The organism is Parafrankia sp. EUN1f, assembly GCF_000177675.1.
Classification (GTDB): Bacteria; Actinomycetota; Actinomycetes; order Frankiales; family Frankiaceae; genus Parafrankia.
Window position 1 is genome coordinate 1 of sequence record NZ_ADGX01000027.1, and the last position, 57,671, is coordinate 57,671.

Consider the following 57,671-nt stretch of genomic DNA (forward strand, 5'->3'; position numbering starts at 1 on the left):
CCGCCAGCCCGCCGGCCGCCGCCACCGCGCTGGTTGGCGGCGTTGCGCCGGTCGCCCTTCGCCGGGGCGGGCTCGGCGTCGCCCGCCGGCACGGTCGCACCCCGGCGCGGGCGGCGAGCTGGCTGGTCGGGCGACGATACCGAGCTTCGGGCCATGCCCGGATTATGCTCCCACCAAACGCTTGCTTGTCGCAGGGTCGGCCGCTGATTCCGCTGTCTACACGCTCGCGGGCCTGGGTCTGCGGCCTTCGACGGCATAGGTGAGGGCGACTGTTCCCCGGCTCGTCGTGGCGCTGCTGGTCAGCTGGAGCGGCCGTGGCGCCGGAAGTCCGCCGAACAGGTGTTTCCCGGCCCCGAGTAGCAGCGGGTGCACGAACAGCCGCAGCTCGTCGACGAGATCGACCTCCATCAGCTGGCGGACCAACGCCCCACTTCCGAGGATCACGACATCGGCGCGGTCCTCGGCGTTCTTCAGCCGGGTCACCGCCGTGACCAGGTCGCCTTCGAGGGGCTCCGCACCCTTCCAGGGGAGCGGGGCGCTCAGCGTCCGGGTCGCGACGTACTTGGGGGTGGCGTTCAGAGCCGCCGCCATGGGGTTGTCGTCTGGCTGGAAAGGCCAGAACGCGGCCATCTTCTCGTACGTCCGGCGCCCGAACAGGTATGCCGACGTCCCGCCGAGCCCAGCTGGATCGATCACCTCGTGCAGTGCCTCCGCGAAGGGAACACCCCAGCCGCCGTGCTCGAAGCCACCGTCGCGGTCCTCGTCGGGCGAACCGAGCCCCTGCATCACACCGTCAACGCTGAGGAACTCGACGGCCACCAGCCTGCGCATGTCATCTCTCCCGTCCTCGATCGTTCACTCGACCACTCGACCTGTCAGCGGTGATGCTGCCGTGGCGGGACCGGTGTCGGCTTGAAGAAATCTGACCGCGGCTACCCTCGGCCCATGGCGGCCACAGTGCCCGAGCTCGTCCGGCGTCCCGCGCACCCCGCTCTCGCCGGGCTCGTCGCGGGCATCGTCGGCTACCAGCAGCGGGCCGAGCGACCGGTCGAGCGCCGGCAGCCGGCCGGGAGCCTGCTGCCGCTGGTGCTGTCCTTCGGCGACCCGCTCGAGGTGGTCGCCCTTTCCGACGGGGAAGGCGCGGGCCGGCACCGGTCCTTCGTGGCCGGTTTCATGCGGGGGCATGCGACGACCCGTTTCGAGCGCAGCCAGCGCTGCGTGCAGGTGTACCTGACGCCGCTCGGCGCGTACCGGCTCCTCGGCGCACCCGGTCGCGACCTGGCGGGACGCATCCTGCCGGTGAGCGACGTCGCGCCGGCGCTGGCGGAATCGCTGCCCGATCGCCTCGCCGCCGCGGGCTCATGGGACGAACGGCTCGCACTCGTCGAGGCGGCCATGCTCCGACTCGCCGCGGCCGGCTCCGGCCGCGAACCGGAGCCGTTCGTGGCCTGGATGTGGGACCGGATCCAGGCGTCCGGAGGCCAGGCCCGGATCGGCGCGCTCATCGAGGGCACCGGCTGGAGCGGGCGGCACGCGGCCGCCCGCTTCCGCGACCAGGTCGGACTGACGCCCAAGGCCGCGGCGGCGGTGGTCCGGTTCGAACACGCGGCGGCCGACCTGGGCCGGCTCCCGCTCGCCCAGGTCGCGGCCCGGCACGGCTACGCCGACCAGAGCCACCTCACCCGCGAGGTCGTGCGCTACGCCGGCGAGCCGCCACGCGTGCTCGTCGCCCAGCGCCGCCCCACCGCGCACACCGCGCTCGGGGTGGAGCCTCGGCCGGGGTTCCGATGGAGAAGATCCAGGTCAGCCAGCTGAGTTCTTGCGGGCGGTTTTCAGTGCCTCCCGAGTCTCGTCGGGGCTGACGTCGTAGAGCCCGAGACGCTCAGTGTCGGCGACCAATCGCTGCGCGCGGGCTTCGGCTCGCGTTCTCGTGCCGAGCGCGTCAATCCGCTCCTGGTCGAGCGCGCCGGTCGCGCCGGCCTCGGCGCCTACGTCTCCCCAGTCACGTGCCACGGGGATCAGTTCAGCAGGCGTCGCCGGGGTTTTCCAGGTGGACGAGGGCGTCGCCGAGTTCGCTCAGCAGGGCTGAGGCGCCGCCGGTGAGCAGCTCGATCTGTTTGCCCCAGAGGAAGTAGCGGTGGACGGGGTAGGAGATGTCCGCGCCGAGGCCGCCGTGCAGGTGCTGGGTGAGGTGGACGCAGTGCTGGCCGGCCTCGGCGGCCCACCAGGCCGCGGTGAGGATCTCGGCGGTGGCGTCCAGGCCCTGGTCGAGGCGCCAGGCGGCCTGCATGGCGGTGGAGGAGATGCCGACGGTGTCGACGTAGGCGTCGGCGGCTTTGAGGGCCACGCCCTGGAACGTCGACAGCGGTCGGCCGAACTGGGCGCGGGTCGAGGTGTGCTCCGCGGCCATTTGCAGCGCCGCCGCCGTCACCCCGGCGGCCAGGGCCGCGAGCAGCACCAGCAGGTGCGCCCGCAGGTCGGTGGCCGCGCCGGGCAGGCGCAGCGCGGGCACGTCGTCGAGTTCCAGCTCGCCGTGCAGCTCACCGCTGGTGGACGGACCCGATCGCACGGTGGCGCCGGGGCTCGACGGGTCGAGGAGCCATCCGTCCGCGCCTATGGGCAGCAGGATGCGTTCGGCGACGTGGGCGTACGGCACCCCGGCGATCCGTCCGCTCACCCGACCGGCGGCGGGGCCGGCCGCGGCCACCCGCAGCGGTGCGGCGACCTGCTCCGGTGCGCAGGTCAGCATCGCCTCCCCGGCCACCACCCGGCGCAGCAGCGCCGGGATGTCCTCGGCCCGGGCCGGGTCCTCCGGTTCCGCGGAACCGGAGGCGCGTGCCGGTGCCGCGGAGCCGGTGGGGCGTTGCGGTTCCGCGGAACCGCCTAGCTGGGCAGGTTCAGCGGAACCGGCGTGGCGTTGTGCTTCTGCGGGGCCGTCGGGCCGTGCCGGTTCCGTGGAGCCGGTGGGATGTTGCGGTTCCGCGGAACCGCCGGACTGGGCCGGTTCCGCGGAACCGATGGGCTCGCTGGGGTTCGGGTCGGCCGCCGCAACGCCCGGAGCCGGGCCCGGGGTCGGGGCGGGGTCGCGTGCGCGAGTACGCGGGCGGCGGCGATCGTCCAGAGCAGGGGTACGGGGGCGACGACACGGCCCTGTTCGACGCAGACGATGGCGGCCTCGACGAGGCCGAGGCCGGCGCCGCCCAGCTCCTCGGGCAGGGCCACCCCGAGCAGGCCGGCGCCGCCGAGATCGGCCCACAGGTCGCGGTCGACGCGCTCCTCGGTCGCCTCGACCGCCGTCACCCGGGCGACCGGAGACCGCTTGGCGAACAGTTCCGCCGCGAGCTCGCGCAGCGCGTCCTGGCTTTCGTCGAACGTCAGGTCCATCGCCCGCGTCACCTGGCCCGGCGGGCCATGCCGAGCCCGGCGCTTGCGACGATCTCCCGTTGCACCTCGTTCACTCCTCCGCCGAAGGTGTTGATCTGCGCGGCCCGCGCTGCGCGTTCGATCTCGCCGGCCAGTACGGCGCCGGGGGAGCCGGTGCGCAGCCAGGCGCCGGCGCCGAGGATTCCCAGCAGCAGCCGGTAGACCTCGACGTGCGTCTCGGTGCCGTAGAACTTCACGGTGCTGGAGTCGGCGGGGCGCAGCTCACCGGTCGCGATCGTGGTGGCCATCTGCCAGTTGAGCAGCTTCATCACCTCGAGCCGGGCGAAGCAGCGGGCCAGGTCGGCCCGCACCCACGGCCGGTCGGCGATGCGCGCGCCCGCGGGCGCGCCGGCGGCTGGGGCGGGGTCGGGGGTGGCCAGCGCCCAGCGGCGCACCTCGCCCCACATCCGCCAGGCATGGCCGCCGAGCGCGGCGAGACCGACCCGCTCGTGGTTGAGCTGGGTGGTGATCATGCGCCAGCCGCCGCCTCGCTCACCGACCAGGTTCGCCGCAGGGACGCGCACGTCGTCGTAGTAGGTCGCCGTCGTCATCACACCGCCCACGGTCATGATCGGCGTCCACCGGAAGCCTGGTTGCGCGGTCGGCACCAGAAGGATGGAGATGCCCCGGTGGCGGGGCAGGTCCGGATCGGTCCGGGCGGCCAGCCAGATGTGGTCGGCGTGGTTGGCACCCGAGGTGAAGACCTTCCCGCCGCGCACCACCCACTCGTCGCCGTCCAGCCGGGCGGACGTCCGCAGCGAGGCGAGGTCGGTGCCCGCCTCCGGCTCGCTGTAGCCGATCGCGAAGACGGACTCACCGGCCAGGATGGCGGGCAGGTACCGCTCCTTCTGCTGCCGCGACCCGAACCGCATCAGCGTCGGCCCGACCGTGTTCACGGTGACGAACGGGAACGGGACGCCGGCCCGCTGCACCTCGTCGAACATGACGTACTGGTCGGTCGCGGGCCGGCCCTGGCCGCCGTACTCGACCGGCCATCCGAGCCCCAGCCAGCCGTCCGCGCCGAGCCGGCGGACGATCCGGCGGAAGGCCGGGCTCGCGGTGTCGGGCGACGCGAGGTCGGCGCGGTCGGCGGGGGTGAGCAGCTCGGCGAAGTACGCCCGCAGCCGCCGGCGCAGCGCCAGCTGTTCCGGTGTGTAGTCCAGGAACACGTCTTTCGCACCAATCGATATCGGGGCTGGGCCGGGAGTGTGGGTCAGGCTGGCAGGGGCTCGTCGGCGAGCAGCGCGCCGAGAGCGGCGGCCTGGCGGCTGACCCCGCCCAGGGTGAGCTCCAGCTGCTTGGCCAGCACATAGCAGCGGTGCACCGGGTAGGCGCGGTCGACGCCGGTCGCGCCGTGCAGATGCTGCGCGGCCCGGGTGACCCGCCGCCCGCCGCTCGCCGCGACGAGCTTCGCGACCGCGACCTCCTTCGCCGCGGGCAGTCCCTCGTCGAGCCGCCACAGCGCCTCCGCGGCCGTCCAGCGAATGGCCCGGGCGTCGATGAACCCGTCGGCGAGGCGCTGGCGCACCGCCTGGAAACCCGCGATCGGATGTCCGAACTGCTCCCGGGTGCGGGTGTGCAGCGAGGTGAGGCGCAGCGCCTCGTCCACGACACCTGCCATCACCGCGCAGCTCGCGGTCGTGGCCCGGGCGAGGGTCCAGTCGAGCGCGCTGGTGTCGAGCGGGCCGACCGCCGCGGTGGGCGCCACCCGGACATCGGTGAGCTCCAGCTCGGCCTCGACGGCCCAGGCGATCGTCCGCTGCGCCCGCCGGGTCACGCCGGGGGCCGCCGGGTCGACGAGGAACAGCCCGGCGCCGGTCTCGGTCGTCGCCGACACCAGGATCGCGTCGGCGATCATGCCGGCCGGGACGCAGGTCTTCGTCCCCGAGAGCAGCCAGCCGCGGCCCGGGCCGCCGGTGACCTCGGCGCGGGCGGTCGTCGCCGGGCGGCGCGGGTCGCCGGGCGGCTCGGCCAGCGCCGCCGTCAGCACGGTGGAGCCGTCGAGCACCCCCGGCAGCAGGGCGTCCCGCAGGGCCTGCGTCCCGAAGCGGACGATCGGGGGCACGGCGTACCCGAGGGTGGCCAGGGCGGGGACCGGCGCCGCCGTCCGGCCGGCGTGCTCCAGCAGCCGGGCGAGCGCGACCAGGCCGAGGCCGAGACCGCCCGCCTCCTCCGGAACGGCGATGCCGAGCAGGCCGGCGTCGGCGAGCGCGGTCCACAGGTCGCGGTCGAAGGGGGGATCGGCGCCCTCCTCGGCGGCCCGCAGCCGCTCCGGGGAAGCGTGGTCGCCGAACAGGCGGCCGGCGAGCTCGTCGACCGCCAGCTCCGGCTCGCTCAGGGTGAAGTCCACGGTCAGGGTCCTTCCGGACGTCGGCGGGAGTCAGCGGAGTCGGCGCGCGTCGGTACACGTCAGCGGGTGACGGGGAGCCCGAGGCCGAACTGGGCGATCAGGTCCCGTTGGAGCTCGTTCACGCCGCCGCCGAAGGTGAGGATCACCAGGCCGCGGTAGAGCGACTCCAGCCGGCCGGCGAGCACGGCGCCGGGTGACGAGGCCCGCAGGTAGCCGGGCTCGCCGACGATCTCCATGAGCAGCGTGAGGGCGTCGAGGTAGTGCTCGGTGCCGAAGACCTTGATGCCGCTCGCGTCGGCGACGTCCAGCACGCCGCGCTCGCCGTCGGCGGCGACCTTCCAGTTGAGCAGGCGCAGCACGGAGAACCCGGCGTAGGCGTGGGCCAGGTTCGCCCGCACCCAGTCCTGGTCGATGACGCGGTGGCCGTCGGGCAGCCGGGTGCTCGCGGCCCAGCGCCGGACGTCCGTCAGCGCGCTGTCGACCATGCCGGGGCTCGCGAGCGTCACCCGCTCGTGGTTGAGCTGGTTGGTGATGACCGTCCAGCCGTTGTCCTCGCCGCCGACGAGGTTCGCCGCCGGCACCCGCACCTGGTCGTAGTGCACGGCGGCGATCTCGTGCTCGCCGAGCAGCGACAGCGGGCTGACGGTGATGCCGGGGGTGTCCATCGGCACGATCAGGATCGAGATCCCTCGGTGCTTGCGCACGTGCGGGTTCGTCCGGACCGCCAGCCAGCAGAAGTCGGCGGTCTGGGCGTAGCTCGTCCACAGCTTCGACCCGTTGACGAGGTAGCTGTCCCCGTCACGGACGGCGGTGGTGCGCAGCGACGCCAGGTCGGTGCCCGCCTCCGGCTCGCTGTAGCCGACGCAGAAATGGACCTCGCCGGCGAGGATCGCGGGCAGGAACCGCTCCCGCTGCGCGTCCGTGCCGAACTGCATCAGCGTCGGCCCGATGGTGTTGATCGTCAGCATCGGCACCGGTGCACGGGCCCGCAGCGACTCGTCGAAGAAGATGAACTGCTCGACGTGGCCGAGTCCGCGCCCGCCGTAGCGGGCGGGCCAGCCGAGACCGAGCCAGCCGTCGGCACCCATCCGGCGGACGAGCCGGCGCATCACCGGCCCGGTGAGGTCGGCGTCGAGGGCGGCCCGGGTGTCGGCGTCGATCAGCTCGGCGTAGTAGTCACGCAGCTCGGCGCGCAGCTTCTCCTGCTCGGGTGTGTACGCGAGGTGCATCTCAGCGCGCCCCGCCCCGCTCGGCGAGACCGGCCCGCTGCTCCCGCTGCTCCCGCTGTTCGTGCTGCTCCCGCTGTTCGTGCTGCTCCCGCTGTTCGAACAGGATGCGGGCCAGCCAGAAGCGCAGGAAGCCGGTCAGCGAGTAGCGCAGGAAGAGCGCCGTCCCGGTGACCGTCACGCAGACGCCGATCAGCGAGATGTTGAGGGCGTCCCGCTGCTGCAACGGGTTCGTGGTCGCGTGCGAGATGGTGTAGCCGAAGATCGCGAGGAGGATCCCGAGCGCCATCAGGACCACGCCGAGGCGCAGCAGCTGGGCGTCGAGGCGGGTCCGCGGGTCGCGGATGCGCAGCCGGGTGAGCTCGGCGCGGAACCGGTCCGACCGGTCCGTCGCTGTCGCGGTGTTCGTCGCGATGGTGGCGGTGTTCATGGTGTTCGCGGCGGTGCTCGTGTTCGTGGTCGTCTCGGCGCTCATGCCCTCTCCGTCAACACGTCGTTGCGGTGGTCTGCCGTCGGCGGCGGTGAACCCGGGCGGGAGCGGCCGGGCTGCGCGGGCCCGCCCAGGTACACGCCCTGCAACTCGCCTCGGATGTCGTCCGGTGCGCCGGCGAGCACGATCCGTCCGTCCGCCATCACCACGGCGGTGGTCGCGACCCCGAGCACCGCCGCCGCGAACTGCTCGACGGCGACGATGGTCACGCCGGTCGCGGCGATCTCGCGGACCTTGTCGTAGAGCTCCCCGACGATGCGCGGCGCCAGCCCCATGGACAGCTCGTCGAGCAGCAGGACGGCGGGGTCGCCGGCGATCGCGCGGGCCATGGCGAGCATCTGCTGCTCGCCGCCGGACATGGTGCCGGCACGCTGGCGCCGCCGCTGCGCGAGCCGGGGAAACGCGGTGAACGCCCGGTGCTCGACCTCCGCCCGGGAAACCCCCCGGTAGGTCACCATCCGCAGGTTCTCCCCGACGGTGAGCGTGGGGAAGATCCCGCGCCCCTCCGGGATCAGGCACAGGCCGCTGCGGGCGAGCGCGACCGGGTCCGCGCCGGTCACCGGCCGCCCGTCGATCAGCAGATCGCCCGCGGACGGACGATGCAGCCCGGCGGCCACCCGCAGCGTGGTGCTCTTGCCCGCCCCGTTGGGCCCGAGCACGGCGAGCACCTCGCCGGCCGCGACCTCGAGATCGATGCCGTGCAGCACGGTGATGGCGCCGTAGCCGGCCTCGACGCCGCGCAGCGCCAACAGCGGCGGCGTCGACAGCGGCGGCGTCGACAGCGGCGGCGTCGACAGCGGCGGCGTCGACAGCGGCGGTGGCGGTAGCGGCTGGGGGGCGCTCACGGCTGGTCCGGTCCGGTGTCGCCGAGGTAGGCGGTGCGCACCCGTGGGTCGGACCGCACCTGCGCCGGGCTGCCGGCCACCATGAGCTCCCCGAAGTCGAGGACGTAGAGGTGTTCGCACACATCCATCACCAGGTCCATGTCGTGCTCGACGAGCAGGATGGCCATGCCGTCGGCGGCCAGTTCCCGCAGCAGCGCCGCGAACCTCGCCGTCTCCTGGCCGTCCTGCCCCGACGCCGGTTCGTCCAGCAGCAGCACCGACGGACGGATGGCGAGGGCCCGGGCCAGCTCGACCAGCCGCCCCAGCCCGGTGGGCAGGGAGTCGGCGCGCTCGTCGGCGACCGCGGTGAGCCCGACCCGGGCGATGAGCGCCGCCGCCTCGGCCCGCCCGCCGGCGGCCCGCCCGCCGGCGGAGCGACCCGCGTCGGCGGCGCTGTTCCGGCCGCTGTGCCGGCCGCCGCGCCGGCGGCTTCTGGTCCACCGTTCGCGCATGCGCACCGCGATCAGCACGTTCTCCAGGACGGTGAGCTGCCCGAACAGCTCCAGCTGCTGGAACGTGCGGGCCATGCCGAGGCGCGCCCGCTCGTGCGGGGCGAGGCCGGTGAGCTGGTGCCCGCCGAGCCGGACACTGCCGCCTGTCGGAGCCAGCAGGCCGGTGATGATGTTGAACAACGTCGTCTTGCCTGCCCCGTTGGGACCGATCAGGCCGGTCACCCGCCCGGCGGGCACCGCCAGACTGACACCGCCCAGGATCACGTGCGCCCCGTAGCGGACGGTGATGTCGTCGACCTCGAGAACGGAGAGCACCTCAAGGGCGGGGCTGGACGAAGCCGCGGGGTTGGGGGCGGCCTCAGGGGTGGGGCTGGTCTCAGGGGTGGGGCTGGTCTCAGGGGTGGGGCTGGTCTCAGGGGCGGGGCTGGTCTCAGGGGCGGGCATGCGCCATCTCCGGCAGGCCGAGCGCCCGGTCGACGGCCGCGATCTCCGCCCGCCCGACCGGCGCTCGCAGGCCGAGCCACTCCAGCGGTTCGGACAGGCCGTCGCCCGGCGGGCCGCCGGCGCCGGCGGCCCCGCCCTGGGGGGCGGCGAGCCGGCTGCCGGCGATCATCGCGGCGAGCACCGGAACCGCCGCCACCAGCAGCAGGACGCCGAGCACGAGCGAGTAGCCGTCGATGAGGTCCACCAGGCGGGCCGCCCAGAGCAGGCCCAGCACCCCGAGCCCGGCGACCGCGACGCCCGGGGCCCGGGCCGCCGGGGCGAACGCGGGCCGCAGGAAGCCCGGGATCAGCCCGTTCGGGTTCGCCGCCAGCGCGATCGCGGACAGCCCGACCGCGGTCGCGGTGATCCTCGTCGCGTCACCACCGAAGGCGTTCGACAGGCTGGACGTCCCCAGCAGCAGGGCCACCGCGAGACCGCTGCCGAGCGAGCTGACCCCCGCCACCACCACGATCAGCAGCACGGTCAGGCCGGTGACGAACGTGAACGTCTCCGGGGTCGCCGACTGCAGCCCGGCCGCGTAGATGCCGCCGCCGAGCCCGGCGATGGCCGCGGACAGCGTGAACACGGCGAGGTTCGTCGTTCGCAGATTGACGCCGATGGTCGCGCAGGCGGTCGGGCTCTCCTTGCGCGCGATGAGGCGCTGCCCCAGATCGCTGCGGCGCAGCCCGACCAGGCCGAGGATGACCAGGCAGAACACGACGGCGCCGAAGACGAAGTAGGGCCGGGTGCCGGCGGTGTCGAGGCCGAAGGCGTGGAACCGGGTGAACGTCAGTGATCCCGCGCCGAACAGGTCGAACCGGTGCCCGAGCACGGTGAACGCCGGCAGCTGGAAGATCCAGCCGTCGAGCGCGACGGCGAACGCGCCGGTGAGCAGCGCCAGGTAGATGCCGGACAGCCGCAGCGCGGGCAGCGACACCAGCGCGCCGACCAGCGCCGTCACGGCCGCGGCGAGCAGCAGCGAGAGCGGGTTGCCGTCCGCGCCGGCGTGCGCCACGACGACCGCGCCGATGCCGGCGAAGGAGAGCTGGCACAGCGACGTCTGACCGGCGTAGCCGACCAGCGGCACCACCGACAGCCCGACGATGCCCAGGCCCCACATCTGCGTCGAGGAGAACAGGTCCGCCTCGGTGACGGTGGTGACCGCGATGGCCGCCCCGAGCAGGGTGCCGGCGACCAGCAGCCCGGCCGCGGGCCAGCTCGGCGACGGGGTGATCTCCCGGATCCGGGCGGCGGGGCGGCCACGCGGCCGGGACGACGGCAGCACCAGCAGCGCAAGCGCCAGCACCACCACCGGGATGATCGCGACCAGGCCGGTCAGGTACTGGGCGCCGGTGTGGATCTTCGGCAGGTAGCCGATGCCGTAGTCGCCCGCCAGGCCGACGACGAGCGCCCCGACGAACGTCAGCGGCAGGCTGCGCAGCCCGCCGATCACCGCCGCCGCGTAGGCGTTGACGATCAGCAGCGTGAGCGGGATCGCGGACAGCGTCAGCTTCGGCGCGACCAGAATCCCGGCCAGCGCCGCCAGCGAGGTGCCGATGGCCCAGGCGAGGCGGGACGTCGCCGTCGGGCGGGCGCCGTTCAGGACGGTGAGCGTCCGGTCGTCCACCACCGCGCGCATCGCGACCCCGACCCGGGTGAAGTGCAGCAGCGCCCACAGCCCGGCGGCGACCAGCGCCGCGAGCCCGAGGACGAGCACGTCGTCGTAGGGCACCGCGACACCCGCCACGGTGACGCCGGAGCCGGGGAACAGCTCGCTCAGGGCACGGAAGTCGGACGGATCCCAGATCCACTGCGCGGCGCTGAGCAGGCTCACGAGCAGCGCGACCGTCGCCATCAGCCGCGTCGTCGGTGAGGTTCCGTCCAGGCGCCGCATGACGAGGCGCTCGATCAGGATGCCGAGCGCCGGGGCCAGCACGCAGACGCACAGCAGCAGGGCGACCGGCGTGGGCCAGCCCCAGCCGACGCGCAGCTGCCAGTAGGCGAACGCGGCGATCATGCCGGTCGCGCCGTGGGCGACGTTGAACACGCCCGTTGTCACGTAGGTCAGCGTCAGTCCGCTGGCGGTGATCGCGTAGATGCCGGCTGTGGTGAGACCACTGATCGTGAAGACGAGGAACTCGTGCATCCGGTTGCCGTTTCTCTGTGACGTCGCCCGGCCCGCCGGTGGTGGAAGCCGCGTGGTCGCCGGCGGCGGCCGGCGGTGGCCGGTCGTGTGCGGTCCGTGCGGGGGACCGCGGCCGACGGATCGCCCGACGGACTACCGATGTTGTGCTTCGGGTCACATAATGAAACACGTTCTCGTATGGGTGCGCAACGGCCCACCCGCCACCTGCGGGCCGACCTGCCCGGCTTTGCTCGTCCCAAGCAAGCGCTTGACCGTACGTGCTGCCGCCCCTACCGTCCCTGAGCGAACGGACCCACCGGCCAACGGGAGGTCGAAAGACGTGGCACGGCTGCTGGAGAGCAAGGTCGAGTTTCCCTACCGTCGCAGCCTCGGACCGGTCGTCGGCGCCTATGTGGCCGCCCTCGGCCAGCGCCGCCTGACCGGCGTGCGCGCCGGCGGCCGGGTGCTGGTCCCTCCGCTCGAATACGACCCGGAGACCGGCGAGGCCAGCGATCCCACCCCGGTCGACGTCGGCCCGGCGGGCACGGTGCGCACCTGGACCTGGGTGCCCGAGCCGACCCGCGCGCACCCGTTCGACCATCCCTTCGCCTTCGCGCTCATCCAGCTCGACGGCGCCGACACCGCCCTGTTCCACGCCGTCGACGCCGGTGACCCGGCCGCGATGAGCACCGGCCTGCGGGTCGTCCCACGCTGGCGCGACACCCCGCGCGGGCACCTCGACGACCTCGTCTGCTTCGTGCCCGCCGCTGCCGCGGAGCCGCCGCAGGCCGCCGCGCCGGCTGAGGCCGTTTCGCAGGCTGAGGCCGCCGCGACTGTCTCGACGCAGGAGCCCGTATCGGTGCTGGAGCCGGTTTCAGTGGTCGAGATCCCGTCGTCGCTGCGGTATGTCGAACGGCTCGCCCCGGCCGGCTCCCGGTACGCCGACTCGCTGCTCGCCGGCGTGCTGCTGGGGCAGCGCTGCACCCGCTGCGGCCTCGTCTACGTCCCGCCGCGCGACTTCTGCCCGATCGACGCCGTCCCGCTCGGCCCGGACGACGACGTCGTGCTGCCCGACCGCGGCGTCGTCACCAACTTCACGATCGTCACCCCCGTGCCCTACCCCGGGCAGCTCGAGACCGAGCCGTTCGCCCGGGTGTCGGTGCTGCTCGACGAGGCCGACGCGCTGCTCGGCCTGCAGGCCGTCGTCGACGTCGACAACGCCGACGTCCGGGTCGGGATGCGGGTGGCGGCGGCCTGGCTGCCGCCGGAGGAACGCGACACCAGCGCCCTGACGAACCGGGGCTGGGGCGCTGTCGACGGGGTCATCAAAGGCTGGCGGCCGACCGGCGAGCCGGACGCCGCCGTCGCCGACGCGATCGAGCGGGTGTTCTGAACATGGCTGACAACACGACCGGCGCGGTGGAGCCCGAGGTCGCCATCGTGGGGTACGCGGTGTCGCCGATGGTGTCGTTCGCCGAGCAGACCGAGGTGCAGCTGTGCCTCGCGACCGTGACCGAGGCGCTCGCCGCGGCGCACCTGACCCGCCAGGAGATCGACTTCACCTGCTCCGGCAGCAGCGACTACCTCTCCGGCGGCACGTTCACCTTCGTCGCCAACCTGGACGCCGTCGGCGCCTGGCCGCCCATCAAGGAATCCCACGTCGAGATGGACGGCGCCTGGGCGCTGCACGAGGCGTGGATCCGGCTGCGGATCGCCCCGCACACCGGCGCCGACCCCGAGCAGACGGCACTCGTCTTCGGCTCCGGGAAGTCGTCCACCGGCGAGCTGGACATCGTGCTGGCCCTGCAGGGCGACCCGTACTACCTGGCGCCGCTCGGCGCCGACCCGCACACGTTCGCTGCGCTGCAGGCCCGGGCCCTCATCGAGGCGGGCCGGGCGACCGAGCGCGACCTCGCCGAGGTGGCCGCCCGCTCCCGCCGCGCCGGTGTCGGCAGCCCGCACGCCGTCGTCTCCGGCACCGAGACGGCGGACGACCTGCTCGCCACCCCCTACGTGCGCGACCCGCTACGCGCCAGCGACCTGCCACCGGTGACGGACGGCGCCTGCGCCGTGGTGCTCGCCACCCGACCGGTCGCGCTGCGGCTCGCCGCCGAGCACGGCATCGTCCCGGTCTGGATCAGGGCGATCGAGCACCGCGTCGAACCGCACCAGCCCGGCATGCGTGACCTCACCACCTCGACGTCGACCCGGCTGGCCGGCGAGGCCGCCGGGGTGGGCGACGGGCCGGTCGACGTCGCCGAGCTGTCGGCGACCTACAGCCACCAGGAACTGATCCTCACCGAGGCCCTCGGCCTCGATCCGGCGGCCGTCCGGATCAACCCGTCGGGGGGCGCGCTGGCGGCGAACCCGGTGATGGCGACCGGTCTGGTCCGGATCGCCGAGGCCGCCCGGGCCGCCCGGGAGCGCGCCGCCACCCGGGAGAGCGGTGCCGTGCGTGCCGTGGCCCATGCGACGTCCGGGCCGTGCCTGCAGCAGAACCTCGTCTGCCTGCTCGAGACGACGACGACCGGAGGTGCGCTGTGAGCGCGGAGCCGTGCGCGGTGGTCGGTGTCGGCCAGACCCACCACCGGACGAAGCGCCAGGACGTCTCGCTGGCCGGCCTGGTCCGCGAGGCCGCGCTGCGCGCGCTGGAGGACGCGGCGATGACCTGGCGGGACGTCGACGCGATCGTGATCGGCAAGGCGCCGGACGCGTTCGAAGGCGTGATGATGCCGGAGCTGTACCTGGCGGACGCGCTCGGCGCCGCCGGCAAGCCGATCATGCGCGTGCACACCGCGGGCAGTGTCGGCGGCTCCACCGCCATCGTCGCCGCGCACCTCATCCACGCCCGGGCGCACCGCCGGGTGCTCGCGGTCGCCTTCGAGAAGCAGTCCGAGGGCAACGCGCAGTGGGGGCTGAGCGGTGGGAAGTCCGGCAGCATGGGCGCCGGCGGCATCTTCGCGCCGTGGATCCGCGCCTACATCCGCCGCAGCGGGGCGCCGGAGCACATCGGCTGGCAGGTCGCGGTCAAGGACCGGCTCAACGCGCTGAAGAATCCGTACGCCCACCTGCGGCTGCCCGACATCACGGTCGAGAAGGTCCGCGAGTCGCCGATGCTGTGGGATCCGCTGCACTGGCTGGAGTCCTGCCCGTCCTCGGACGGCGCCTGCGCCCTGGTCCTGACCGACGAGGCGGGGGGCCTCGAAGCCGCCGCCGACGGCCGGGCACCGGCGTGGGTCGCGGCCACCGCCATGCGCAGCGAGCCGTCGTCGTTCCCCGGCCGCGACCCGATCCGCCCGCGCGGCGGCGTCGAATGCGCGGCGGACCTGTACCGCCAGGCCGGCATCACCGACCCGCTGGCCGACATCGACGTCGCCGAGCTGTACGTCCCGTTCTCCTGGTACGAGCCGATGTGGCTGGAAGGGCACGACATCGCCGGGCCGGGGGAGGGCTGGAAGCTCGTCGACCGCGGTGAGACCGAGCTCGGCGGCAGCTTCCCGGTGAACCCGTCGGGTGGCGTGCTCTCGTCGAACCCGATCGGTGCGTCCGGCATGCTGCGCTTCGCGGAGGCGGCGCAGCAGGTCCGCGGGCAGGCGGGGGAGCACCAGGTGGACGGCGCCCGGGTCGCCCTCGCCCAGGCCTACGGCGGCGCCGCCCAGTACTTCTCGATGTGGGTGGTCCGGACGTCCCTCGACGGCTGACCGTCTCGTCGTTGCGCTTTCACCGCGGCCGGGAGGGGACCAGTCGGTTGGCGATGCCGGAGGAGTTCCACGAGCTGGCGCGGGCGGTCAACAACTGGGGCCGCTGGGGGTCGGCCGACGAGCGCGGAACGCTCAACCTGCTGACCCCCGAGGCGGTGCGGGCCGGCGCCGCCCTCGCCCGCCACGGCCGGCTGTTCCCGCTCGCGCTGCCGTTGTCGGCGAACGGCCCGCAGACCGGCATGGTGCCCGGCCGCCTGAACCCGCTGCGCACCATGCTGTCGGTCAACGAGCCGCTGACCGGCGACCCGGCCGACGTCAGCTTCAGCGACGACATCGTCATCATGGGCCTGCAGGCGGCCACCCACTGGGACGCCCTAGCGCACGCCACCTACGCCGGCCGGCTGTACAACGGCTTCCCGACGTCGACGGTGACCGCCGCCGGTGCCCGCCGCTGCGGCGCCGACAAGATCGGCGCTGTCGCCGGCCGCGGGATCCTGCTCGACGTCGCCCGCGCCCGCGGTGTCGACCGCCTGCCCGCCGGCCACGCCATCACCGCCGACGACCTCGACGCCGCCGCCGACCTCGCCGGCACCACCGTCACACCCGGCGACATCCTGCTCGTGCGCACCGGGCACATCCAGCTGCTCCACGCCGGCGACCGCAACGGCTACACCTACCCGTCACCGGGGATGTCGCTGGGCACCGTGCGCTGGCTGCGCGCCCGGGACGTCGCCGCCGTCGCCATCGACACCCTGACCTTCGAGGTCTTCCCCTGCGAGCGCCCTGACCTGCTGCTGCCCGTCCACCTGCTTCACCTGGTGGAGATGGGCCTGCTGCAGGGCCAGAACTTCGACCTGGAAGCCCTCGCCGCCGACTGCGCCGCCGACTGCGAATACACCTTCCTGCTCTCAGCGACCCCCGAACCGTTCACCGGCGCCCTCGGCGCCCCCGTCGCCCCCGTCGCGGTGAAATAGCCCGAACCGCCAGCTGGCCGGTCCGCTGGATCGGATGTGGCCCACGAAGGTCAAGATGACCTTCGGGTGGGGCTACGCTGCATCGTATGAGCGTGGCCTCCCGGTCATCCGAAACCTCAAGGAGCTACGGCCGGGGGAGACCGGAGAGCTCATGGCCGAGTTCCATAGGTGGGACGACATCCCATGCGGACGGTTCCGCGGAACCGCGGGCGACCTGGCGCGAGAGCGGTTCCGCGGAACCGGAGCGGAAGACTCCGTCGCGGGCGCTTTGGTTGACGGCCAAAGAGCCCGCAGCTGATCACACGGCGCGGGGCACCGGGCTTTTCGGGCTCAAGTTTGCACCTGGCGGTGAGGAGCACGGCCAAACGGACGGACGGGCACAGACGCTGGCGAGCACCAGTGGACAGTGCCTGTCGCGTCTGCAGACGCGACAGGCACTCACAGACGTCGACCGAAGATCCGGACTGAACGAGGGATCTGTGAGCGTCAGCCGGTTCCGTACTGGTTGCGCAGGATGTGCTTGAGGATCTTGAGTGTGGCGTTGCGGGGCAGTTCCGCAACGACCTCCAGCTGCTCCGGGAGCTTGTGGCGGGCCAGACCGGCCGCCCGCAGATGCTCCGTCATCTCGGCGAGTGTCAGGTGGGCCGAGGAATTGGGCGTTGGGTCACCGGCTGCCGAACCGCCGGCCGGCGGTTCGATGACGGCGCAGACGCGCTCGCCGCGCTCCGGGTCGGGCAGGCCGATGACCGCGACGGCGCCGACCTTCGGATGGGAGAACAGGAGGTCCTCGATCTCCTTCGCGGAGATGTTCTCGCCCTTGCGGATGATGACGTCCTTGAGTCGCCCGGTGATGGTGAGGTGCCCGTCCGCGTCGAGGATCCCGAGGTCGCCGGTGCGGAACCAGCCGTCGTCGTCGAAGGCGGCGGCGGTCAGCGCCGGGTCGGTGTAGCCGTGGAACACGGTCGCGCCACGCACCCGGATCTCGCCCTCGGCGCCTTCCGCTGATCCGTCGGCGCGGACGATTCGCACCTGTACCCCGAGCACGGGGCGGCCGTCGGTGTGCGCGAGTTGGCGGTCGGTGTCGGAGCGGCAGCCGGAGGTGATCATGGGGGCCTCGGTCATGCCGTAGCCGTGGACGATCGGCACGCCGGCCTCGGTCAGCAGCTCGGTGAACAGCTCCGGCGGCTTCGGCGCCCCACCGCCGGCCAGCATCCGCAGGGTCGGTACGACCGGCCCGTGCTCACCCCGGGCGACGGCGGCGCGTTGCTGGCCGAGCACCGCGGCGTAGAACGCGGTCGACCCACCGGCGATCGTCACCCCGGCGCGCCGGTAGGCGGCGATGGCCGCGGCCGGGTCGAACGTCTCCAGCAGCAGTGCGGGAAAGCCGCTCAGCAGCATCATGATCAGATAGTCCGGGCCGCCGATGTGGGCGAACGGGAACGCGATGGATCCGACGTCCGCCGGCCCGGTGCCGAGCGCCCTCGCGAGGCCTCGCCCGCCCGCGATCAGTGTGCTGTCGCTGTGCCGCACGCCTTTGGGGTCGGACGTCGTCCCGGAGGTGTAGTAGATCCAGCGGACCGCGAGGGCTGACTCGCGGGTGGCTGGTGGCGGCGGTGGCAGTGTCGCCGGGTCACCGGTCGGCAGCCCGCCGTTCCAGCGGCTCCTGCCGTTTCCGCCGCCGCTGCCGCCACTCTCGGCCGGCCCGCGGCTCCCGTCCGGCTCGCCGGTCCCGTCGCCGATGGACAGCACTCGGGGTGGGTGCGGAAGCGTGGCGGCGACGGATTCCGCCATCGACTGGAAGTCGGTGCCACGCCAGCTGCCCGGCACGCAGAACAGCTCCGCACCGGTCTGGGCCAGTGCGAAGCCGACCTCGCGCTCCCGGTAGATGTGGATGATCGGGTTCTGGACGGCGCCGAGGCGCGCCAGCGCCGCCGACAGCACGACCGTCTCCGGCCTGGTCGGCAGCTGCCAGCTCACGGCAGACCCCGGCCCGACGCCGAGCGCGTGCAGTCCGGCGGCGACCCGTTCGCATTCCGCGGCGAACTCGGCGCAGCTCAGGGTGGTCACGGTGTCTGTGCTGCCGGTGCCGGTGCCGGTGCCGGTGCCGGGGCCGGCTGCCGTCGGGATGTCGATGATCAGCAGCGGCGCGTTCGGTGTGAGCGCGGCGCGCCGACGCACCAGCTCCCACACCGTCGCCCCGTCGTCGAGATCCAGCCACCCGAATGCCGTGCCCGCCGCCGGGTCGGACGTCTGCGCCGGGTCGCGGGCCGTCATCGGGCTGGAGGTCGTCAACTGTCCCTCCCGAGGACGAGTGCGCTGGTGGGGACGCCCGTGCCGCCGGTGACCAGCACATGGTCGGCGCCTGGGACCTGGTTGACCGCGCTGCCGCGCACCTGCCGCACACCTTCCGCGACGCCGTTCATCCCGTGCAGGTAGGCCTCGCCGAGCTGCCCGCCGTGCGGGTTCACCGGCAGGCGCCCGCCGAGCTCGATCGCTCCGTCGCGGATGAAGTCCGCCGCCTCGCCCCGCCCGCAGAACCCGAACTCCTCCAGCTGGGTCAGCACGAACGGCGTGAAGTGGTCGTACAGCACCGCCGCGGCGATGTCGTCGGGGCCGAGCCCGGACGTCTCCCACAGCTGCCGGGCGCAGGTCGCGGCCTCGGGCAGGCCGACCAGGCTCTCCCGGAAGAACGAGCGCATCATCTGCTGGTCGTCGGCCATGCCCTGCGCGGCGGCCTCGATGACGGCCGGCGGCCGGCGCAGGTCACGGGCTCGTTCGAGGGTGGTGACCAGGATGGCCTGGCCGCCGTCGGTCTCCTGGCAGCAGTCGAGCAGCCGCAGCGGCTCCACGATCCACCGGCTCGCCTGGTGGTCGGCGAGGGTGATGGGACGTTCATGGAACCGGGCCAGCGGGTTCGTCGCGGCGTGCCGGCGGCACGCGACGGCGACCCGCCCGAAGTCCTCCGTGGTCACGCCGTGCTCGTGCATCATCCGGGTCGCGAACATCGCCACCCACGACGCCGGGGTCAGCAGCCCGTACGGCGACGTCCAGGCGAACGACGCCTGCTCGGTGGTCGTGCCGGTCGGCCGGTCACCGACACCGGAGCCGAACCGCCGCCCGGAGCGTTCGTTGAACGCCCGGTAGCACAGCACGTAGTCGGCGACGCCCGCCTCGACGGCCAGCGCCGCCTGCTGCACGGTCGCGCACGGCGCCCCGCCGCCGAAATGGATGCGGCTGAAGCTGGTCAGCTCGCTGATCCCCAGCCCGCGCATCAGGTCCGATTCGGGGTTGCCGTCCATGGTGAAGGTGACGAGCCCGCTGACCCGGGATGCCGGCAGCCCGGCGTCGTCGAGCGCGGCCACGCACGCCTCGAGCGCGAGCCGCAGCTCACTGCGCCCGGAGTCGCTGGAGAAGTCGGTGGCGCCGATGCCGGCGATCGCCGTCCGCCCGGCGTAGCTGTGCCCGCTCACGACCGCGCCTGCGGGGCAGTGACAGCGCGGGCAGTGGCGGCGCGGGCAGCGGCGGCGCGGGTCTCGTCGTGTTCCCTGCCGCCGGGCAGGACGACCTCGACGGTGCCGACGAGATGGTCCCCGAGGCCGCCGGCCGCGCGGACCGCGACGGTGACCCGTCCCGTCTGGGCGTCCGCCGCGGTGAGGCGGCCGGTGAAGACGAGATGGTCGCCGGGGTAGGCGGGCGCGCCGAGCCGGACCCGGATGGCGCGGACGAGCAGGTCCGGGCCGAGAGTGTCGCTGACATAGCGCTGCAGCAGGCCGACCGAGGTGTTGATGTTCAGGAAGATGTCGGCGGACCCGCGCCGCGCGGCCAGCTCCCGATCATGGTGGACGGGCTGGAAGTCCCGGGTGGCGATCGCACCCGAGACGATCAAAGTCGCGGTGACCGGAACCGACCACAACGCCAGCTCCGCTTCGGAACCTTCGGGACCTTCGGAGGCTTCGGAGGCGCCGGAGCGCTGGATGGCTGCCGCGGCCTCGGGGGCGGTCAGGGTGTCGGTGCGCCGCGGCGGGGGAGCGGGGCGGAACGCGGGCAGGGTGATCGGCCCGCGCTCGTCGGACGCGCCGTCGACCAGCGCCGGGTGGGTCTCGACCCAGGTCAGCTCCACCGGCATCCCGACCCGCAGGCCGGCCGGAGGGCAGCCGACGAGGTCGGCGACCACCCGCGTCCCCTCCGCCAGCTCGACCAGCCCGACCGGCAGCGGATAGCGGAACCCGGGCGCCGGCGGGTGATGGACGACGGCGTGCGAATACAGCCGCCCGCGGCCGGAAGCGACGATCCACCCCAGCTCGAAGCCGCCGCAGTGCCAGCACCTGGCGGTGGGCGGGGAGAACAGCGCCCCGCACCCGTCGCACCGCTGGATGCGCAGCTCTCGGGCTCGTGTTCCGTCCCAGAAGAACTGGTTGTCGCGGTTGATCGCCGGCCGGGGCCGCCGGGCGGGATCCGGATCGGGCGGCCCTGACGGCCCTGACGGTCCTCGCCGCGTCGTCACGGAGCTGCCGCCCGAAGGGTTCGCGGAGTTCGGATTCGCCGCGGCCGGTGGGCGCTGCCCGCTGCCCGGCCGGAACTTCAGGATGCGGAACTGCAGGTCGCCGACGTGCTCGCCGGCCTGGTCGGTGAACCGGTGCCGGGAGGTGACGAAATGCCCGACGCCGAGCGCCGTCCGCTTCTCGGCGGAGACGTCCGTCAGGGTCTGCACGTTGCCGAGCAGGTCGCCGGGCCGCAGGTAGCGGTGGATCTCCAGCTCGGCGTTGACGGCGACCACCGAGACGAACCCGGCCTGCTCCAGCGTGGCGATGACGCGGGCCCGCGGGTCGTCCGCCTCGCGGCGCTCGAGCAGGCCATGCCGGTCCCAGACGTCGAGCATCGCGGGGGGAGCGACGAGGCCGCCGTGCACCGTGGTGGCGGCGTACGCCGCGTCGGTGTAAGCGGGGTTCGCGTCCCCGATCGCGTCGCACCAGTGCGCGATCATCGCCTCGTTGACGGGATGGCGCGCGACGCGCCGGGGTGCCCGGGCACCCACCTCCGCGCGCAGCCGCTCGGCGAGCCCGGCCGACTCCGGTGCCTGCACTGGCGCGGGTGCCTGCTCCTCCTCGTGCTGCGATGTCGGCGTGACGGCTCCGGAGCCGTCCTCCGCGGGCGTGATGGTCGTGTCGGCAGCCGTCGGCACGCGTCCTCCCAGTGGGTGCGGCGCTCCCGTTCGCAGAGCGAATCTAGAACGAGTTCCAGTCGCACACAACCGAGACGGACGAAAACCTGATGGGTCGTCAGGGCTGTTGTGTAGATCAAATGAAACGTGTTCTACTTCCGCCTGCGTGGGTCACGGTGGGCCCCGGCGGTGGACGGGAGGCCGAACATGTCCGGTGGTGCGGCGACCGAGCGGGATGACCCAGACGGCGGAGTGGGTGGCCCGGAGGGCCCGGGGCCGCTCGCCGGCCGGGTCGCGGTGGTGACCGGAGCCGGGCAGGGCCTGGGGCGGGCCGAAGCGCTCGCCCTCGCCGCCGCCGGCGCCAGCGTGATCGTCAACGACCGGGCGGAGTCCGTCGCCGACACCGCCGAGGAGATCAACGCGAGCGGGGGAGCAGCCCTCGCGATGCGCGGCGACATCGGCGACTGGGCGGTGGGAGCCAGCCTCGTGCAGGCGGCGGTCGACGCGTTCGGCGGCTTCCACATCCTCGTCAACAACGCCGGCTTCATCCGCGACCGGATGCTGTTCAGCCTCCCCGAGGAGGACTGGGACGCCGTCGTGCGCGTACACCTGCGCGGGCACGCCGGCACCAGCCGCGCGGCGATGGCCTACTGGCGGGCGCTTTCCAAGGCCGTCGGCGGCCCGGTCGAGGCCAGTGTCGTGAACACCACCTCTGAGTCCTTCCTGCTCGCGCCGCCCGGGCAGCCGAACTACGCCGCGGCCAAGGCCGGCATCACCGCACTGACCCTGTCGACCGCGCAGGGCGCGGCCCGCTACGGCGTGCGCGCCAACGCCGTCGCCCCGCGGGCCCGCACCGCGATGACGTCGGCGACCTTCCGGCCGGCACCCGACGACGGCCCCGACCCCTTCGCCCCCGAGCATGTCGCGACGGTCGTGACCTGGCTCGCGTCACCCGCCTCGGCGCCGATCACCGGCCAGGTCCTCATCACCTACGGCACCCATATCGGGGTGCTGGCACGGCCCCGCGTCGAGGCCGTCTACAGCGCCGCCGGCGACACCTGGACGGCGGACGAGCTGTCCAAGACCCTCGGCGCCGAGGCCAGAGCCGGTGCCCACGACGGCTTCGCCGTCCCGCCCGCCGAGCTGCGCCTGGACTGACCGTGGCCGAAGCAGCTCAATCAGGGGGTGACGGCCCCGCGGTCAGCGTCACGTCGGTGATGGCAGACAGGCCGCGTTTTGATCTCGTGTCAGCGAGCGCTCACGATATCGAACCCACCGACGACCTGGGCTCCTCTCTGGGTCAGTGCGGTTTTGGTCATGCCGCGCGTGGCGTAGGAGGGGTCGGCTCGCCGGGTGGCGATGTACTGGTCAATTTCCGGGCCGACGAGCAGGACACGGAAGCGGTAGGTGAGGCCTGCGGCTCCCGGGTAGCCGAGCCGTGCCTTCTGGAAGGTGTGGCAGCCGGTCCCGGGGAGCGGGTAGTTGTCGCGGTAAAAGTCGACGTCGGCGCCTTTCGCGCCGGATTCGTCCTGGGTGTTCGGGAGACCGCGGCCGACGATGATCAGATGCTTTCCAGCCGGGATGGTCCCCGAGATATCGATGGCGAGCGTTATGTTGGCGTTGTCGGACTCGACCTGGAGCCGGTAGGAAGCCGACGCCACCGTCAGTCCCTGGACGCTGCCGGGCTCGACGACCGGCGCAGCGGTGATCGTGCTGGCGTCCATCGCGGGCGGCTCGCAGGACCCCGGCGCGCCCGAGCCGGACGGCGTGGATGTCACGGGCTCGGTTTTGGGCACCACGCCGGGCCCGGACGACGGGGGCCCGGGAACGGGTGCCTGGCTGTCCGCCAGATCAGCCGAAGCCGCCTGAGCAGGTCCGGGCGGCGTGTCGTCGGAGCCCCCACCGATCAGGCCTGCCACGCCCAGCGTTGCCCCCACGATCACGAGGACCGCAACAACGATCGACGCGGCGATCACGGGCCAGCCGAGTCTCCCGGGCCGGCTGGGAGAGGGCGGGTCATTGCCCGAGGCCGGGGCCGGACCGGTGCCTCTCGGCCTGGCTGGAAGGTCGCCACCGCCGACCGGAGATGGATACTTGCTGGTAGAGGACGGCCCTGTCGGATGGTCAGGCGATTCCGTCGGGGGCGGCGGTGGTGGCTGCCAGGAAGTCTGTCCGTCGGCACCCGACGCGGCGAATGTCGGATTTGCCGGGAACTGTCGGGAGGCTGCGGTCAGAATATTGAGCCGCCCATCCGGCATTACCCCGTTGTCAACCAGCCTGGCGACCGCGCGCCAGTACTCGGCGACCGCGTACCCCTGCATCGTCGGGATACGAGCGACCGGGAATCCCGCATCCCGCAGCAGGCTGTCGGCACGTTCGGGTGTATCGAACAGCGCCGCGAGCATCTGGAGTTCCCGCTCGGTCAGACCAGGTTCGATCATCGGCCACCTATGGCTTTCATGTAAATATTTTTCGGTTCGCGACTCTCAACGGTGGCCGCAGCTCGGAAAATCGGCCGCGACCAGTACCCTTCACGGGTCACAATGGCCGGCCGGCGCATGATCGGGCGCATGGCCGGCGGCGGAGTTCAGACAGCATGCCAGCACCTGGGCGGCGGATGAGGTCAACCAGGATTGGCCGGCACCCGGCCGTGAGCTGGCGCATCGGGCTGGAGCGGGCATGTCACGCCGCGAAGTCTTCTTCGCACGAAGCCCCCCAACTTCGTGGGCGCGACGTCGGCCCATAGGAATGGCGTCCGCGCGCGATCTCACCTAGGTGAGCCGAGATAACCAGAGGTCGCCCGCATCAGGTGGGCGGCTCTTCGGTCGAAGATTAACACGGCATCTTCCGGTACGTCCATGTCATGCCGCGTGTGTGTTCCTGGCGACGACCGCGAGTCTGCTGGGGGAATCACCCGCTCCGGCGAACCGCGTGGAAGTTCTGCGACGCACATTGATGTGCGCAGACTTTGTCTGGCCCGCTGCGGAGGACTCGCCCGGAAACATCTGGGCAGCGGAGGACCCGAACCTAGGCCCGCTGGGCCTTTCCGCGTCCACAGCCCGCCGTCGGGTCCGCCGGGATAGGCCGGTCGCGGTCGCGACAGGCTCAGCCACGCGGGACGGCGACAGCCGCGAGCACCGTCTCGACGATGTCCTCGGCGCGGTGGCCCGCGAGAACGGCGGCCGACGAGAGCGACAGCCGGTGCGAGAGAACCGGGACGGCAAGCCGCTTCACGTCGTCCGGCCACACATGGTCGCGGCCTGAGCGTCGAGCGAGGACCTGGGCCGCGTAGAGCAGGCCCACGCTGGCGCGTGGGCTTGCGCCAAGGGCGAGGCAGCCGGTCAACGCCGGCGGCGGCGCGACCGCGTCACGGCCCGGGGTGCCGTCTCGTCGGCCTCGTTGTCCCTGGCCGGCGCCCACCGAGGACCGGGCAAGCTGCGCGGCGGGCCGGGCCACCAGCGCGCGGGTCATCCGGGTGACCTGCAACAGGTAGGCATAGACCGCGTCGGACACCCTGGTCCGGCGGGCCAGCTCGATGAGCCCGAGCACCTGCGCCGCAGTCGTCACGGCCGGCACCGGCCGGGGATCCTGTTTCTTCCCGCCCCGCGTACCGCGGCCCAGGCCCTCGCTCACAGGCACGTCGGTCGCGCTGGACGATCCGCCGTCGACCTTGGCGGCCAGCACCCGCTTCTCGGCGTCGAAGTCGGGGTAGCCCATCCGGATCCGCATCAGGAACCGGTCCAGCTGTGCCTCGGGAAGAGGATAGGTGCCGTCCATGTCGACCGGGTTCTGGGTCGCGACGACGAGGAACACGTCCGGCAGTGGACGGGTCATCCCACCGACGGTGACCCGTCGTTCCTCCATTGCCTCCAGCAGGGCCGACTGGGCCCGCGGGGTGGCGCGGTTGATTTCATCCGCCAGCACGACGTTCGCGAACACCGGTCCCGGCCGGAACTCCTGCCCACCCGTTCCCGGCAGGTAGACGTCCGTCCCGGTGATGTCGCTGGGCAACAGGTCGGGCGTGCACTGTATTCGCTTCATCTCGGCGTCGACGCTGGCAGCCAGGCACCGGGCCAGCAACGTCTTGCCGACGCCGGGCAGGTCCTCGATGAGCAGGTGCCCGCCGGCCAGCATGCAGGTGACGGCGAGTTCCACCTGATCTGGCTTGCCCTGCACCACCTGGTCAATGTTGTCGACAATCCGGTCGAACGCCGTGACGAAGTCACCCGCGCGCATTCCATCCCCCGTGCTTCGTGTGTTTGTCGCTGTCTGTCGTCAACGGGCGGCCGGTGGCCGGCGCCGTGAACCGACCGCCGACCCGGTCTCGCCCGGCGGGCCGGGCGGCCGCGTACGGGCCGCCCGGGGCGTGTGGGCGAGGAGCGCGGTCACGCAGGCGTCGCGGTGCCGCCAGGCCGTGCTGGCCCGCGTGTCATCAACGGCGACGGCCGGGTCGTAGAGTGCTGGCGCGGCCAGCCCAGCCAGCGCGCGCAGCGGACCGCCAAGGCTCGGCCCCGCCCGGGCGACCGCGCCGTCGACAAGCTCACCGATGGTCAGCTCGGCACCGACGGGCAGGCCGGCCCGGCCCAGCGCCTCGACAGTGTCGCGCCAGGCGGCCAGCAGCCGAGCCGCAGGACCTCCGCGAGTACGCCGCCTCCAGCGCCGCGCACGGCGTGTCACCCGAACAACCACCGCCATTGCTACGAACGCCAGCAGCAGGGCCAGCAACAGTGCCAGCAGGAACAGGGCTGGCCTTACTGCTCGTTCGCGCACGTTCCGGGAAGAAATCGCGTTCATCGTGGCCGGTGCGGGTGGCTTGTCGCTGGGGCTCTGCTGGCGAGTGGGCGACTCCGGGCCGCTCGGTTCGCCGTCCGGGGACTGGCCGCTGGGCGCGATGGCCCACCCGCCGAGAGCGGGGTCGACTGCGCGTCCGCCGAGGGGGCCGACAGCGAGGCCCGCCGTCACAGCCGCGCCGCCGAGAACGGTGACCAGCGCCATGGCAGCCAGCGCCCGCCGCCAGCTCGTGGGCCGCGAATCGTCAGCCGGCCGCAGCCGTACGCCTGGATTCCCCCGGTCACGGTGCCCGAGCAGGAAAACCGACGTCAGCACGACGACGCCGGCCGCGGCGCCTACCTGCCATGCCGTGTGCCGGAACCCCAGTACGTTTGCTCCCACGGCCACCGCAAGCGCGGGCAGCAGCGGAGTAAGAGCGCCGGTGGCTCGGCGAGCCAGCGCCGTCCCGGTCGCGGACGCGAGCCAGACCAGGGCCGACGGTACGACAGCGAGGCTGGCCCGACCGCCACCGGAGATCCTTGCCTGGGAGAGCAGGTCCGCTGGGCCCCGCGCCAACGCAACCGCGAGGTCGCGCAGGTCCGGCCCGTCTGGTACCCCGTAGAGGACGCCCAGGCTGGCCGTGAACCAGCCGAGCACGGACGTCGGCACGGCCAGCCAGCCGGCGGGACCCGATGGCCACGGCGCCGCGGCGAGCAGCGCCGCGAGGACCGCGCAGACGAAGATCAGGCCGACCGGCCGTGGTTCGCCGCCCACGGCGGGCAGAAAGCCGGCGGCGGCTGTGAGCGACGCAGTGGCGACCACGGCGATGGCCCCGGCGTCGCGGCTCACCACATCCGTCCCGACGTCAGCTCGGCGACGCGGCGCCACATGTCCGGGAAGTCGGCCGCCCGGTCCAGGCTGATCGTCGCCACCGGGTCGCTGCCGCCATCGCCCGGCTCCAGGCGCGCGTCCGGCCGGGCTGCGCCCGTCCGGATCAGGATGACCGGGCCGGTCCGGTGGCCGCCTGCCACCATCGGGGCCTCGTAGGCACGTACGCCGGTGACGACGACGAGCAACGCGCTGGTCTTCTGGGCGTCGCCGCGGCGCAGGGCCCCGAGCACGTCCGCCAGACCGGTCGGGTCGCTCGAGCCGGCGGCGTCTCCTGGGCGCGGCTCCTGCACGCACAGCACGGCAAGCTGGTCGAGCAGATCCTCCTCCCGCCCGGTCGAGCCGCCGATGGGCCAGGCCAATCCGCCCGTCGTACGCAGCCGGACCGGCAGGCGCTGGCTTGCGTACGCGTGCGCGACCGACGCGGCGACCTCCACGGCGTCCTCGAACGCGGCGTCCCCCGCCGTGCCCTCGGAATAGGAGAGATGCCGCGTATCGAGGAGCACCAAGGCCGCGGCCATCGTGGGGTCGACAGAAGTACGGACCTGCAGCGTGCCGGTACGTGCCGACGACGGCCAGTGCACCCGCCGGGTGTCGTCGCCCGGCACGTATTCGCGCAGCGTCTCGAACTCCGCCAGTCCTGGCCGGGGAAGCGAGCGCGCGCTCCCGTCGGACCGCTGGTGATGTGACCAGGCCAGTGGCTCGATCTCGTACCGACGCGGCCGAACGACGAGTGTCGTCCGTTCACCGACCATGCGAGTTCTGGCCAGCAGCCCCAACGGGTCCCGGCGAACAGACACCGTGGGTCCCAGCCGCCACTCCCCGCGTCGCGTCGCTACTATCTGGGTACTCGCCGTCACCATCCGGCCAGGTCGGAGCCGCTGGACAGTCAGGACGATCGGCGCGAGGCCGTTCGGTACATCCAGCCGGCCAGCCGGGCGGACACGCCGGCGCCGGTTCTCCGCCGTGGCCGTGACCGTCACCAGGTCGTCGCGGGTGACGGAGGCGTGGCTATGGAGCGTGACAGCCAGCCCGTCGCTCCCGGCGACGGCGAGCACGGCCATGACGAGTGCCATCCCGAAGCCCGCCGCCAATCCGACCAGGCCCGGGTAACGCAGCGCGGAGCCTGCCGCCCCGAGCACGACGGACAGCGCCGCTACCCAGATCCCGGCCGATGTCATGCCCCGCCACCCCCGCCGATCTGGGGGCCGCCGGTGTGCGTGGCGTCGGCGGCGTGGGGGCCCGCGAGCCGGTCGACGGCGGCGACATCGGCGTTGTCGGCGTTGTCGGTGTGGCCGCAGGGCGCGACGGGGCCGGGCTGCTGGAGTCCGGCGTGTCAGCCGGCAGGTCCCGCGCGATCGTGAACGACGTGAGGACGACCGAGGGAGCGATCCGCGCCCAGTCGGAGTCCGAGAGCGAAGGCCGAGGGCAGGGCGGCGGCTGCCAGAGATTCGGAAGCTGGACGGCTGCCGGCGACTCGACGAGCAGGATGTCGAACGTCTCCGCTGCCCCGTTGTAGAGGTTCGTTCCGCAGCCGTTACTCATGACCGCTTCGAACCCGCCCGCGGTCAGACGGTAGTACTGCAGGTAGTGCTTCCCGTCGCGCGGAGCACGGCTGACAATGGCGATGGCTGTGCCGGACGGCAGATCACCCTGAATCTCTCCGCGCAGGGTGTGTTCGCCGTTGACGTCCACAAGGTGCCAGCCGCCGGGCACGTTCTGCGGCTTCCCGTCCAGCCTCAGCCCGGTGACACTCGGCGGCGAGGGCTGCTTCCTGCCGTTTTCCGGCGTACCGGAAGGTCCTGTGCCCGTGCTGCGTGGCCCGGATGGTTGGCCGCCGCTGGGTGGGCTGTCTCCGGGGCCAGTACCTTCGCTCAGTCCGTCGGGCGCGGTTTCACCAGGACGGTCGGTGGCCCCGGGCGCCGAGGGCCGAGAAGTCGTTTCGCCGGGACTGCCCCCGGCCGCGGGTTCCTGCCCGCCCGCGCTCGTGCCGCTCGACCCAGAGCCTTCCGGCTGCGGGTCACCAGGCCCTGCCCCAGATGGCGCGGCGCGCTCTGGACGGTCCGGCCCTTCGGCGCCTGTGCCATCGTCAGGGCGCACCGCCGAGGTGATGGAACTGGGCCGCGGCTGGCCGCCGTGGGCTGGCCCCGACGCTACGCTGGCCGAAGCCGGCTGGTGGGACGTTGACGCGGACGGCGGAGCGCCAGTGAGCGACTCGCTGTCCGACGGCCTGTCCGTCGGAGTCGAACCCGCGGTGGAAGCGACGGTCAACGGAGTCAAGCCCTCGGCGGCCACCCGCGTCCGGGACGATCCGACGATCCCCGCCACCACGACCAGCAGGACGACGAGCGGCACCAGTCCGGCCAGGAACATCGTGCGCACCGGGTCCGACCGCATGTCACACCAGTGCCTCGCCGCGAGTCGGCCGGTAGTGGTCCAGGTCCCGATGAGGCCATTTCAGGCATGCGTCGACTGCCTGTGTCATGTGATCCCCCGTGTTCGACCATGACGTCGTCGCTCGTGGCCAGCATCTGTAGCCGCGACGTAGCCGATTCTAGGACTGCGGATCAGCATTGGAGCATGAATCGCGCCCTGTTGTGTATCGGACGCGTAGTCCTCGTTCGTCGCGGTGACGACGTCAGCCGTGCGGATGCAGCGACAGCGACATCCTGTACACGCTTGTGCTGGGCCGGCGTCTGGGCTGGGGCATCGAACAGCTGCCGATGACCTCACCGATCTGTTCGGACGGTCCATCAATCTGGTCTCCGCCCGCGGGCTCCACCCCTCTGCTCCGCTTGAAGTTGGCCCGATGCTGTTCACCTCTGGGCTCTTTGGGATAAGGAATCCGGGGAGGAGCGCAGGTCACACGTCGCGGATAGTTCGCGGCACCCGGGAGGGGGCCGCAAACCCCTCGCGGTGTGCCGGTCAGGGCGTGGAACCGGGGCCGTCGGGTGGGAAGTCCGGCTCGGCGGCCGGCTTCTTCCGGCCCGCGACAACACTCGTGACGGTGTCGAGGAGACGTTCCTTCGCCTGATCCCGCACAAGACCGAACAGGTCGACGGAGACCACGCCCTCCAGCAGGTCCGGTCGCGGACAGTTCTCAATCCGCACGGGGATCACCTTGCGCTTGAAGCCGTCGGGGTCGCGCCGCAGTGCCGCCTGCCATTCGGCCGCCCCCCATACCGATGTCAGGTAGGCCTCGGAGAGCACGGCGATGGTCCGCTGGGAATGCTCGATTCCCCTGGTCATCATGTTCATCCAGTTCGACCCCGCCACGAAGTCCCAGGCCTGGAGGTAGACGGAGTATTCCGCCTCCTCCAGCTGCCAGGCGATCCATTCCGCCCACCGCTGGTCAGTCCCGGTGTAGGAGATGAAGAAGTCCCAGGGGCCGTTGGCGCCCGTCGACGGCCCGCTGGCCGTGGTGGTCTGCTCGGTCCCGGCTGTGCCCGCTGGTGAGCCGGCTGTGCCGGCCGCGGAACCAGCTGTGTTCGTCGGCTCTGCGTCACCGCCGTCATCCGCCGCGGGGCGGGCATTCCCGGGCGAAGATGCGGGCGTGGCCGCGGCGGCGATCGAGACGCCTGCCGCGGCCGCCGCCGCGGTGATGACGGGATTGCCCGGCCGTTCGAGGTGGGCCTCACGCAGTAGCTTCGGCCAGCCCCCCAGAACCGCGCCGCCCTTGTAAAGGCGGTACACGTCCGACCAGAACAGCTCGGCGTTCCCGGTCTGCCAGCCGGGCTGCCGCCCTCGTCGCAGGTCCGCGCGCTCCACCAGGGTCTTCGCCTCCGACGGGTCCGAGAACTCCTCCGCCAGTGCGACGATCACCTCGCGGTCAGTTGGTGCCGCCACTTCGCCCCCGTTCCATCACCGTGTTCCGCCCGCTGTTCCGGACCCGGACCGTGGGTGGACGCACGCTGTCGTTCTGATCACCGGAATCGACTCTAGCGACCCGGGTGGTGGGCACGCTGGGTGGCGGGTTCCGGTCGGTGGGTGGCGGCGCGGATACGTCGGGCCCGATCTCCGGGGTGAGGCCGCTGACCTGCGCTGTTACGTCGTGGTGTGCGCTTCGTTCGTATTCCGCCGCGCCCCAGCTTTGGCTAAGTTAGCCTTACCTAAGCCGAAGATGAGGGGTGTTGACGCGATGCCCAGCCTGCGCGAGGCGATCCGTTCCCGCAGTGCCGACCGTGCCGGTCGCCTGCTCGACTGTTCGGTCGAGGTCGAGTCCGTCGCCGAGGTCTCGCCGTCCTTCCGCCGGGTGACCGTCGTCGGAGCCGGCCTGGCCGCCTACACCGACCCGACGCCCGCCGATGCCTTCCGCCTGTTCCCGCCGGGGGCGGGCGACGACGACGGCGACGACGGTCCGGGCCTGTCGAGGGCGTTCACCGTGCGCTCGTTCGACCCGGACACCCGCCGGCTCACCTTCGACGTCCACTCGCATGGCACCGGCCTGGTGGCCCGCTGGCTCGACGACCTGGCGGGCGGCGACGTCGCCGGCATCATCGGGATGCGCATCGAGTTCGTGGTCGGATCGCAGGTCGGGGGTGCGCTGCCGGACCTGACGATCCTCGCCGCCGACGTCTGCGGCCTGCCGGCGGTCGCCGCGATCGTCGCCGCCCTGCCGCCGGAGCAGCGAGCCGCCGTCGTGATCAGCGGGGCCGCCCCGGCCGACCGGGAACTCCTGCCCGAGCGGCCCGGCGACGACGTGCGCTGGGTGCCGGCCGGCAGCCTGACCGGCGGGGTGCGGGCACTGCCCCGTCCGCGCGGCGGCACGCTGGCCTGGGTCGCCGGTGAGGCGGGGGCGGTGCGGGCGATCCGCCGGGTGCTGCTCACCGATCTCGGGGTGGCCCGTGACGACCTGCGCGCCGCGGCCTACTGGAAGGCGGGAGTCACCTCGGACGACGTCGACGCCCAGGCCGCCCAGCGCTACGACGACGCCGTGGCGGCGGGCCGGGACGTCTCCGATCCCGATGTGCTGGAAGACCTCGCCCTGGGCTAGTGCGCCCCTGGCCGCGCTCAGGGTGGCGAGGCGCCTGCCGCTACAGTGCCCATTCATGCACCTGGCGTGACCACGGGTGGGGTGGGGAGTGGCGGGTTCACCGGATCGGCGCGATGTACCGGACGTCGTTCGCGACGTCGTGGCGTTGGCTGGCCGCGGCCGCGGCGGCGGCAGATGGTGGTGGTGGGGAGCGCGCCCGGTCGTCTCCGCACCGGTCGTGTCCGACGAGCTCGCGGCGGCGGTCGCGGCCGCGGTGCCCGGAGCCTGGGTGGTGCGGGTGCCACGGGCCGATGACCGGCGCGTCCAGGACGCGATCGACGAGGCGCTGCGCGGGGCGGGCTCGGCGGCTCCGGACACGCGGCGGTACGACGATCTCACCGCCGCGCTGCGGCGACCGACCGGAGCCGGCGGTGGATCGGGCGGAGCCGGCGGCGGATCGGGCGGTGGAGCCGGCGAGGCAGAGGATCTCCTCGACCGGCGGCGGATCGCCGCGCGGCGGGAGCGGTGGAAGCACGCGGTGGAGCCGGTCGTCCTGCTGTGGCTCGGTCTCGCGAGCCTGGGCGCCTCCCTGATGAGTGCCGCCGACGTCAGGGAGTTCGGCCAGGGGGACCTCGCGTACAACCTCGGCGCCGTCTGCCTGTGCACAGGCATGGTGCTCATCGCCGCGCGGCTGCTCGCGGGACTGTGGCGACTGGCCCGCGGCGGCATCCGGGCAGTGCCGACGGAACAGGAACTGGCACAGGCGCTCCTGCGTGACCTTCGGTACGACGCGCGCCGGTTCTTCCCCACCGGCTGGTTCCGGGCACGTGACGTGCCGGGGCGCCTGCCGGTCCTGCTCGTGGCCACGCCCGCGGACGGCAGGCGGCCGGTTCTGCTCGACGAGTACCTCCGCTGGCATTCCGCACGGCTGCCCCGGTGGATGTGGTGGATCGTCGCTGCCGCTCGCCGGCCGTCGGCGATCGTCGTGACCGACCATCCGATGCCGGCCACCGTGGACCAGCAGATCCGTGCCGCGTGGCGGCGACGCGCGCAGGGCCGTTCCTGGCTGCGGGCGCGTCGCAGGGCCCTGCGAGGCCTGCCCGCGGCCGTCGTGACCTGGTGGAACAGTCTGCCGGGCCCGGCATGGCGGCGGCTGGGAGCCGCGGCGTGGGCGTTGGCTCGCCTGCGCTTCGCCAGGCGCTGCCGTGCCCGGCTGGCCGGCGGGTTCCTCGCGTTCCTCGCCCTTGCCTGGCCGCGGCGGGCCCGACCGCGGCTGCGTCGGCTGACCGCGTATGCCCTCGTGTCCGTCCTGACGGCGACGGCACTGTACCTCCAGCGCAGTCCCAGCCAGCCCTACTGCCTGCGGCCCATGGCCGGCTCGGACCAGGACCTGTCGACCGACAGCTCCGGGGACGAGTGGATCGGCTACCGGACCTGCCTCGGCTGGAGCCAGCTCGCCGGGAACGTCGTCGGTGGGGCGGTGTCCGCCGTCGCCGCCCGGCTCGCCGTGCGCCAACCGGGCCCCGACGACACTCCCGACCTCTTCGACGAGGACCTGATCTACCGGGAGAACAAGAGAGTGCGACAGCTGGCCGACGCCCAGCGCCCACTCGTCACGGTCGCGCTGATCACGTCTCTCACCTCCGCCGCCTCCACCAGGGCGATCCGGTCGGTGGTGGCCGAGCACGAGGGCCTGGCCGGCGCCTACGCCGCACAGCGGCGGATAAACAGCGCGCGCAGCACCCGCCTGCCGTACGTGCGTCTCGCCATCGTCAACACCGGCGACCTCACGGTCCGCCGCGGCACCGAGACCGCCATCGGCAGACATCTGGAAACCCTGACGAAGAAGCTGCAGCAGCTCGCCGCGGACCCGACGCTGGCCGCCGCCGTCGTCACCGTGAACAGCATGGCGCAGGTGCAGGACGCCCTGGACGCGTCGCTCGGCGCCGCCGGTGTCCCGATGATCAGCCCGACGATGAGCGCGGACGGATTCGGGGAGCCTCTCGCCCGCGCCGTCGGGCGCGACGACGACCTCGCCGCGGCCGTGCCCGGCACCTCCCCGGCTGGTACCTCCCTGCCCGGCACCTCCCTGACCGGTGCCGCGCTCCTGAGCGCGGCTGCCGGCGCGGCGGCGCCCCGCCCGCAGCCCCTGTTCTTCCAGATCAACTCCACCAATGATGACCAGGTCCAGCTGATCTACGAGTACGCCCGCAACCGGAACGAGCCGCTGGCCTTCTTCTTTCCGGTCACCGACGCATCGCAGACCGAGCCGGCCGCCGACGATCTCTATCTGACCTCGTTGTACTGCGATGTGTGGCGGCGGCGCCCGCCGTCACACGTCCAGGAGCTCTCCGGGGGGTCCGCGAGCCTGGGGAAGGCGCGGTCGACCTGCCCGCCCGCGCCCGTGGCGGTGGCAGCCTCGAGCCCGGCCGCACCGCCGGTGCCGGTCTCCCTCGTACCGTGGTCGTCGGACCGGCCGCTCTCCGAGACCGCCCGCATCGCCTGCCCGCCGGAGACACCCGAAGTCCAACCCCGTACGGCTTCGGCTTCGGGTCCGGGCACGGGTACGGAGGAGACGTCCGGTGCTGGGCGCCCTGTGGTCTTCTTCGGGGGGCGGTACACGGATTTCGCCGAGTTCGCCCAGGCACTTCGTCTCGCCTGCGGATCCAGGATGCCGCAGGTGGCGGTCTCCGACTCCGCGGGGCGTTTCCTGGCGGACCGGGAACTGGCCCGCCATGTGCCGCACGGTGTGCAGGTGCTCATCGCCTACCGGGGCCGCACGCTGACCTGCGCGGGAATGGCCGCCGCCGGTGACGCCGGCGCCGGCGTCACCGGCGCCGGCGGACAGCAGCTGGACTTCTACGACGACATCCGCGCATACCTGGGCCGTTGCGCGGGGCCGGGAGCCCACCCGGAGGACCGCTGGCTCGCCGGAGGATGGGCAGCGTTCAGCTACGACTCACTCCTGCTGATCAACGACGCGTTGATACGAGCGGGTGTTCCACCCACCGCGTCGGACGCCCGCGGACGGATCCTGGACTGCCTGCGAGGCCCGGCGGCCGGAGCCTGCACCAGCACCGACTACCCCGGCGTCTACGGAACCATCCAGCTCGACGGCAACGGTGTCGGCCGGCCTCCCGCCGTCCTGCTGCGGGTCGAGGACCTCACCACCGCCTTCGACTCGCCCAGCCAGGTGAGCGTCGTGGGCACCTGTGCTCCCACGACGGCACCGTGCGACGCCCGTTTTCCGGCGGGCGTCCGGTAGCGGCAGCCGGGTGCGCGCGGCGTCACGGCCGCGTGTCGGCCAGGCTCTGGACCGGCGTCGGTGCCGGCACCGACGCCGGCGATGCTGGCGGCGGTGTGGGCACGGTTGTGGTTTCCGGGCGGTTCGGGCGCAGCAGGAGGCCGGCACCCGCCGCGGCGAAGGACAGCGCGGCCATCAGCCAGTAGGTGTGCTCGTAGGGGGTGAGGGGATCGCTCCCGGCGCGGCTCTCGAGGAGCATCGCCAGTGCCGCGATGCCGAGGGCGCCGCCGATCTGGCGGGCCGCGATGTTCAGGCCGACGGCGGCGGCGAAGCGGGTCGGGTCGACGGACAGCGCCGCCGCACTCGACGAGCCTACGGAGATGGCGCCGATCCCGAGGCCCAGGCCGAACCCGCCGGGGAGCCAAGCGGTGAGGAAGCTCGGCTCGGCCGGGAGCCACAGCGCGAGCGCGCCGGCCGTCGCCGCCAGCGTGAGCGCGCCGGCGACGACGAGCACCCGCGGTGACGCCTGCCGCTTCGACCGGCTGATCGTGATCCCGACGAGCGCGGAGAACACCGCTCCCGGCGTCATCGCGAGCCCGGCGCGCAGCGCAGAGTAGTCCCAGACGCTCACCAGGAACAGCACGCCCAGCAGCAGCGACGCGAAGAGGAACGCGCCGAACAGGGCGGAGACCGCGTTCGCGGCCGCGTAGGTGCGGTTGCGCCACAGGCCGACCTCGATCGCCGGGCTGGGATGGCCCGCGGAACGGCCGATGGCGGCCAGTGTCGCGGCGCCGCCGCCGATCAGGCAGGCGAGTGTCACCGGGTCCGCCCAGCCCCACCGCTCGGCTTCCGTCAGCCCGAGGACGAGGGCCGCGATCCCACCGGTGAGCAGTGCTGTCGCAGTGGCGTCCGGGAAACGTCCGCGCTGGGCGGCGGCCGTCCGGGTCTGCGCTGGGGTTGGCATGGCGGTCGGCAGTTGCCGGGCGCGGGTGAGAAGCCAGATTCCGAGCGGCACGTTCACGCAGAACAGCACCCGCCAGCCGACGGCGTCGACGAGAACTCCGCCGACCACCGGCCCGAGGACCGCCGCGAGGCTGGCCGAGGCGCTCCACAGCGCGATGGCCGCCGCCCGGCGCTCGGGTGCGGTGTCGGCGAGCACGATCGCGAACGACGCGGGGATCAGCAGCGCCGCGCCGACTCCCTGGGCCGCGCGGCCGACCAGCAGTGCCGCGAACACCGGGGCGACGGCGACGAGCAGCGACGCGGCTGTGAACACGGCTGCGCCGATGAGGAACAGCCGCCGGCGGCCCAGCACGTCGGCCAGCCGCCCGGCGGGTGCGAGCAGCGCCGCGAGCGGGATCGCATAGATCGTGACCACCCAGGACACGGACGTCACGCCGACCTCGAAGTCGTGCGCCAGGTCCGGCACCGCCAGATTGGTGATCATCGCGTCGAGGAAGGCGAGGAACGAGCCGCCGCAGGCGAGCAGGAGCGGCGTCCGTGCGGATGGGGGAGCGGATGGGGGAACAGGGGCTCGGGAGCTCATGGCGGCAATTTAGCGACCGATCGTTCGCACTTCAATAGCGAACGATCGATCGCTATGCTGATGGCCGCGGCGGGCTCCCGCTTCGCCGTCGCCGTGCTCGGCACGTGCTCGACACGGTGCGGCGACCCCACGGCGACCCCACGACGTCCCTGTGGTGCGCCGCGGGAATATCCGGCCGAAGACCTTCTCGACGCAGACGGGAACGTGAGGCAGCAATGAGCGACGACCTCAGCGCGGCGGGTGCGCAGGTGGCTGGTGACCACGTGTCTGGTGACCAGACGCCTGGTCACCACGTGCTGCCGACCGCCGAACGGCAGGACAGGTACATCGCCACCCCGGAGCAGACGGACATCCTGCTCAGGGCCGCGACCTGGAACCGGTATGCCGCCCTCGGCGACTCGATGGCCGAGGGCATCCTCGAGCCGCTGGCCGGCTACGACCCGACCTGCTGGGCGGACCGGATCGCCGCCGCGCTCCGGCGCGTCCGGCCCGAGCTGGCCTACCTCAACACCGGCCACCGCGGCCAGCTGTCCACCGAGGTCCGCGAGACCCAGCTGGGCAAGGTGCTGGACTTCGGGCCCGACCTGGTCACCGTCGTCTGCGGCGGCAACGACATCCTGGCGCCGGCCTTCGAACCCGACGTCTACCGCGAGAACCTCGACGCGATGGTCGGCGCGCTTGCCGAGGCCGGCGCGACGATCTTCCTCTACAGCCTCATGGACATCACCGCCGGGCTGCCGGAGCTGGCCGGAATCCGGCCCCGGCTGGAGCAGCTCAACGACGCGACGCACCAGATCGCCCGCGGGTACGGGACGATCTGGGTCGAGCTGTGGGCACATCCCGCCGCCGGTGACCGCGACGCCTACAGCTCCGACAAGATGCACATGTCCGCTCGCGGGCACGGGCTCATCGCCACCCGGACGATCGAGGAGCTCGGCCACCACCTCGAGACCGGGCGCACCCGCCTGGGCGAGACCGCCGAGACCACCGGGGCCGCCGAGACCACCGGGGCCGTCGCGCTCGTCTCCCAGGACGCCGGATGAGATGAACGTACCGGCGACACCGGGCGCCGCTATCATTCGGCGCGGAATCGTGCGGTTCAGCCCCGGGAGCGGCCACGGTGGATTACGGTCTCGGCGTCGACCTCGGGACGACCTCCACGGCCGCGGCCATCGGGCGTCCCGGGCGGATCGAGATGGTCGGCCTCGGTGGTCGCGACCTTCTCACTCCGTCCGTCGCGTTCGCGGCATCCGATTCGAGCCTGCTCACCGGCGACGCCGCCGACCGGCAGGCGCGCCGAGACCCGGGCCGGGCGGCGTGGGAGTTCAAACGCCGGCTCGGCGACCCCACTCCGCTGCTCCTCGGCGGCGCGCCGTTCTCACCGGTCCGGCTCCTGGCCGCCGTGCTGGCCGACACCGTCGCGGCCGCGACCGCGCGGATCGGCCACCCACCGGCGCGGATCGTCCTGAGCCGGCCGGCGGTGTGGGGGCAGTACCGGCTCGAACAGTTCGACGAGGTGCCCCGGCTGGCCGGTCTGGACGCCGTTCGGATGGTGACGGAGCCCGAGGCCGTGGCCATCTACTACGCGCTGGGGGAGGACAACGTCGCGGCGGCGGCGGCGGATGCGGTCTCGGGCGTGGGTGCGGGCGCGGGAGCGGGTGCAGGTGTGGGCGGCACGGCGGCGGGTGGGCTCGCGGGTACGGCGGGTGTCGTGCACGCCGCGGGGCCGGCCGGGGTCGGGCGCCAGCAGGTGGCCGACGGCAGCGTCATCGCCGTCTACGACCTCGGCGGCGGCACCTTCGACTCCGCCGTCCTGCACTACGAGGACGGCAGGGCCCGTGTCCTCGGCACCCCCGAAGGCGTCGAATGGCTGGGCGGCGCGGACTTCGACGAGGCGGTGTTCCAGTACGTGGACCGGGCCCTCGACGGTGCCGTGTCCGCGCTGGGGCCCGTGCCCGGATCCCTCGGCGGCATCGCCGCCTCCGGCACGCTCGGCGGCTCCGCGTCGACCGCCGCCGACCCCGTCGCGCGGGAGGACGCCGCCGCGCTCGCCCGGCTGCGGTCCGACTGCATCCTCGCGAAGGAGGCACTCTCCTTCGACGCGGAGGCCGTCATACCCGTGTTCCTGCGCACCGTCCGGCGGGACGTCGAGATCACCCGGGCGCAGTTCGAGGAACTGATTCGCCCGGCCCTGACCTCGACCGTCGAGGCCCTGCACCGGGCCCTGCGGTCCGCGGACGTCGAGCCGGCGGACCTGACCGCGGTGCTGCTCTCCGGCGGCTCCTCGCGCATCCCCCTGGTGGCGCGGATGGTCGAGGAAAGCCTGGGCCGCCCCGTGATCGTCGACGCCCACCCGCAGCGCACCGTGGCTCTCGGCGCCGCGCTGCTCGCCGCCGGGCCTGCGCCCGCGCCGGTGATGGTGCCCAGGCCGACGATCTCCGTCCCCGCCCGCACCACCGCCGTGTCGTCTCCGCCCACGGACGCCCCCAGGCCCGCACGCCCCACGGACGGGCGCGGCGTTCCGGCGCCGACTGGGTCCGGCTCCGTGCCGTCCGTGCCGTCCGTGCCGTCCGTGCCGTCCGGGGAGAACCCGATGCCATCTGCGACAGCGGGAGCGGAGGCCGCCGGCTCGACGTTGGCGATCGATGAGCGTGCGCTCGGCGAGCCCGCGGCCAGCGGGCCCGCGGGTGCCGCGCAGGCCGGTGCACCGGCCGCCGTGCCCGGCAGCGCGGGGAATTCGGGGAAGGTCGAAGCATCGCCGGATCCAGCGGATCCAGCGGATCCAGCGGATCCGGGGAATCCGGGGAATCCGGGGGATGCGGCCGCCGGCGCTGGACCGGCCGCCGGCGGGGCCAGCGGCGTGCCCACGGCGGAACAACCGCTGGGGCGCCGTCTCGTGCTCGCTGTTGTCGGCCTGCTCCTCGCGGTCGTCGCCGGCGCGGTCTACGGCTACACCCACCGCGACACCACGTCCTCCGCGCCAGCACCCGTGGTGGAAATCCCCGACGACCGGCGGTCCGCAGGATCGGGGCCTTCCGCCGACCACAATTCGTACGAGTTTCAGGTTGCCCTTGCTGCTGAGCAGGAATCGAGGTTGTCGCTGCTGCCGAGCAAGGTCTGAGGGTCGTGGTCGTCAGTGTCGGGAGCGCGTCGCGAAATTCCGAGATGCGGCGGATCCCGGGTCACCCATCTGGACCCGGTGGTCCGTGCCCACCCGCCGCACGCGAACCCGCCGGGGATCCCGTGCCACCGCGCCGCGTCAGCATTCACCCCAATGACGACAAAAAGGTCACAAAGTCGCTTGGCGATCCGCAAGAAGTGAGGATTTCGGTTGCTGTCGCAGCCATAATCCTCCTTACTTGCTCGGAAGCAGGGGCGGAAAGTGGTCGGTCCGGGTAGGGAAAGCCCTACCCGGACCGGGTGTGGGCGTCACCGGGTGGAGGGTCCGCTCCCTGTCGGGGCATGCCGCCTCTCCGCGACGTTTACCGCATGACCTCCGACAGCGAACGTGACATCACCGCGCCCGCAGCTCTGCCCCGGGAGCGGGTCTTCGAGGAACTCGTGCGGACCCATCGCGGGCCGCTGCTCTCCTACGCGACACGCCTCACCGGCGGGGACCGCGGGCGGGCGGAGGACGTCGTCCAGGAGACGTTCCTGCGGGCCTGGCATCACCTGGAGCGGCTGACGACCCGGCCGGGGTCGGTACACGGCTGGCTGCGCCGGGTGGCGCACAACCTGGCCGTGGACGGCCACCGGTCCCGGCAGGCCCGCCCCACCGAGCTTGAGCTCACCGCCGACCACGCCGACATCGCCATGCCCTCGGACACCTCCGAGGCCGTCGTCCTGTCGGTGGTCATGGCGGAGGCCCTGCGGCAGGTCTGGCCCGTCCACCGGTCCGCGCTCGTGGAGGTCTACCTGCGTGACCGGACGTCCGAGCAGGCGGCGGCGCGGCTCGGGGTGCCGGTCGGGACGGTGAAGAGCCGCGTCCACTACGGTCGGCGCGCGCTGCGCCAGGTGGCGGACCAGCTCGGTCTGGGACCAGCCCACACCGCGGCCCGGCCCACCTCCGCCCACCCCTCCGCCCGCGCCGCGGCCCGGTCCGCCTCCACCGGGCACCACTCCCGCCGGACCTGCGGCGGACGGCGCGGTACGCCGACATCCTGACGCCGGTCGTCCCGCCCCGGCCGGTGCTGTGCCCTCGTCGGGGCCGGTGCCGGGCCGGCACCGGCCCCGGACTCGGCGATTACCGCAGCAGGGCCGCGGCGACATCGCCGGGCAGCAGCTGCTGCAGGTCGTCGACGGTGGGCGCCGGCATCCGGCGCAGGCGGCTGGCCTGGCGGGTGATGATGCGGTCGAGCATCTGGCGGGCGTAACGGCCGTTACCGAACGCCTCGTCGCGGCGCAGACCGTCGAAGTGCTCGCGCAGCGCCTGGAGGGTGCCGCCGTGGGGCTGGTAGCCGCTCGCCTGCGCGAGACTCTCGAAGATCGCCACGAGTTCGTCGGCGGAGTACGAGGAGAAGCGGATGCGGTGGCTGAACCGGGACGCGAGCCCGGCGTTGCTGGCGAGGAACTGCTCCATGTCGGCGGTGTAGCCGGCGGCGATGACGACGACGTCGTCGCGGTGATCCTCCATGAGCTTCACCAGGGTGTCGATGGCCTCGCGGCCGAAGTCGGCACCGTCGCCGCGGGCGGACAACGCGTAGGCCTCGTCGATGAACAGGACCCCGCCGCGGGCGGAGTCGAAGACCTCCGTGGTCTTCGCCGCGGTGTGCCCGACGTACCGGCCGACGAGGTCGGCGCGGGCGACCTCGACGAGCTGGCCGGTGCGCAGGACGCCCATCGCGGCGAGCAGTTCGCCGTAGAGCCGCGCGACGGTGGTCTTGCCGGTGCCGGGCGGGCCGGCGAAGACCAGGTGCCGCGACACCGCGGGGGCGGGCAGGCCGGCATCGGCACGGGCCTGCACCGAGGCGAGCAGGTCCACCAGGTCGGAGACCTCGCGTTTGACCTCGGCGAGCCCGGTCATCGCGTGCAGGCGGCGCAGCAGGCTCTCGACGACGCGGTTTCGTTCCGCCGCGGCGTCCTCGGCCTGCGGGCCCACGGTGTCGCCCAGGTCCTCCGGCAGCAGGCGGGCCAGCTCCAGGTCCGGGGTGTCGGGGGTGCGGGCGAGGCGGTATGCCTGGCGGCCCAGCATCGTCTCGAACAGCTGACGGGCGGCGCGGGCGTTGCCGAACGTCTCGGTGCGCGGCACCTTGTCGAAATGGCGGTGCATCGCCTCCCGGGTCTCGTACTCGAGGGCGTAGTGATGGTCACGGCACAGGCGTTCGACGATGGTGACGAGCTCGGCGCTGGTGTAGCTGTCGAACTCGATGGTGCGGGAGAACCGGGACTGCAGGCCCGGGTTCGCGGCCAGGAACGAGCGCATCTGCGGCGAGTAGCCGGCGACGATGACGACGACCTCGTCGCGGCGGTCCTCCATCAGCTTCACGAGGGTGTCGATGGCCTCGCGGCCGAAGTCGTGGCTGCCGTCGGACGGGGCGAGCGTGTACGCCTCGTCGATGAACAGGATGCCGCCGACCGCCTCCTCGAACTTCGCGGTGGTCCGCACGGCTGTGCCGCCGACGTGCTCGGCGACGAGGTCGGCGCGGGCGACCTCGACGAGCTGGCCGGTCTCCAGCACGCCGAGGGCGGCGAGGATCTTCCCGAACAGGCGCGCCACCGTGGTCTTGCCGGTGCCGGGCGGGCCGGCGAAGACCACGTGACGTGACATCGTCGGCGGCGCGTGCAGTCGGGCCTGCCGCCGTCGCCGCGCGATCTGGTGCAGCCCGACCAGGGTGGCGACCTCGCGTTTGACGCCTTCCAGGCCGACCAGGGCGTCCAGCTCGGCGAGCAGCGCGGTCACCTGGTCAGAGGGCTGGTCACCGGAAGCCGTGGCGGAGCCGCTGTCGGAGCCGCCGGTGCCGGGGCCGCCCGAACCGGTGCCAGGGCCGCCGTCGGCACCACCACCACCGCCACCGAGGTCACCACCGCCACCGAGGTCACCACCGCCACCGAGGTCACCACCGCCACCGAGGTCACCACGGGCACCGCCGGCGCTGTTGACCCCCGACGGGCTCGACTGCGCCGCGTGATCGCGCGGCGGGTGGTCTCGGCGCGCGGTGCCGTCGCCGCCAGGCATTGGTGCCCGCCCGCCGCCCGGTGCGGTCGTGAACGAGACCGGGAGGTTGTTGTGGCCGGTGTCGATGCCACTGACGTGCAGGTTGGACGTCTGGCAGGTGACCTCGACGCCACCCCCGCCGTTGCCGCGGGCCACCCCGCCGACGACCGACACCTCTCCGTTCGTCTCGACGAGCAGGCCGGGTCCCTCGTTCGCGACCAGGTCCACGTCGGTGATCGAAGCGCCGCTGCCGGGTGCGAGGACGAGGCCCGGGCCACGGGTGCCGTGGACCCGGGCACCGGCCATCAGCGGGTGCGCCGCCTCCCGCACGAGGATCCCCACCTCGCGGGCACCCTCGACGTCCACGGCCGCCAGGTGCGGTGCCGCACGCTCACGGATCTCGACGCCGATCCGGCAGCCGGTGACCTGCAGGTTGCGCACCTGCAGGTGGGCGTCGCCGGCCAGGTCGAGACCGGATCGTCGGGCGCCGGCGATCCGGGACTCCTCCAGGTACCCGTCGCCGCCGGTGGCGCGCACCCCGTGGTTGACGTCGGTGATGTCCAGACCGAGCAGGCGGGGCGCGGCGGCGTCCTCGATCACCAGCCCCGACGGGCTGCCGTGCACGGCGGTGCCGTCGAACAGCGCCGCCGAGCGGGCGATCAACAGGGCGCCCGCGTCGCCGCAGGACGCGATCTCTCCACCGGTCACCTCGGGGCGTGCCGCTTCGACGGCGACCAGCCCGGCCGCCCCGCTGCCGCGCACCACGCAGCCCTGGAGCACGGGTGTGGAGCGGCCGGCGGCGTGCAGACCGTGGCCCGCGGGCGCCTCGACGAGGCAGTCGACGAGCGTCGGCGCCGCCTGATCCAGGGTCATCAGCGCATGGCCCGCCATGCCACGCAGCTCGCAGCGTTCGAAGGTCGGCCGGGCGTGGTCGGCGGCATGGACGCCCACCACGCCCCGGGCGAGGCGGGTGTCGGTCATCCGCAGCCGGGAGCTCGCGTGGGCGACCACGCCGACGCCGTTGCCCGCGTCGATCCAGCATCGCTCGAGCAGCGGGTCGATGGTGCCCGCGGCGAGCACGCCCACACCGTTCGCCACTGCGATCGAGCATGAACGCAGCAGGTGGCCGGTGCCGCCGACAAGGACGACCGCGTTTCCGGCTCCCGCGGTGCCCGCTCCCGCCGTTCCCGCGCCCGAATCGCCCGAGCCGCCCGAGCCGCCTCCACCGCTGCTGCCGCCGCGCCCGCGCCCGTTCCCGTTCCCGTTCGCGTTCGCGTCGACGTCGGCCGCCCCGCCGCCGACGGAGATCTCGACCTCGGTGAGCTCGGCGTGCCCGCCCTCGGCGACCAGGCCGGAGCCGGTCGGGTTGACCATCCGGCTGGCATGCACCCGCGCCCAACCTCCGTGGACGTGCAGGAGCGCCGCCGCCGACGCCTCGACGTCGCAGTTCTCCAGGGTGAGGCGGCCGCCGGTGACCTGCACCAGTGGCAGGTACTCGTCACCGCCCTGCAGCCGGAGCCCGTCGAGGCGGACATCGCCGCCCGCGCACAGCAGCGCCGACCCCGGAGGCACCTCGACGACCACGGTGCCAGGGCCCTCCTCGGCGACCAGGACGACGTCCCGGGTGAACACCAGCGCCTCCCGGTACACCCCGGGCCGGATGGCCACCGTGTCGCCCGGCGCGGCCACGAGCAGGGCCCGCGCGAGTCCGCGCAGGCAGTCCTCGTCCGTGGCGGAGACGGACAGCACACCCGCGATCATCGCTGCTCCTCGGCTTTCTCCCGCCACGGCGACGGGACGTCATGACTCCGATGGCGGCACGTCGCCGCCCTCGGGTGCGTAGGGCCGGCCGTCGTCGCCGAGGCCGATCATCGAACCGTCCACGCCACCGTCCCCGGCCGTGCCGGACGGCGTCGGGGCGGTATCGCCGTCGACGCGGCTGACGAGCGCCTGCAGCCGGCCGCGGACGCGCTCGTCGAACGTGGGGTCGGCGCGCCCGCCGACGAACTCGCGCAGCAGGACCCAGATCCCGCCGGACGGCGACTCCGGCGGGCCGGCCCCGGTCGAGACGTCGAGGACGACGAAGCGGGTTCCGGGGGCGAAGAGGGCGGGGCCTGCGTGGCCGTCCGGCTGGCCGGGTGATCCCAGTCGGTCCGTGCGGCGGGCGGTGGCGGACCAGATGGCGTAGCCCACCGTCTGCCCCTGGACGGCCCACGGCGTCGTGGAGACCCGGAGGAACCCGGGCTCCACCAGGACCTGCCCCGGGCGCAGACCGGCTGCCAGCAGTGGATCGGCCAGTGTCGGCCGGACCACCGGCCCGGCGGCGGAGGGGAGCCGCCCCAGGCCGGCGGCCGCACAGCGGGCCAGCAGCAACAGTCCGTCCCGGTCTCCGCCCTCGGCGGCGGCGCGCAGCACGGCGTCGACAAGTCCCGCGGTCACGTCGGGCGGTTCGGCCGCCGTACGCGCCGTGCCGGCGGGGTCCTCGGCCCGCAGGTACGCCCGCAGTGCGACGAGACCTGACAGGACGTCAACCGAGCCCGACGCCGAGCGCAGTCCCGGCTGCAGGGCGAGCAGGCCCAGAACCGCGCGTGCGTGCGCCTCGTACTGCCAGCCGAGGAACGCGCGCAGCCGCTCGCGGTCCGACGGCACCGCCTCGGGCGCCACCGCGATCCACGGCAGAAGCCCGGCGGGCTCCTGCCGGGCACCGCCCACCGCGCCCGGCCGCCCGGCCTGGGCGGGCGATCCGCCTGGGTCTCCGGACGGGTGCAGGTCGGCTGGCGGGTGCAGGTCGGCTGGCGGGTGCGAATGGGCAGGCGGGGCCGCCTCGGCCCCGGGCGGAGCGTCGGTCGGACGCGGGGCCGGCGACCACCGCGCGACGGCGGGGGATTCCCGGCGGATCGCCGGGGGCAGGGCGACCGGCTGCCAGACGTTCCGCGCGGCCGCCGAGACAGGAACGATCTCCGGAATCGGGTCGGGAACCGCCGCCGGTCCGGATTCGACTGTGGGCTTGGGTGCGACCGCTGGTTCGGATTCGGCCGTGGGTTCGGGTGCGACTGCTGGTTCGGATTCGACCGTGGCCTCGGGGATGAGGGAGTCGGCCGCCTCACCCGGGCCGGGGACGTCCCAGCGCCGTACCGTTCCCGCGGTGAACACGATGCCGGGCAGCTGCCAGGCCCCGGTGTCCGCGGTGTGGACGCTGACCCGCAGACGGGCCGCCAGCACGTGGGCGAGGCTCGCCACCAGCTCGTCCGGCGGGCGCGACCGGGCCAGTACCAGCACCGGGCGGTGGCCCCACTCGTGGCAGTTCTCGATCACCCGGGCCAGGGTCTCCGGTGTGACAGGACGGCCGTTCGCCTGGAAGCCGGTCTGGTCGGCATCCAGATGGACGACGAAGAACCGAGGCGGGGCGAGTGGCAACCGCCCGGAGTTCGTCCAGGCGGAGACGAAGAACCGCCCGGCCGCGGTGACGAGGCTCTCGTCGAGGAGCTCGTCCACTTCGGGGTCCGTCGATTCGTCCGCCCGTGCGGCATGGACCGGCGGACGCGCGGCTGCTCCGCGTGCCGCCCGTGCCGAAGGACTGACGGAGGTCGGCACGGGGCGCCCAGACCTGTCCCAGGCGAAGGCGGCGCCTTGCAGCGGTGCCGGCACGACGGGCACGCTCCCCTCGGCTGGCCACGGCCGCGCCCACGCCCGGTGCTGCGGCAGCGACCGTTCGGGTGCGGTCCGGCGCCCGGGTATCGGTGATCGTCCGCTGGTGGGCTTCGGTGTACGTGAGGGTCTGGCTGGCTGGGCAGAGGCGGCAGCACGGGCAGGGACAGCAGCGCGGGCAGGGACGGCAGACCGGGCAGGGACGGCAGGCCGGGCGCGTGGGGGCGGAGGGTGCGGTGCCGCGCGCAGCGCCGTCGGGCTCACGCCGCGCCCGGCCTGGCGTCCAGATCAGGCGGGGCGGCGGTCTGCGGGACGGCCCACGAGTCCTCCTCGGCGTGCTCCATCTGCAGCAGGTGGGCTAGCACCCGGTGCTGTGCCACCTCGTCCACCGGCGCCGGCATCCCCGCCAGCCTGATGTGCCGGACCAGGTCCGGCTCGGGGGCGAGGCCGTGCTCCTCCAGGTAGTAGCTGACCGTGTCGGTCCAGACCCAGTGACCGTCGGTGCGCATCGTCATCGGCACCACCTCACCGCGCGCCGGATCCAGCAGGTCGGGCATCAGGGCGGTGGTGCCGATCACCGGCTGCCCCGCGTCGAGATAGGCCAGCAGGTCGTCGCGCAGCCACGGGTCGTCGACACGGGGGCGGTCCGCGGCGAAGGCCGGGCCGCCGACCGGGTCGACGTCGTCGAACACCCGGGCCACCCGCACCTCGCCGGCAGCCTCACGGGCCCACAGCAGGGCGCTGCCGATCCGGGCGAGTACCTGGTAGGGGGGAGCGTCGACGCCAGCCGGCAGCACCTCGACCTGGGCGTCGAGATCGCCCGCGGCGACCAGCGCCAGCTGCAGCCGTCCGGTCACGGCCGCGGCCAGGGCCATGAGGTGAGGGTCGATCGTGACGACGAAGACGCGCCGCGGCGGCGGATACGGCGTCGCCCAGGCGGGCAGCCGCCAGGAACGCCAGATCCCGATGACGTCCGCCTCGTCGGCGGCGGCCGCGATGATCGCCCGGTCGACATCGTCGAGGGAGCCACCGGGGGTTCCGTCGTCGAGGGCGCCGCGCGTCGGGCGCGTGCGATCGAGCGGCAGGGCGAATGACGGGCCCGCCAGGGCGGGGTCGGTGGCGAGGAACTCCCAGGCACTGGGCTGCCGTTCCCCAAGGGGTACCGTGTCCAGCGCGCGCAGCAGGTCCGGGTCGGACGCCGTGGCGGCCAGCTCCTCGCGGATCAGCGGAATCTCACCGCCGCCCACATCGATCTGCCCGGAGAGCAGGGCGAAGGCGACCGCGCTCGCGACCTCCAGGCGCTGGCCGGCGGCGAGCCATGTTCGTGCCTGGTGGACCAGCTCGTCGGGGAGGTAGCCGGCCAACCCCAGCAGCGCCCAGTGCCAGGCCTCCGTCATCTCCCTGTCGTGCGCGTCGACCGCGGCCGTCGCGTCGACCGCGACGGTGACCTCCGCGACCGCCGGGCCCTGCGCACCAGTGGCATCCGCGACCATTGGCGTCTCGCCGACCGGTTCCTCGGATGTCGTGCCGCCGGGCCGGAGGCGTGTCGGTGTGACGGGCCAGTCCCACTCCTGCACCTGGGACAAAGCTACCTCCGTGATCGTCGCGGCCGGGCGGTGTGCGGCTCCTGCCGAGAACACGCCTCCGCCGGTGAGGGCGGTTCACCCCGGTGGCCGGTCCGCGTCCCGGGGGCCAGCCGAGGTGCTCGCCGGACCACGCACATGCCTGGTCAACTGGTGGGTGTCGTGGTGTTCTGATCGGTCGACGACACGGGTATGGACTGGGCCTCGGTCTGCGGGGGAGAACCTGCCGTGGTGATCAGCAGCGTCTCGTAGTGGTTGTGCCCGTTGAAAAGCAGGTGAACGGGACTGTGCGCCGGGAGTCCGGAGTTCGCGCCGACCTCGTAGGCCTGTAGCGGGCTCGTCCAGATTCCTGGATGGGTGGGGCGCACCAGGACGACATCGATGTCGAGCAGGTTCAGAGTTATTTCGGGCACGCGGTCGAAGATCGCCGACTCCCAGAGCCTGGGAGATCGGATCGCCTGGGCCACGAGGTCGCTGATCCGTGTCCCTCGCTGCGAGGTCAGGCCGGAGACTGTCAGCAGGCGGGTCCATGCCGGCCCGAAATGCCTGCGGTGAACCTCTTCCGCGGCGCGGGTCCGTAGCTCGTCGTCTGATTCTCGGGTCAGTATCGCCGACCTGCCGATGACGTTCGCCAGCTGCGGCCGGGTGAGGGGCCTGAGAAGCTCTGCCGTGATGTCTCCGTACCAGGCGGAGCCCCTGGCGTCGAGGTCCGCCCGCAGTGATGCGCCGGCCAGTCCCATGAACCGGGCGTGTACGAGGTTCGCCAGGTCGGCTACCGACATCCCGTCGAGCATGGTGCCTGGATTTTGGCTGCGCGTGCTTTGAAGTAGCGCCTCGAAGAAGCAGCGGCCGTCGTTGGGGACCTGCTGCTGACGGAAGACACGGGAACCCACCGTCACCTCTCCTGGGCCCGACCAGTGAGCGGGCCGACCTGGCGTGGATTCTGACGTCACGGGGGCCGGCCGCACTGCGGCCTCCGCGGGAGCGCCACTGATTGGATCTGGAGATGTTGTCTCGAGCTGGGGGGTTACCTTTGCTGTTGGGGTGGTTGGTTCTGCTGGTTTGGGTGTCGGGGTGGTGAGGGGCGTGGGTGTTTTCTCGGGCTGGGGGGTGTTTCTGGGCTGGGGGGTACTGGACGGTTCAGCGAATGGCAGACCGGAGATTGCGTCGGAAAAATCTCCGGAGAAGGACCGGTCGGGTAGCGTGATCTCCGGGAGGTGCGCTGGACCCGGCGTGCCCTGCGGCGTCGGCTCGGGCTTCGGCAGTGGCAGGTCCATGCCGCGTGGCCCGTACCACTGGACGGGCGTGCCGTCCTCCCCTGGCAGCTCGAACGTCGTGGAGATCAGCGGGTTGAGCATGACCGCCAGCTCGTCTACGGGGAATCCGAGCTCCACCGGGACCACGCCGGTGATGGTCTCCGTCCGCCCGTCCGCCTTCAGCTCGATGGAGATCTTCGCGAAGCCCTCGAAGTTGGCCGTCGGGCTGGCGAACTTCCCGTTGCCCAGCACCCGGCCGGTCGAACCGATGATGTCCGCGCTGCGACCCCGGTAGGCCCCGCCGCCGCTGACCTCGACGCTGCCCTCAAGATCGGCGGCGAGGTCGGCCTCTACCCCGGCCTGCGCCGCCACGCCGCCCTGCGACCAGTACTGACGTTGCTGTGTCGTCTGCGTCGTGGTCTCGTTCACCGGGTTGAGCTCGGCCTTGTCATCGCTGCGCAGATGTCGAAGGTGCAGGATCTCGGCGGTGGCCGAGGCGGTGGTGTCCGGGGAGAAGGTGCTGTTCAGCAGCCGCGGCGTGGTCAGGGGCTCGCCGCGGGTCATGCCGGGGAGCGACGCGCTGAGGTTCGCGTTGCTGAAGGTCGCCTTGACGACGTCCCCGATCTTCGCCCAGCTGCTCGCGCCGAAGACCCGCGGGCCGTAGACGTCGAGCGCCCGATGCAGACCGGTGGTGTCGGGCAGGCTGCGCACGACGTCGGTGTCGCGAAGTCCGCGATCCTCCAGGTCGCTCCAGATCCGGGTCGGCGGGATAGGCGCGTCCGGCCTCCTGCCCTGTGGGCTCGGCGCGGGCGGGCGTGGCGTGGCCTCGGACTGCTCGGTGAGCACCTGCAGCCGCGCGTTCGCGTCGCTGATCCTGATGCGGTCGGCCCCGATCAGCGGCGTGCGCTCCAGGCGGAAGTGCAGGAGAACCGGTCCGTCGAACACCGCACCGGGCTGTCTGGTCTTGGTCGACACGGCGGTGCGGGTGGAGACGGACACGGTCACGACGTCATCACCGCCGGCGCTCACGGACACGGCGCCTCCCACCCGCCCCCGCACCGGGTCGACGCCGGAGGAGTCCGTGGTGCCCTGGACCTGGACGGTGACCCCGGCGGCGTTGGAGCGGCCGAAGGCGGTGATGCCGTCCGTGGTCGCGAGGGTGCTCGTCTGCTCGGTCCCGGTGTGGAACTCGGTCTGCGCGGTGTTGCTCACGTGGGGCAGACCGCCGTTCGTCGCCGGTACCGAGGCGGTGATCGACACCCGTCCGCCGGGTACCTGGATCTCGATCGGGTCGCCGGCAGTCATCGCCCGGAACTCGTACTGCAGGCGGTTCAGCGGGACTTCGGTCGTGATGCGCTCCTGGACCGCGTCCCAGCGCCGGCCGAACATCTCCCGGCCGGCCGGCTCGACGTCGCGCAGGATGTCGTCCATTCCGCGCAGCCGATCGCCGGGCCGCGCCGGGTTGCCGCGCAGGTCCTGCACGACGTCCGAGGAGCCGAGGCGCCGGCTGTCGATCATCCGCGCCGGTGCGGTGAACGCCTTGTCGGGGGTGCGGTCGCGCGGCCGGCCGTCCGGGCCTGCGACGCGGGTGTCGCGCAGCGGGAAGATGACGCCGGTGTCGGGCAGCTCGATGGTGCCGGGCGGGCGGTGCAGCCGGAAGCCCAGGCGGCGCAGCTCGTAGTTGACGACGAAGCGGACCGGCCCGGTGAACAGCGCGCCGTCCTCGACGGTCTTCGCGCGGGCGACGGCACGGCCGCCGCCGTGGCCGGTGTGCGAGGTCGACGTGTCGTGGCTGTAGTAGGCCGTGGCGTTGATCCGCAGGAACGGCACGGAGAGCCGCAGCCGTTGCGGCAGCTGCAGGAGGAGGCGGATGCGGCTGTCGACGGCCCCACCGGCGGTCTGTGCCGTCTCGGTGCCCGTCTCCGCGTCCACACCGGGCACCGTCTCGCGGTAGCCCAGGTCGCCGACCTCGGCGGTCACGGTCACCTTGCCGCGGACGAGCAGGCCGCCGACCCGGGTGGTCACTGACTCTCCGGCCGACAGCGAGGGCAGTTTCGCCCGCAGCGGGTCCCCGCCGAACCGGCGGTTGAGCCTGCGCTCGTTGGTCCGCCAGCGGTAGCCGACCAGCGGGCGGACGACCCGGGAGATCTCCCGCATCACCGCGTGGTCGTCGTCGCCGAGCCGGAGCACGGTGTCGCTCGAGCTGATCCGGTGCTCGTCGGCGAGCCGTGCCGGCGGATGGATACCGGACGCGGTGGCCCTGGGCGGCTCGATGAGACGTCCGCTCGGGTGGACCACGGCCGCCTTCGGGTCCTCCGCGGTCTGTTCGGCCTGATAGGCGGCCACCTCCGCCTGGTGGTTCGCCGGTGTGAGCAGGGCCGGCGGCCTGGTGGAGCCCGTGAACAACAGGCCTTCGCCCTGGGGGATGGTGGTCTCGGCCTTCGCCGTGGCCTGTGCTGTCGCATCGTTCTTCGCGGCGGCACCGAACGTGAAGGTGAATTCGACATCGTTGTCGTAGATCCCGACGCGGGTGGGGAACTTCGCTCCGGCTACCACCTTCCCGGAACGCAGTGTGCGCCAGCCGATGCGGCGCCGGTACTCGGCCCCGCCGAATCCGCCGAAGGTGCCCTCCCCGCCCGGCCAGGCGGCGATGCCCCCCGGGACCGCCGTCGTCTGCTGGCTCCACCAGTTCAGCCGTCGCCGGGAGATCTGGTTCGTCACATCCGCCTGCGAGTAGAGCTCGGTCGGGGTGATCCGCCGGAAGGCCGCCGAGGTGAGAGATGCCCGGGCCTGGATGAACGACCCCGGCGGCACCACACGCTGGTTGAGCTCCGGGCCGTCCATCACGGCGCCGCGGGTCATCGACGGCAGGCCGGACATCAGCCGGTCGCGATCGAACCAGCTCAGCACGTCCTGGCGGATCTGGCTCCAGCTCTGCTCACCGAAGAACCGCCGGCCCTCCTGATCGAGGGCTGCCCGCACCCGGTCCATCCGGTACAGGTCGCGCACCGTGTCGGTGTCGCGCATGCCGGTGCCGGGCCGGCCGCCCCAGATCCGCTCCGGTGGCAGCAGGACGTCCCGCGGCGCCGCCGCTGTCCCGTCGGACACCGCCGGGTCGGGTGCGATCGGGTCGGGCAGAGTGGGAGGAGGGTCGGCCGACCACGGCGTCGGCCGGTCGACGGGGCGGGCCTCCGCCGTCTCGATCAGCGCCTCGATGGCCAGATCCGCGGTCGGATCCGCCGAGCGGGTCGCTCCCACCACCTGCAGGTCGCGCATGGCGAAGGTCAGCCGCACCTGGCCACCGAACTTCTGCCCGTCCGCGGCCTTGGTCCTCGTCGCCATGCCGGCCTTGGTGATCTGGTCGCGCACGGCGAACGTGTCCCGGCCGACCTGGGCGGTGCCGGTCCCGGTCAGGTCGGCGACGTTGTCGATCGTCCCGATGAACTGCCCGCCGGCCGGCAGCTGCAGCGCGTCGCCGACCAAATGCTGCTCCGAGGTCGACTGGTGGGTCTCGGTGCCCGCGTTGAACTCCGCCTGGCCGGTGGCCCGCTGGTGGGCCAGCTCCGTCAGCTTCGCTGTGATCTCCAGGTGCTCGTTGACCGACTCCAGCAGCACGGTCAGCGGCTGGCCGGACATCATGCCCTTGAGATGCTGCTGGATGCGGTCCAGGTCGACCTCGCCGAGGATCTCCGCCTTCACCCGCGGCCACCTGTCGCCGTAGACCGTTCGCCCGGGCCCGTCGAGGCCGTCCACCACACCGGCGAAACCGCGGGTGTCCCGCATCGTCCGCGTGCCCGGCGGCAGGTTCGGGTGGACGTCGAGCACGACGTCGGTCGATCCGAGGCGGTGGTCGCGAGTGACCCGCTCCGGCGGGGCGAAGTGCCTGGTCGGCGGAGGCGGGCCGCCGTCCGTATCCGGGCTCTCCGCCAGCGGGGTCGCGACCCTCGTGCCGATCTCGAAGGTCCGCGGCGGTGGGTTGATCTGCCGCCCGGCGATGCCCGGAAGGACCCCCGCGAGCCTGCGCGCGGCACCGGCGCGCAGGTCGATCCTGACCCGGATGTCCGCGACGCCGTCGTAGATCGCGGCCGGTTCGACGATCTTCGTCTTGGCCACCGAGCGCGAGGCAGTCGTCTCCACCTGGCCGCGGAGCCGGTCCCAGGAGCGGCCGAAGATCCCCACCCACACCAGGTCGGGCCGGACGAGGCGCAGCGGCAACGAGAGCTGCCACCGCCAGCGGTGGTCGTGCAGGTCGCCGCCGGCCGCCTGCGACTCCGCGCCTGCCTCGAACTCGAACTTCGGTACGTCCCTGACATGGTGGAAGTCCCGTACCCGGGCGTCCAGGACGATCGTGCCCCGCCAGCCACGCTGGTTGATCACCAACTTGCGCTGGTCACCCCGGGTCATGCCGGCGAGGCGCCCGCGCACCACCGACGCCCGGGCGAAGTTCAGGACGTCGGGCTGGATCTCCGTCCAGGCGGCGCCGAGGGTCATCTTCAGCTGCCCCTCGATCCACCGGTAGACCGCCATCTCGCCCGGGTACAGGCTGATGACCGTGTCGGCGGCGCTCAGGCGGCCGTTCTCGGCGAGCCGCGGTGGCGGCGCGGGAATGTCCCGCGGGGACGCCGAGGCCCGCGCCGACGCCGTGTCCGGTGGCGGGGCAAGAGTGTTCTGCGCGTTCTGCCCGTTCCGACCCGTGTGGTCGCCGCCCGCGGCCTCATCCATCGTCGGCGCGCCGGTCCGCCCCTGCTCCGCGGGGTCGGCCGTACCGTCCGTCGGCGCGGAGATCACGATCGTCGGTATGGACGGGTCGGCCGACCTGATCATGCGGGGTGCCGACCGGCCGACCACCCGGGGATGGAGCGCCAGGTAAGCGCCGTCGTGCAGGGCCACGTACACCACGGGCCGACCAGTGGGCTGCCCCGGGATCAGTGACTGCCGCCGCGCCGTCGGCCTCGGGCCGCCGGCGGCGGTGGTGATGGGGCCGAGCGGCACCGGTGCTCCGTGGCGGTGGAGCACCTGGATCTCGACCTCGCTGACCTCCGCGATCGCCGCCGGCACCTCGGCGTACAGCGGCGTCGTCGCCAACGCCGGGTCCTCCAGGGCCGCGGCGACGAGTTCGGAGCGGTACGGAAGCCGGCCGTGCTCGGTGAGCGCGGCCCAGACGTGCGAGATCAGCCCGCGCATCGGCACCGGCAGCCACGGCTGCAGCAGCGGGAACCTGGCTCTGGGATCCGCCCGCAACCAGTCCGCGAGCCGCGCCCGAGCTTCCAGCTGGACGCTGGAATCCGACAGCGTCGACTGGCTTCCACCCGGATCGGGCTGCGGCCCGGACGTCTGGTCGGCGGTCGGATCGGCGGTCGGTGCGGTCGGCTCGGCGGCCGGTGCGGCGCTGCGTAGGAGCACCTCGACCGCGTTGTCGCTCAGCGCGTTGACCAGCATCGGGGCGACGTCCGACGCGCCGGCCGGCGGCGGCTGCGCGCGGAGTCGGCCCGCGAGCTCCCCGCGCAACGCGCCGATGCTCGGATAGGCCGACTGCCCGCCGCGGAGCTGCTGGCGCATGCTGGAGTGGATCGCGTCGAGGAGCCGGTCGCCCTGAGTACCCACCTCGCGGATGACGAACCGCACCCCCGGCGGTCCGTCGATCACCCGGCCGTTCATGCGGTTCTTCGTGGGTGCGTTGCTGCCGAGCTCGGTCTGGCTGGACGCCGCCGTGCTGGACCGGGACAGTCGCGACCTCCAGGTCCAGCGGGAGGCGTGCAGGCCGTCACCGGGCTGCGGGATGGCGGAGCTGCCGCGCTGAAGGACGGGTGAGCTGCCGCGCCTCGGGCCCGTCGGCGCCTTCAGCGTGCTGCCCGAACTGACCGACCCGCTCCTGATGGCCGAGGTACTCGGCTTTTCGGACGGCACCCCCTCCGGTGCGGGGCTGGTGGTTCCCTGCACCGCGGTCGGGTCGCCGCCGCGTCCGATGGGGGGATCCAGGCCGAGGAGCTGGGCGATGACGAAGGGGACGAGGGCGTCATCGAGCTTTGCACGGTGTTCCAGCTTCTGGCGGACCGCATGCAAAGCCGCGAGGATCTCCTGATCAGTGATGTGCTCGGCCGCCGGGTGGCCTTCGAGCGCGCGGCGCACCCATCTCAGCACGTCGGTCTGAGCCTGGCTCCGAGGCTGCCCGGGTTCTGTGGGCGGCGTGGATGTCCCTGCCGGCAGTGATGATTCTGTTTCCATCGGGAGCGGCGCCGGCTCGATCAGAAGTGGGTCCGCGGTATCGGGCCGGCGCGCGCCGTTCTGCTCCTGGGCGGACGCCGGGAGGGATGGGTCGAACGACGGTGATGGCTGCCCGTCCGAAGGCGCGAGGGTGACGTCGTCGGGGAGTCGCTGGTGGGGCTGTGGGCTCCGTTCGGGCTCGGCTATCTCGGTCGTTCCGGTGTTCTCGGTGGCCTGGTCGTAGCTGGGTGGGGTGCTGTCGTGGAGGGAGATGTTGTTGATGGGCTGTGTGCTGTTGACGGGGTATTCCGGTGCGGGGTCGGTGGTGTTGTGGGTGTTGGTTCGGTGGTCGCCGCCGAGGTGGTTTCTGACTTCTTGTTGGAAGCGGGTGATGCGTTCGTGGTAGCCGGTGTCGGGGCGGGTTCCGGCCTGGGTCTGGTCTGGTGTTCTGATCCAGAATTCGAGGGTGGTGAGTGGGGGTGTGGTGGTGGGGTTTCGGTGGGTGGCCTGGGTGATCTGGCGGGCGATGACGTAGGGGGTGGTGGGTGTGGGTGTGCCGTTGTGGAGGACGGTCATGCGGCCGTCGGGGGTGCTTCCGACGATGACGACGTGGCGGTTTTCCTGGAGGGCGGCGGCGACGTGGGGGGGTGCGTCGGTGAGGGGGGGTGTGGTGGTGGGGTCGGTGAGGTTGAGGGCGAGGGGGTTGCCGTGGGTGTCGGTGAGGTGGGGGAGGTCGGGTGGGGTGGCTGCCCGGGGCCACTGGTCGATGGGGGTGTTCTCGTCCGGTCGGAGGTGGATGGGGAGGTTGAGCTCCGCGGCGAGAATGTTGGGAAGGGCCGCGGGGTGAAGGCTGGATTGCAGGAGCGGATGGGGGGTGACGAGGGTGATGGAGGTGGGGGCGTTGGTGGTGGGCAGGTGCTGCTGGATGAGGGTGGCGAGGGCGGTCGGGGGGATGGTGACGGTTCCGGTCTTGTTGCCGCGGAGGTGGACGGTGGCGGTGTTGAGGCCGCCCCAGAGGGTGACCTGGAAAGCTCCGGGGATGCGTTGGGGTGCGGGGAATCTGTCGGGTTGGTCGGGTCGGGGTGGGGCGAGGTTGAGGGCGTAGGGGCCGTGTTCGTCGGTGTGGATCTCGGTGATGACGTCTCCGAAGGGAGCGCCGAGCTGGTTCCACGGGTCATCGAGGTCACGGTCGGTGTCGAGGTTGTCGCCGATGGAGACGAGGAGGCCGGTGGTGCTGTCGCGGACGTAGTCGATCTGGGGGGTCGTTCCGAGCGGTGGGGCGGTGACGGGGATCCAGTCGTCGGCTCGGATGTCCTGCAGGTGGCCGGCGGGTGTGGCGTTCTGGCCGACGTAGATCGGGAGACCGCCGAGTTCCACGGAGATCTCGCGTGCGAGGTTCTCCAGCACGGTTTGTGAGTCCGGGGTGAGGGGCCGGGAGGAGACCAGCCGGTACGGCTTCAGCGCAACCGGTGGCCGAGCAGGTGCGGGAGCTGTCAGCGGTGCGGGTCCGCCCAGTTGTCGGAAGTTGGCTCGTTCGATGTCGTCGAGCTGCCGAGCCTGGGCCTCGGTCAGGGCGTCGGCCTGGAGGACGGCCACGATTTCTTTCACGGAGATCCCGGCGTAGCTGTCGATCCGCCAGGAGAGCTTTCGCTCCTCGGCGTTGACGTGTACGACGAGCACCGGAAGGTCCGCCGGCCAGTCGAGCGGGTTCTGCCAGATCATGAGCTCGTCATGAGCGGTATTCGAGTTCGCGCGTGTGCCGAACATGTAGGAGCCGTTGTTGTAGGCGCGTGGCCCGTTCTTGACGCTCCTGGTGACTTCGGTCAGGACCGAATTCTCCCCGACCTGGATGTAGGTCGGGATCTCGGCCGCGCCGCTCGGTGTGACCAGGGTGATCTCCCCTGCCTCTATGTCGGCGCGGTGGAGGCGAAGCTGCCGGTCGTCGACCTTCGCGTCGCTGCCGGGGACGAAGCGGTAGGAGAACGGGTCGGCTCCGGTGGCGATCCGGGCGATCGGGAGTCGGAGTGCGTTCGCGAGGGCCTTCACATCCCGGTCGAAGGCGGCGGCGGCCTGTCGGGCGGCATCGCCGCGCGGAGATCGCGAGGACCGGAACTGCCGTGCCCAGTCGCCAGCACCG

Annotated in this window: 36 protein-coding genes (1 of these 36 running past the window's edge); 12 read left to right on the top strand and 24 right to left on the bottom strand. The window is 72.8% G+C overall.

The genetic code is table 11. The features are described 5' to 3' along the window. Nucleotides 1-216: 216 nt before the first annotated feature. On the bottom strand, nucleotides 217-831 hold the full coding sequence (locus tag FREUN1FDRAFT_RS10650; RefSeq protein WP_006540034.1) for a dihydrofolate reductase family protein: 615 nt from the start codon (nucleotides 829-831) through the stop codon (nucleotides 217-219). A 126-nt stretch (nucleotides 832-957) separates the two neighbouring features. Here FREUN1FDRAFT_RS10650 and FREUN1FDRAFT_RS10655 point away from each other — a divergent pair, with 126 nt between their 5' ends. Then, the gene (locus FREUN1FDRAFT_RS10655) at nucleotides 958-1,815 is read left to right on the top strand and encodes a helix-turn-helix domain-containing protein (RefSeq protein WP_006540035.1); all 858 of its coding nucleotides are present in this window, start codon (nucleotides 958-960) and stop codon (nucleotides 1,813-1,815) included. Here FREUN1FDRAFT_RS10655 and FREUN1FDRAFT_RS10660 read toward each other — a convergent pair. The 10 genes from FREUN1FDRAFT_RS10660 to FREUN1FDRAFT_RS10705 all read right to left on the bottom strand — a co-directional run bounded on the left by FREUN1FDRAFT_RS10660 (nucleotide 1,804) and on the right by FREUN1FDRAFT_RS10705 (nucleotide 11,454). Beyond that, nucleotides 1,804-2,013 (bottom strand): hypothetical protein, encoded by a 210-nt coding sequence (locus FREUN1FDRAFT_RS10660; protein ID WP_006540036.1) that lies wholly within the window; start codon nucleotides 2,011-2,013, stop codon nucleotides 1,804-1,806. The genes FREUN1FDRAFT_RS10655 and FREUN1FDRAFT_RS10660 overlap by 12 nt on opposite strands. A gap of 10 nt (nucleotides 2,014-2,023) precedes the next feature. Next, nucleotides 2,024-2,749, bottom strand: a complete 726-nt coding sequence (locus tag FREUN1FDRAFT_RS45065) for an acyl-CoA dehydrogenase family protein (protein ID WP_198144295.1) — start codon at nucleotides 2,747-2,749, stop codon at nucleotides 2,024-2,026. A 134-nt stretch (nucleotides 2,750-2,883) separates the two neighbouring features. Next, nucleotides 2,884-3,384, bottom strand: coding sequence for an acyl-CoA dehydrogenase family protein (locus tag FREUN1FDRAFT_RS10670; RefSeq protein WP_006540038.1), 501 nt, complete (start codon nucleotides 3,382-3,384; stop codon nucleotides 2,884-2,886). 8 nt (nucleotides 3,385-3,392) lie between these two features. Further along, nucleotides 3,393-4,592, bottom strand: coding sequence for an acyl-CoA dehydrogenase family protein (locus FREUN1FDRAFT_RS10675; RefSeq protein WP_006540039.1), 1,200 nt, complete (start codon nucleotides 4,590-4,592; stop codon nucleotides 3,393-3,395). Nucleotides 4,593-4,636: 44 nt separating this feature from the next. Beyond that, a complete protein-coding gene (locus FREUN1FDRAFT_RS10680) occupies nucleotides 4,637-5,773 on the bottom strand; it encodes an acyl-CoA dehydrogenase family protein (protein ID WP_006540040.1) in 1,137 nt (378 codons plus the stop codon). 59 nt (nucleotides 5,774-5,832) lie between these two features. Then, nucleotides 5,833-7,002 carry an acyl-CoA dehydrogenase family protein gene (locus FREUN1FDRAFT_RS10685; RefSeq protein ID WP_006540041.1) on the bottom strand — a complete coding sequence of 390 codons (1,170 nt, stop codon included), beginning with the start codon at nucleotides 7,000-7,002 and terminating at the stop codon, nucleotides 5,833-5,835. A 1-nt stretch (nucleotide 7,003) separates the two neighbouring features. Further along, on the bottom strand, nucleotides 7,004-7,474 hold the full coding sequence (locus FREUN1FDRAFT_RS10690; protein ID WP_006540042.1) for a hypothetical protein: 471 nt from the start codon (nucleotides 7,472-7,474) through the stop codon (nucleotides 7,004-7,006). Next, complete coding sequence (locus FREUN1FDRAFT_RS10695; protein WP_006540043.1) at nucleotides 7,471-8,334, bottom strand: ABC transporter ATP-binding protein; 864 nt, start codon at nucleotides 8,332-8,334, stop codon at nucleotides 7,471-7,473. The genes FREUN1FDRAFT_RS10690 and FREUN1FDRAFT_RS10695 overlap by 4 nt, the downstream gene beginning before the upstream one ends. Further along, nucleotides 8,331-9,269 carry an ABC transporter ATP-binding protein gene (locus FREUN1FDRAFT_RS10700; protein WP_006540044.1) on the bottom strand — a complete coding sequence of 313 codons (939 nt, stop codon included), beginning with the start codon at nucleotides 9,267-9,269 and terminating at the stop codon, nucleotides 8,331-8,333. The genes FREUN1FDRAFT_RS10695 and FREUN1FDRAFT_RS10700 overlap by 4 nt, the downstream gene beginning before the upstream one ends. After that, nucleotides 9,256-11,454: an ABC transporter permease gene (locus FREUN1FDRAFT_RS10705; protein WP_006540045.1), complete on the bottom strand. Its 2,199-nt coding sequence runs from the start codon at nucleotides 11,452-11,454 to the stop codon at nucleotides 9,256-9,258. The genes FREUN1FDRAFT_RS10700 and FREUN1FDRAFT_RS10705 overlap by 14 nt, the downstream gene beginning before the upstream one ends. A gap of 319 nt (nucleotides 11,455-11,773) precedes the next feature. On the opposite strand from FREUN1FDRAFT_RS10705, the gene FREUN1FDRAFT_RS10710 reads away from it, so the two are divergent. From FREUN1FDRAFT_RS10710 to FREUN1FDRAFT_RS10725, 4 genes are read left to right on the top strand one after another with little or no spacing between them, the layout of a single operon-like run. Continuing rightward, complete coding sequence (locus FREUN1FDRAFT_RS10710; protein WP_006540046.1) at nucleotides 11,774-12,826, top strand: Zn-ribbon domain-containing OB-fold protein; 1,053 nt, start codon at nucleotides 11,774-11,776, stop codon at nucleotides 12,824-12,826. A 2-nt stretch (nucleotides 12,827-12,828) separates the two neighbouring features. Next, nucleotides 12,829-13,977 carry an acetyl-CoA acetyltransferase gene (locus tag FREUN1FDRAFT_RS10715; RefSeq protein ID WP_006540047.1) on the top strand — a complete coding sequence of 383 codons (1,149 nt, stop codon included), beginning with the start codon at nucleotides 12,829-12,831 and terminating at the stop codon, nucleotides 13,975-13,977. Continuing rightward, nucleotides 13,974-15,134: a thiolase domain-containing protein gene (locus FREUN1FDRAFT_RS10720; RefSeq protein WP_006540048.1), complete on the top strand. Its 1,161-nt coding sequence runs from the start codon at nucleotides 13,974-13,976 to the stop codon at nucleotides 15,132-15,134. Before FREUN1FDRAFT_RS10715 ends, FREUN1FDRAFT_RS10720 begins: the two co-directional genes overlap by 4 nt. 47 nt (nucleotides 15,135-15,181) lie before the next feature. Beyond that, entirely contained in the window at nucleotides 15,182-16,108 is a 927-nt protein-coding gene (locus FREUN1FDRAFT_RS10725; protein ID WP_006540049.1) for a cyclase family protein, read from the top strand. Nucleotides 16,109-16,594: 486 nt separating this feature from the next. Here FREUN1FDRAFT_RS10725 and FREUN1FDRAFT_RS10735 read toward each other — a convergent pair whose 3' ends face one another. Genes FREUN1FDRAFT_RS10735 through FREUN1FDRAFT_RS39660 form a run of 3 tightly spaced genes read right to left on the bottom strand, consistent with a single transcriptional unit; the run spans nucleotide 16,595 to nucleotide 21,290 of the window. Beyond that, nucleotides 16,595-18,382, bottom strand: coding sequence for an AMP-binding protein (locus FREUN1FDRAFT_RS10735; protein ID WP_083828649.1), 1,788 nt, complete (start codon nucleotides 18,380-18,382; stop codon nucleotides 16,595-16,597). A gap of 14 nt (nucleotides 18,383-18,396) precedes the next feature. Continuing rightward, a complete protein-coding gene (locus FREUN1FDRAFT_RS10740) occupies nucleotides 18,397-19,578 on the bottom strand; it encodes a lipid-transfer protein (protein ID WP_006540052.1) in 1,182 nt (393 codons plus the stop codon). Then, nucleotides 19,575-21,290, bottom strand: a complete 1,716-nt coding sequence (locus FREUN1FDRAFT_RS39660; RefSeq protein WP_006540053.1) for a MaoC family dehydratase N-terminal domain-containing protein — start codon at nucleotides 21,288-21,290, stop codon at nucleotides 19,575-19,577. Before FREUN1FDRAFT_RS39660 ends, FREUN1FDRAFT_RS10740 begins: the two co-directional genes overlap by 4 nt. 186 nt (nucleotides 21,291-21,476) lie before the next feature. On the opposite strand from FREUN1FDRAFT_RS39660, the gene FREUN1FDRAFT_RS10750 reads away from it, so the two are divergent. Further along, the gene (locus tag FREUN1FDRAFT_RS10750) at nucleotides 21,477-22,427 is read left to right on the top strand and encodes an SDR family NAD(P)-dependent oxidoreductase (protein ID WP_006540054.1); all 951 of its coding nucleotides are present in this window, start codon (nucleotides 21,477-21,479) and stop codon (nucleotides 22,425-22,427) included. Between the two features lie 89 nt (nucleotides 22,428-22,516). Here FREUN1FDRAFT_RS10750 and FREUN1FDRAFT_RS43670 read toward each other — a convergent pair whose 3' ends face one another. From FREUN1FDRAFT_RS43670 to FREUN1FDRAFT_RS10770, 4 genes are all read right to left on the bottom strand, one after another. Beyond that, nucleotides 22,517-23,710 (bottom strand): effector-associated domain EAD1-containing protein, encoded by a 1,194-nt coding sequence (locus FREUN1FDRAFT_RS43670; RefSeq protein WP_006540055.1) that lies wholly within the window; start codon nucleotides 23,708-23,710, stop codon nucleotides 22,517-22,519. A gap of 664 nt (nucleotides 23,711-24,374) precedes the next feature. After that, nucleotides 24,375-25,505, bottom strand: coding sequence for a MoxR family ATPase (locus FREUN1FDRAFT_RS10760; RefSeq protein WP_006540056.1), 1,131 nt, complete (start codon nucleotides 25,503-25,505; stop codon nucleotides 24,375-24,377). Nucleotides 25,506-25,544: 39 nt separating this feature from the next. Then, nucleotides 25,545-26,888: a hypothetical protein gene (locus FREUN1FDRAFT_RS10765; protein ID WP_006540057.1), complete on the bottom strand. Its 1,344-nt coding sequence runs from the start codon at nucleotides 26,886-26,888 to the stop codon at nucleotides 25,545-25,547. Beyond that, complete coding sequence (locus tag FREUN1FDRAFT_RS10770) at nucleotides 26,885-28,108, bottom strand: DUF58 domain-containing protein (protein WP_006540058.1); 1,224 nt, start codon at nucleotides 28,106-28,108, stop codon at nucleotides 26,885-26,887. Before FREUN1FDRAFT_RS10770 ends, FREUN1FDRAFT_RS10765 begins: the two co-directional genes overlap by 4 nt. Here FREUN1FDRAFT_RS10770 and FREUN1FDRAFT_RS10775 point away from each other — a divergent pair. Next, nucleotides 28,102-28,446 (top strand): hypothetical protein, encoded by a 345-nt coding sequence (locus FREUN1FDRAFT_RS10775; protein ID WP_035951244.1) that lies wholly within the window; start codon nucleotides 28,102-28,104, stop codon nucleotides 28,444-28,446. The genes FREUN1FDRAFT_RS10770 and FREUN1FDRAFT_RS10775 overlap by 7 nt on opposite strands. A 1,406-nt stretch (nucleotides 28,447-29,852) precedes the next feature. Here FREUN1FDRAFT_RS10775 and FREUN1FDRAFT_RS10785 read toward each other — a convergent pair. Beyond that, nucleotides 29,853-30,773 (bottom strand): toll/interleukin-1 receptor domain-containing protein, encoded by a 921-nt coding sequence (locus FREUN1FDRAFT_RS10785; protein WP_006540061.1) that lies wholly within the window; start codon nucleotides 30,771-30,773, stop codon nucleotides 29,853-29,855. 292 nt (nucleotides 30,774-31,065) lie between these two features. Between FREUN1FDRAFT_RS10785 and FREUN1FDRAFT_RS10790 the strand changes: the two genes are divergently transcribed. Together FREUN1FDRAFT_RS10790 and FREUN1FDRAFT_RS10795 are read left to right on the top strand one after the other, a co-directional pair. Further along, a complete protein-coding gene (locus FREUN1FDRAFT_RS10790; protein ID WP_006540062.1) occupies nucleotides 31,066-31,920 on the top strand; it encodes a siderophore-interacting protein in 855 nt (284 codons plus the stop codon). An 88-nt stretch (nucleotides 31,921-32,008) separates the two neighbouring features. Further along, on the top strand, nucleotides 32,009-35,164 hold the full coding sequence (locus tag FREUN1FDRAFT_RS10795) for a hypothetical protein (protein ID WP_006540063.1): 3,156 nt from the start codon (nucleotides 32,009-32,011) through the stop codon (nucleotides 35,162-35,164). A gap of 22 nt (nucleotides 35,165-35,186) precedes the next feature. Here the strand turns inward: FREUN1FDRAFT_RS10795 and FREUN1FDRAFT_RS10800 are convergent, their stop codons facing one another. Next, complete coding sequence (locus FREUN1FDRAFT_RS10800) at nucleotides 35,187-36,689, bottom strand: MFS transporter (RefSeq protein WP_006540064.1); 1,503 nt, start codon at nucleotides 36,687-36,689, stop codon at nucleotides 35,187-35,189. Nucleotides 36,690-36,904: 215 nt separating this feature from the next. Here FREUN1FDRAFT_RS10800 and FREUN1FDRAFT_RS10805 point away from each other — a divergent pair, with 215 nt between their 5' ends. From FREUN1FDRAFT_RS10805 to FREUN1FDRAFT_RS10815, 3 genes are all read left to right on the top strand, one after another. Continuing rightward, on the top strand, nucleotides 36,905-37,732 hold the full coding sequence (locus FREUN1FDRAFT_RS10805; protein WP_006540065.1) for an SGNH/GDSL hydrolase family protein: 828 nt from the start codon (nucleotides 36,905-36,907) through the stop codon (nucleotides 37,730-37,732). 77 nt (nucleotides 37,733-37,809) lie between these two features. Beyond that, nucleotides 37,810-39,810: an Hsp70 family protein gene (locus FREUN1FDRAFT_RS42965; protein ID WP_006540066.1), complete on the top strand. Its 2,001-nt coding sequence runs from the start codon at nucleotides 37,810-37,812 to the stop codon at nucleotides 39,808-39,810. Between the two features lie 368 nt (nucleotides 39,811-40,178). Continuing rightward, entirely contained in the window at nucleotides 40,179-40,853 is a 675-nt protein-coding gene (locus tag FREUN1FDRAFT_RS10815) for a sigma-70 family RNA polymerase sigma factor (RefSeq protein ID WP_006540067.1), read from the top strand. A gap of 79 nt (nucleotides 40,854-40,932) precedes the next feature. Here the strand turns inward: FREUN1FDRAFT_RS10815 and FREUN1FDRAFT_RS10820 are convergent, their stop codons facing one another. From FREUN1FDRAFT_RS10820 to FREUN1FDRAFT_RS10835, 4 genes are all read right to left on the bottom strand, one after another. Beyond that, nucleotides 40,933-44,604: an AAA family ATPase gene (locus FREUN1FDRAFT_RS10820; RefSeq protein WP_006540068.1), complete on the bottom strand. Its 3,672-nt coding sequence runs from the start codon at nucleotides 44,602-44,604 to the stop codon at nucleotides 40,933-40,935. 39 nt (nucleotides 44,605-44,643) lie between these two features. Then, nucleotides 44,644-46,338, bottom strand: coding sequence for a hypothetical protein (locus FREUN1FDRAFT_RS10825; RefSeq protein WP_035951246.1), 1,695 nt, complete (start codon nucleotides 46,336-46,338; stop codon nucleotides 44,644-44,646). 413 nt (nucleotides 46,339-46,751) lie between these two features. Beyond that, on the bottom strand, nucleotides 46,752-48,077 hold the full coding sequence (locus FREUN1FDRAFT_RS10830) for a hypothetical protein (RefSeq protein WP_006540070.1): 1,326 nt from the start codon (nucleotides 48,075-48,077) through the stop codon (nucleotides 46,752-46,754). Nucleotides 48,078-48,220: 143 nt separating this feature from the next. Further along, nucleotides 48,221-57,671 carry the 3' portion of a hypothetical protein gene (locus tag FREUN1FDRAFT_RS10835; RefSeq protein ID WP_157474620.1) on the bottom strand. The gene runs 1,793 nt beyond the window's last position, so 9,451 of the gene's 11,244 nt are visible here — the last part of the coding sequence; its start codon lies off the right edge, out of view; its stop codon occupies nucleotides 48,221-48,223.

Excerpts from the sequence above, each read along its gene's own strand:
- FREUN1FDRAFT_RS10650 (WP_006540034.1), bottom strand. The coding sequence starts at position 831 with ATGCGCAGGCTGGTGGCCGTCGAGTTCCTCAGCGTTGACGGTGTGATG.
- FREUN1FDRAFT_RS45065 (WP_198144295.1), bottom strand. The coding sequence starts at position 2,749 with ATGCTGACCTGCGCACCGGAGCAGGTCGCCGCACCGCTGCGGGTGGCC.
- FREUN1FDRAFT_RS10670 (WP_006540038.1), bottom strand. The coding sequence starts at position 3,384 with ATGGACCTGACGTTCGACGAAAGCCAGGACGCGCTGCGCGAGCTCGCG.
- FREUN1FDRAFT_RS10685 (WP_006540041.1), bottom strand. The coding sequence starts at position 7,002 with ATGCACCTCGCGTACACACCCGAGCAGGAGAAGCTGCGCGCCGAGCTG.
- FREUN1FDRAFT_RS10690 (WP_006540042.1), bottom strand. The coding sequence starts at position 7,474 with ATGAGCGCCGAGACGACCACGAACACGAGCACCGCCGCGAACACCATG.
- FREUN1FDRAFT_RS10700 (WP_006540044.1), bottom strand. The coding sequence starts at position 9,269 with ATGCCCGCCCCTGAGACCAGCCCCGCCCCTGAGACCAGCCCCACCCCT.
- FREUN1FDRAFT_RS10705 (WP_006540045.1), bottom strand. The coding sequence starts at position 11,454 with ATGCACGAGTTCCTCGTCTTCACGATCAGTGGTCTCACCACAGCCGGC.
- FREUN1FDRAFT_RS10715 (WP_006540047.1), top strand. The coding sequence starts at position 12,829 with ATGGCTGACAACACGACCGGCGCGGTGGAGCCCGAGGTCGCCATCGTG.
- FREUN1FDRAFT_RS10735 (WP_083828649.1), bottom strand. The coding sequence starts at position 18,382 with ATGACGGCCCGCGACCCGGCGCAGACGTCCGACCCGGCGGCGGGCACG.
- FREUN1FDRAFT_RS10750 (WP_006540054.1), top strand. The coding sequence starts at position 21,477 with ATGTCCGGTGGTGCGGCGACCGAGCGGGATGACCCAGACGGCGGAGTG.
- FREUN1FDRAFT_RS43670 (WP_006540055.1), bottom strand. The coding sequence starts at position 23,710 with ATGATCGAACCTGGTCTGACCGAGCGGGAACTCCAGATGCTCGCGGCG.
- FREUN1FDRAFT_RS10760 (WP_006540056.1), bottom strand. The coding sequence starts at position 25,505 with ATGCGCGCGGGTGACTTCGTCACGGCGTTCGACCGGATTGTCGACAAC.
- FREUN1FDRAFT_RS10775 (WP_035951244.1), top strand. The coding sequence starts at position 28,102 with ATGTCATGCCCCGCCACCCCCGCCGATCTGGGGGCCGCCGGTGTGCGT.
- FREUN1FDRAFT_RS10770 (WP_006540058.1), bottom strand. The coding sequence starts at position 28,108 with ATGACATCGGCCGGGATCTGGGTAGCGGCGCTGTCCGTCGTGCTCGGG.
- FREUN1FDRAFT_RS10790 (WP_006540062.1), top strand. The coding sequence starts at position 31,066 with ATGCCCAGCCTGCGCGAGGCGATCCGTTCCCGCAGTGCCGACCGTGCC.
- FREUN1FDRAFT_RS10800 (WP_006540064.1), bottom strand. The coding sequence starts at position 36,689 with ATGAGCTCCCGAGCCCCTGTTCCCCCATCCGCTCCCCCATCCGCACGG.
- FREUN1FDRAFT_RS10805 (WP_006540065.1), top strand. The coding sequence starts at position 36,905 with ATGAGCGACGACCTCAGCGCGGCGGGTGCGCAGGTGGCTGGTGACCAC.
- FREUN1FDRAFT_RS10815 (WP_006540067.1), top strand. The coding sequence starts at position 40,179 with ATGACCTCCGACAGCGAACGTGACATCACCGCGCCCGCAGCTCTGCCC.
- FREUN1FDRAFT_RS10820 (WP_006540068.1), bottom strand. The coding sequence starts at position 44,604 with ATGATCGCGGGTGTGCTGTCCGTCTCCGCCACGGACGAGGACTGCCTG.